The following is a 55,685-nucleotide window of genomic DNA, read 5'->3' as shown; positions in this document are numbered from 1 at the left end:
AAAAACGGTGATACCGAAGGATCTTCGGAACTAGCGCGCATCACCACGGCAATGAATTCGGACAGTCGATCCATCAGCCGCAGCGCACGCTTGGCGTTCTGGATGCCGTTCGCGACCACCAGTTCGTTGGTCTGGTCCACCACGTCGCAATACAACAGCTTCTTACTGGAAAAGTAGTGGTTGATCGCCGGCCGGGTCAGGTCCGCGCGGACGGCGATTTCCTGGAAAGTCGCCCCGTCGTAACCCCGTTCGCTGAACACCTCACGCGCAGCTCGCAGGATCCGCTTGCGCGTTTCGTCGGCCTTCGCCGCCGGGGGACGCCCGGGCCTTCGACTTGCCGTACTTGGCACTACTGGATTGTGCCACCGCCGCGGTGTGACATTAGTGCGTTCGGCGGGATTCGACCAAACATTTTAGTTTGGAGTGCTCGATCGCGTCGATCAATTCAACCTTTGAATTCGTTACGAAAGGCCCGCGGTGAAATGCCGCGTCCCGCGGTCGCTTGAATTCGGTTGGCGCCGACCGCGATCCGACGTGCACACTGCTGATTTCTCGCCGTTCGGCGAGTCGGGCTACTTCGCCTTGCGCCGCGCGGCGTTCGCCGCAGACTTCTCGTGCGTGGCACCCTTATGGGCCAGCGTCCCGCCCGCGCTCTCCAGGTGCGCTCTGACGAACCATTGGAACTTCTCCAGCGCCCCGGCCTGTCCGATCAGCAAATCCTGGGTGACCAGATCGACCTCATCGGTCTCCTCGATGGCTTTGCGGATGTCTTCGATCACGCCGCTGTAGACCAGGTCGAGTGCGGCCAAATGCGCCTGCACGGTGTCCCGCCCGATCGCATAGTCGTCCCAGCTCCGGTCCCGCACGATCGCGCCGGGGGTCCCTTCCGGCGATGCCCCCAGAGCCGCGATCCGCTCGGCGACGTCATCGGCGAACCCGCGCACCGCGTCCACCTGTGGGTCGATCATTTCGTGTACGCCAATGAAGTTGGGCCCCACCACGTTCCAGTGGATGTGCTTCAGCGTCAGGTGCAAGTCGTTGTAGGTGCTCAGTTGGCGTTGTAGCAATTCGCTGAGCCGCGCGGCCTGTTTGTCGGTCAACCCCGGAATCGTGAACTGTGTCATGCGGACTCGGGTACCCGAAGGCGGTTCCCGGAAACACGCGGAATTCAGAGCGAGTGAATTTGCTGCACCGGCAGCCGGGCGCCGCGGCGCGGCTCGTAGGCCAGTCCGCTGGCGTAGAGCAGGCTGACCACCCGGTGCCGGTGTGGTCGCATGGGTTCCAGCAATGCCAGCATGCCGTCGTCGTCGACCGGGCGACCCAGTAAGGTCCAGCCGATCATCTTCGGGATGTGATAGTCGCCCACCGACACGGCATCGGCGTCGCCGAACGCTCGCTGCGCGGTCTCGGCGGCGGTCCACTGCCCGACGCCGGGCAGCGACGTCAATGCCTCGCGCGCCCGGTCCGCGGGCCACGACGCCAGCCGTTCCAGCGACGCCGCGCGTTGCGCGCAGCCCACCACCGTGCGGGCCCGGCCGGGGTCGACGTTGGCGCGGTGAAACTCCCACGACGGAATGCTTCGCCACACCTGCGCCGAGGGCGGCACCCGCATGCCGGCCGGCGCCGGACCGGGCGGCGGGGTCCCGTACTTGGTCAGCAGCGCCCGCCAGGACCGGAAGGCGTCGGCGCCGGGCACCCGTTGCTCGATGACCGCCGGAACCAGGGCTTCCAGCACCCGCCCGGTGCGGCCCAGGCGCAGGTGCGGCACGCGTCGGTGCGCTGCGGCAACCGTCGGGTGCGTCGGCACGAAGCCCGAGGCGTCGTCATCGGCGCCCAGCAGCACGGGCAGTCGCTCGATGAACTCCTCGGCGCCCCCACCCCACGCGGTGCAGGCCACGGCGTTGGCGGCCGCCCGGGTGATGCGCGCGGCGACGGGACCGGTGGCCAGCAGGCTGGTGCGCCAGATGCTGCCGTCCTCGACGATCCGAAAGCTCGGATCGCGAGGGCCCCGGCGCAGCGGCGCAAGCGTGTGCCCGAAACTAACCGCTCCGGGGAACGTGACGGTGCGCTCGCTCTTCACCTGACTGCCCTTCTGAACCATCGTGTTTGACCGCAATCTCTCTACCGAGACACTATGGCCATGTGACGACGCCGTTCGATGACCCGCAGGCCGAACTGGCGTGGATGTTTCTGCAGAGCCTGGGCGATGACGCGGACCTCGACGAGGGCCTGGCGCTGCTCAGCGACGATTTCACCTACTGGAGCATCAACACGGGGATGTCGTTCGACAAGGACACCCTGCGCACGGCGATCGAACAACGCAAAGGCCTTCTGACAGCGGTCAGCATCGACCTGTTGCGCTGCGTCAACGACGGCGAAACGGTAGTCATCGAAGGGCAGTTTCACGCGACCACCACAGCGGGCGACCGGTATGACACCCCGTTCGTGTGCCTGTTCGACACCCGCGACGGGTTGATCGTGTCGTGGCGGGAGTACAGCGATACCCGGCTCGCGGCGTCGATATTTCCCGGGGTCAGTTAGTCACCGACGACCGTAATCTCGGCTTTGTTTGGGTAAAACGCGACGTGCCCGGCGGTCTCCGCGACCGCGGGGTAGGGCCGTTCGTAGAACCAGATCGCGTCCTCGACGGTGTCACCGGCGGAGGTCGTCACGCTGTAGTAGCCGGCGTCGCCTTTGAATGGGCAATGGGTGGCGGTGTCGGTCCGAGTCAGCCGTTCCTGAGCCACATCGGCAAGCGGAATGTATTGCACCGCAGGCAAAGTCGCTTCCCGCAATTCCAGTGCCGCGGTGGTGTCGGCGACGAGCTCGCCGTTGATGCGCACCTGCACGCGTCCCTTGGTCGGCTCGATAGTGATCGGATGACCGGCGCTGGGTTCTTTGATTTCCGGGTGGGTCATGGCTCTTTCTCCTCCTCAGACGCAGGTCTTGTGTGCAACACCGACCGGTGCGCAAGGCTTCCCCACCGTTTCGGCGAAAAGGCAACCCTAAAACAACGAGCCGGTTCGGCGTACGCTTTGCGATAGCTTTGAACGTCGTGTGTTGCGGCGATCGGCCAGCGACCTCGAGGGGGCGCGATGTCGTACATGGTGGCAATCCCGGACTTTCTCGCGTCGGCGGCCTCGGATTTGGAAGTCATCGACTCGGCGCTGAGCGCCGCGCATGCCGCCGCGGCGGCCCCGATCACCGCGGTGGCGGCCGCCGCCGAGGATGAGGTCTCGGCGGCGATCGCGTCGCTGCTTTCCGGGCATGGGCAGGCCTTTCAAGCGCTTCGTGCGCAGGCCGCGGCGTTTCACGCCGAGTTCGCATCGACGCTGGCGGCCAGCGGGGCCGGCTATGCGGCCGTCGAGGCAGCCAACGCCTCGCCCCTGGCAGCCCTGGTGGCTGGTGCTCAAAAACTTGCGGTGTTTTCCCCCGTCGCCGCGGCGACGGGACGCCCGATCGTCGGCAACGGCGCCAACGGTAAGGCCGGGACCGGACAAAACGGTGGCGACGGCGGTTGGCTGTTTGGCAACGGCGGCGCCGGCGGTTCCGGGGCGCCGGGGCAGCCGGGCGGCAAGGGCGGCGACGCCTTCTTGTTTGGCAGCGGCGGCCGGGGCGGGGCGGGCGGCGCCGGCGTCACCGGCACCACCGGCAACGCGGGCACCAGCACCCCCGGCGGCCCCGGTGGCAACGGCGGGGCCGGAGGGGCCGGCGGCAACGGCGGGCTGCTGCACGGCAATGGCGGCGCCGGCGGCGCCGGCGGCGCGGGCGGGCTGGGTGGGGCCGGCGGAGCCGGCAACGCCCTCGCTGGTGTCAACGGCACGAACGGCGGTTTGGGCGGCAACGGCGGGGTGGGCGGCAGCGGTGGGCAAGCCGAGGGATTGTCGGGTTTGTTGGGCGGCCATGCCGGCGGCGGTGGCGCGGGAGGCCAGGGCGGCGCGGGCGGCCAAGGCGGCCACGGCGCGGACGTCGACACCGGGTCCGCCGGCCACGGCGGCAACGGCGGCAACGGCGGGGCCGCCGGCTTGGGTGGCGCGGGCGGCACCGGCGCCAGCGCGGGCGCCGCGGGTACCGGCGGCACCGGCGGCAACGGCGGCGACGGCGGCAACGACACCGCTTCCTCCGGCGGCGTCGCCGGGTTCGGCGGCGCCGGCGGCACCGGCGGCAGCAGCGCCGCCGGCATCGGCGGCACCGGCGGCAACGGCGGCAACAGCGGCAACACCACCTCCTCCGGCACGGGCGTCGTGGCGGCCGAGGGCTTGCAGGGCGGGAACGGCGGTAATGGCGGCAACGGCGTCACCGGGGGCAACGGCGGCAACGGCGGCAACGGCGGCAGCGCGTCCGGCACTGGCACCACCGACGCCATCTCCATCGCCGGCGGTGGTGGCGGCGGCGGCCACGGGGGCAACAGCACCGGCGGCGGCGCCGGCGGCAACGGCGGCCAAGGCGGCAATGGCGGTGGCGTCGCCGCGACGGTCGGCAGTGCCTCTGTCTCCGGCAACGGTGGCGCCGGAGGTGGCGGCGGGGCCGCCGCCGGCGCCACCGGCGGCCCCGGTGGTGGGGGCGGCGGCGGCGCCGCTGCCGACGTCACCACCACCACCGCAACCTCCGGCGGCGGCTTCGACGGCGCCAACGGACTAGGGACCGGCGGCGGGGTCGGCGGCGACGGCGGCCAGCCGGCCGCCGCCGTCGGTGGTAGGGACGCCGCCGGTGGTGGTGGGGGTGGTGGCGGCGCAATCGCCGGCGGCGCCGGCGGCGCCGGCGGCCAAGGCGGCAGCGCCCAGGGCGTTGCCGGCGGCGCCAGCGGCACCGGCGGCACGGGCCAGCCCGTCGGCGGCGCCGGCACCGACGGGGCCGACGGCAAGAGCTTTGCTTCGGGCGGCGCGACCGCCACCGGCGGCAGCGGCGGCAGCGCCAACATCGGGGGTGGTGGTGGCGGCGGCGGCGCCTTCGGCAGCGGCGGCGGCACCACAGTCCACGGCGGCGACGGCGGCGCCGGCGGCCCGTAAGCGCCGATCAGCCCGAGGCCGTGCTCAGGCTCAGCGCGTGCGACTCAGGCCGGGCTGCTCTTCTTCCCGGCGGTACGCATCGCGGCCCAGAACCGGGCGGCCTCGCGAATCGACTCCTCGACGGGGCGCGGTTGCCAACCCAGTTCGCGCACGGCCTTGCTGTGATCCACCTCGGCCTCGGCGCGCATCATCCGCACCGATTTCAGGCTGAGCTCGGCGTCCTTGCCGGTGAGCCGCGCTCTCAGGCTGCCGAGTGCGCCCAGCGCATACAGCGCGGGCACCGAGATCGATCGCGCCGGCGGCGGCACCCCGGCCTCGTCGGCCGCGATCCGCACCACTTCCTTGATCGCCATCATCTTTTCCGAGATGAGGTACCGCTCGCCGATGCGCCCGCGTTCCGCGGCGAGAATCATCGCCCTCGCGGCGTCGTCCACGCCGACGACCTCCAACTGGATGCCGTTCATCGAGAACGGCAGCTTGCCGAACACCGCGCCGGCGATGAAGGCGCCGTGCGGGGTGCGGCCCCAGTCGCCGCTGCCGTAGGTCGTCGACACGCACATCGCGACGGCCGGCAGGCCGGCCTCGGCCACGTACCGCATCACCAAATTCTCGGCCTCGACCCGGGATTGGACGTAGGGAGTCAAGCCGCGCGTGCCGATCACGTCCTCTTCGCTTGCCACGTGCCCGTGCCGCCGACCCACCGTCGCGTAGGTGCTGGTGAAGATGAAGCGACGCAGCTCGGGCTGTTTGACGGCCACATCGAGGACGTTGCGCAAACCTTCGACGTTGGTGCGAAACAGCGGCGACGGATCACGCAACCAGGCCCGGGTGTCGACGACGCAGTGGTAGACGTCGTCGACGCCGTCCATCGCCTCGCACAGGGTGTCGCTGTCAAAGACGTCGCCGTGAAACCGGGTGACCTGAAGGTCGTCGATGGCGCGGGTGTTGGCGTTCGGGCGCACCATCGCCCGCACGTCGTGGCCGTCGGCGACGAGCAGGCGGGTCACGTGTGAACCGAGGAAGCCGTTGGCGCCGATCACCAGCTTCGGGCTCACCGAATTCATTGAGTCCCGCCGCCGTTCTCCCGCATCCAGCGCGCGGCGTCGTCGTCGAGCGTGCCCAAAGCCTGGGCCTTGCGGCACCACTTCAGCCCGGCCTTCAAAAAGCGCAGCGGGTTGTAGATGTCTTCTTCGCGGGACCACAGGCCGTCGCCGGCATAGGTGATGATCGTGATGTTGGTCGCGCTGATCACGCTGCCGTCACCGGGGTCGCGCATCGGGTTGTCCAATTCGAGGATCACGCGCCCGGTGGGCTCGTCGATGACCGACCATAACGTGGGGAAGGCGATCATGTGGCTGCCCGGAAACGTCGTCATCGTCCGCTGAATCCAGTCGCGCACCTGCTCGCGACCCTTCATCGTGCCCATCGCGTGCTCGATGTAGTCGACGTCGGGCGTGTACTGGGCGACCCAGGCGTCCCAGTCGCGGGTTTCGGCGGCCCGGGCGACCGTTTCCTCGAATTTTTCGAAGGCGGCGGCCAGTTCGCTACGGGAGAACGCCGGGCTGCTCACGAGGGCTTCTTTGCGAGGTTAGACGTCATCGCCGGAGTGTAGCCTGGGGCGAGTGACCAGCACTCAAAAAGCCATCCTGGCGGGCGGCTGCTTCTGGGGAATGCAAGACCTGATCCGCAAGCAGCCCGGCGTGCTCTCGACCCGGGTCGGCTATGCCGGCGGCGAGGTTCCCAACGCGACCTACCGCAATCACGGCATGCACGCCGAGGCCGTCGAAATCATCTACGACCCCGCGGTCACCGACTACCGCGCGCTGCTGGAGTTCTTCTTCCAGATCCACGACCCCACAACGAAGAACCGGCAGGGCAACGACATCGGGCCCAGCTACCGTTCGGCCATCTACTACCTCGACGACGAGCAGAAGAACATCGCGCTGGACACGATCGCCGACGTCGAAGCGTCGGGCCTGTGGCCCGGCAAGGTCGTGACCGAGGTCGCCCCGGCCGGCGACTTCTGGGAGGCCGAGCCTGAGCATCAGGATTACCTGGAGCGGTACCCCAACGGGTACACCTGCCACTACGTGCGTCCGGGCTGGAAGCTGCCCCGACGGGCCGACGCGGGCCGCTGACGCATCCCCCGCCGACCCCCGCCGGCCCTCGCCGAAAGCGTTCTGACGGCGAGGTTTTCGCGATTATTTCGCCCTCAGCTCACGCTCGGCGATGACGGGGGCGAATCAGCGGCGGCGCACCACTATCCGTCCGCCATCCTTCGGCGTGTAGGCGACACCGCGGCAGTACCAGTCCTCCGCGGGAACATCGGTGGCCTCAATGGTGAAGTGGCGCAGCACAGTTCGCAACACCACGTCCATCTCCATGTTGGCGAACGCGGCCCCGACACACCGGCGGGTGCCGCCGCCGAACGGAATCCACGCGAACGTGGACGGCTTGGATCCGATAAACCGCTGCGGGTCGAAACGCTCCGGGTTGGGGAAGACCTCGGGGTTGTCGTGTATCTGCGCGATGCTCACGATCAGCGAGTACCCGCGGGGAATGACCCATTCGCCGAGTTGGTAGACCGGCGGGTAGATGCTGCGGGCCGCGAAATCAATGACGGTCCTGGACCGTTGGACTTCCAGGATCGTCGCTTGACGCAACTCCTGGCCGCCACCGTCGGCCTCCTCGACCAACGCCGCCAGCAGGTCGGGGTGGCGGGTCACCCGCTCGAATGCCCAGGCCAGCGTGGAGGCGGTGGTTTCGTGCCCGGCGGCCAATAGGGTGAGTAGTTCGTCGGCAATGTCCTTGCGCGACATGACCGGACCGTCGTCGTAGGTGCTGCGCAGCATCAGCGCGAGGACATCGGTTCGATCGGCGAAGTTCGGGTCCGCCTGCTCGTTGGCGATCAGCTTGTCGATCACGACGTCGTACTGGCGTCGCCACCTGTCCATCCGGCCCCACGGGCTGTAGCGTCCGTAGCTCCGTTTGGGTTTCGGCAGCGCCGCCACCCGCGAGCCGAGGGTGACCCACGGCGGGATGATCTCGCGCAACTCGTCGAGTTCGGCCCCGTCGGCCCCGAATACCGCGCGCAGGATGGCGTTGAGCGTGATGCGCATCATCGACGGCAGCGTTGGGAACGGTTGGCCTTCAACCCATTTCGCGGTCTCGCGCAGGGTCTCTTCTTCGATGATGGCCTCGTAGTTCTTCATGCTCTTGCCGTGGAACGGGGGCGCCAACAACCGCCGCCGACGGCGGTGGTCCTCGCGATCCAGGGCGAAGACCGAGCCGCTGCCGAACACGCGGCTCAGGTTGGGCTGGATGTTGCCGAGCTCGTCCGGGCTGGTGGTGAAGATCTGCTTGGCCAGCTCGGGCTCGGCGACCACCACGATGCGGCCGAACATCGGCACGTTCAGCGAGAAGACATTGCCGTAGCGGCGGGCCAGCCGCGGGATTATCCAGCGCCGCGACATCGCGAAGGCCAGACCCTGGACGGCCTTCGGCAGTCTGGTGGCGGGCGGCAGGTTGACAGCGGGTGCTGCCGGTGGCGCCAGGACTGCTTCGGCTGCTTCGCTCATGGCGGAGTGCTCCCAACATTCGCCACCCCGTTTCGGGGTTGGTACCGCGGTGTACCGAGGGCTTTCCCGGTACGGTACTCTGTGGTACCAAAGATGACAAGGCCTCGTCGGCACCGGAAGGGGACCGCCCGTGACATCAGCGGTGACGACGGCAGTGGCCGCAGACGCTGACCCGTTTCGGCTGCGCCTGCTTGACGGCCTCGCCACCTCGATCGGCGAGCGCGGCTACCGCGCCACCACCGTCGCCGACATCGTCCGCCACGCGCGCACGTCCAAGCGCACGTTCTACGACCACTTCGAAGGCAAGGAGCCGTGCTTTCTCGAGCTGGTGCGCGCCGAGATCGAAAAGACGGCCGAGGACATCCGCGCCGCGGTCGATCCCGAGGCCGACTGGCACCAACAGATCCGGCAGGCCGTCGAGGGTTACGTGGGCAGCATCGAGTCCCGACCCGCCATGACGCTGGCCTGGATTCGGGAGCTTCCGTCGCTGGGCGACGTCAGTCGCTCCGTGCAGCGTCACGGGTTGCGGTCGTTGACCTCACTGCTCATCGATTTGACCGGTAGCCCCGGGGTGCGCCGGGCCAACCTGCCGCCGCTGACTCCGCCATTGGCCGTCATCCTGGTGGGCGGGCTGCGCGAACTCACCGCGCTCGCCGTCGAAGATGGCAGGCCGGTCCGCGAGATCGTCGAACCCGCCGTCGATGCGTCCATAGCGCTGCTGGGCCCGCGCGCCTAGGCTCATCGCCATGCGGCTATCCACCCGAAATCAGCTCAAGGGCACCATCACCGAGGTCGACCTCGGCACCGTGATGGCGGTGGTCAAGATTCGACTCGACGGCGGCGATCAGATCGTCACCTCCTCGGTGACCAAGGATGCCGCGGTCGAGCTGGGCCTGGCGGTCGGTCAGCCCGCGACGGTGTTCATCAAGTCGACCGAAGTGACGATCGGCGTCGAATAACCGTGGCGGCCACCATGCGCGCCGAACGCTTCTACGCAGACACCAAAACCATTGCGCTGGAAGATGTTCCGATACCTGACCCGGGACCCGGTGAGGTTCTCGTCAAAGTCGCCTTCTGCGGCATATGCCACTCAGACCTGAGTCTGATCAACGGGACGTTCCCGCCCCAGTTGCCGGTGGTGATCCAGGGCCACGAGGCCTCGGGCACCATCGCCGCCCTCGGCGCGGGGGTGACCGGCTGGAACGAGGGCGATCGCGTGGTGGTCGCCGCCGGCCGCCCGTGCCAGCGGTGTCCGAACTGCCGACGCGGCGACGTGGTCAACTGCCTGCGGATCCAGTTGATGGCCTTTGCCTACGACGGCGCCTGGGCCGAATACACCGTGGCGCAGGCCGTCGGCCTGACCCGGGTGCCGGACAACGTTCCGCTGGAACAGGCCGCGATCCTGGCCGATGCGGTGTCGACGCCGTACGGCGCCGTGGTCCGAACCGGGCAAGTGGCCGTCGGCGAATCGGTTGGCGTCTGGGGTGTCGGCGGCCTGGGCACGCACACCGTCCAGCTCGCCCGGTTGGTCGGCGCGGTGCCGGTGATTGCCGTCGACATCAACCCCGTCGTTTTGGACCGCGCCCTGGAACTCGGCGCGGACCACGCGTTCGACTCGCGCGACGAACGGCTGCCCGACAAAATCGCCGAGGTCACCGAGGGACGCAAACTCGACGTGGCCTTCGACGCCGTGGGCGTGAAAGCGACGTTCGAGCAAGCCCTCGACTGCCTGACCCCCGGCGGCCGGCTGGTCGGCGTCGGGATGAGCGCCGAGGCGCCGACGATCGGACCCACGGCCATGTTCGGGTTGACCCGCAAGCAGGTGCTCGGGCACCTCGGCTACCAGAACGCCGACATCGCCACCCTGGCGAAGTTGGTATCGCTTGGGCGCCTTGACCTCTCGCGCTCGATTAGCGAGATCGTCTCACTCGAAGACGTCGCATCGGGCATCGAGAAGCTGGAGCGTCAGGACGGCGACCCGATCCGGATCCTGGTCAAGCCCTGAGGAAGGCCCGGACCCGGTCCAACACCAGCTCCGGCCGCTGCTCGACGATCCAGTGGCCGACACCGTCGACCAATTCGACCTCGAAATCGCTTGCGCGGTCGGCATATCCGTTCAGAATGTCGGGCGTGATGACCGGATCGCCGGTTCCATGTAGCCAGCGCACCGGCACGCCGACGCGGGTGTCAAACGCGCCGCGCATCCACCGCAGCACCTCTTTGGTCTGAAACGCGCGATACCACCGCGAACCGGCCTCCGCGTGCCCCGGCTGACGCATGCATTCGACATACATGCGGATGTCTTCCTCGGGCACGCCGAATCCGCCGGCGAGGATACGCAGATAACGGCCCTTCGGATCGGCGATGATCCGGGGACCGATGACCGGGAGCACCATCGGGATCTGGTACCAAAACCGCCAGATGTTGCGCAGCGACGAGAGATTGGGCGTCACCCAGGGCGCCGAGGTGTTCACGCCCATGAAGCCGGTCACCTTCGCCGGGTGTCGCAGCATCATGATGAACGCCACCGGTCCGCCCCAGTCGTGCGCGACGATCTTGACCGCGTCGACGTTCAACTGATCGAGCACGCCGGCCAGGTCCTCGGCCATCTCGTCCTTGGTGTAGCTGGACCGGGGCGCCGAGCTCCAGCCGGCCCCGCGCAGGTCGGGGCACAACACGCGGTAGCCGTCGGCGGCCAGCGGTCCGATCAGGTCATGCCACTCCCACCAGTTCTCCGGGAAGCCGTGCACCAGCATCACCGCCGGACCGTCAGCGGGGCCGGCATCGGCGACGTGGATCGTGACACCGGCACCGAGATCGACGTACCTGTGTTCGACACCCTCGAGCGTCGGCATTGCCACCATGCCGACAGACTATGTCAGAAACCGCTCGACATACGGCGCGAAGCGGGTCCGCAGATCGTCCTCGCGCAGCCCGAACATCTCGCACGATGTTTCGACGCTGCCCAGCCGGCCGCGCTGGTGCCCACTCAGATACTCGGCGACCGCGCCGCGCTCCGGTGCGCCGAAGGGTTCGCCGGCCAACGCGTAAACCCTTTCGGCAACCCCGATTTCGTCGGCCATGAAATCGTCGAAGCGGATGTCGATCGAGCGGTCCGGCCCGATGGTGTGGCGATCGCGGACCAGTGCGTTGAGCATCTGCTCGAGGCGCTCGATCCAGGAATTGGCGATCTGTTCGACCGGCACCGGCGTGCGGTGCATGCGCGCGGAGTAGGTGATCATCGCGACCATGGACAGCGCCACTGGCACCGGGTCGCGGTGGGTGAAGACGACGATGCTGCCGGGGAAGACGCGATTCAGCACCGGCACCTGCTCGAGATGCTGGGGCGACTTCAGCAGCCAGCGCCGCCCCCCGCGCAGGAACTGCATCGCCTTGAGCTGGGTCGCCAGGTATTGGTAATGCGGCGTCTGGTCGTGTGCCCGGTAGTAGTCGCGCCAGCGCGGCACCTCGGCGAGTGTCTCGAACAACATCGTGGAAATGTCGTTGGCGAGTAGCTGGATCTCTTCGTGGACGTGGTCCGTGGTCATCTCGTGCATGAGCGGGAAATAAGGCATCACGGTATTGACGACCGTCACCGCGACGTCCATCCGCGCCCGCCGCGGATCCGGTTCGGCGCCAAGCTCGTTCGGCAGCGGGAACGGCTCGTTGCTTTCCCAATAGGGCATGGTGCGGAACGTGGGCGCCGCCGCCAGCAGGTTGTGCAGGTGGGTGGTGCCCGTTCGGGGCAGCCCGGCGATCACCACCGGCGGATGCAGTTCGATGTCGCCGATCTCGGGGTGCCGACGCAGCAGGTCGGTCAGCAGCAACCGGTTCTTGAGCAACTGCAGCAGTTGCCCGTAGAAGTTGACCACCCCGGCGTCGTGCAGGCCGTCAATCTCACGCAGCGCGGCCAGGTAGACGTCGAAGCGTTCGCGGTAGTCGGGCGGCCCGAAATCGCTGAGGCCGGTGTCGGCGCTGGCCTGGGCGTGCAGCGCGTCGGCATCCAACGGGCACTGAGGGGCCATGGCGGCCATCATGTCGAGAATCTGCTGGGCCTCGCCGCTGAATTCCGGCTTGGCCAGGTCATTTAGGCGAACGACGTCGGTCACGGCGACTTATGTTACTTTGAGTTTCGTAATGGTTGTTGATTTTGGCCGACCCCGCGACCCGCGCATCGACGCCGCGGTGCTGCGCGCCACGGTCGAGCTGCTCGCCGAAACCGGCTATCCCGGACTGCTGGTCTCCGCCATCGCCGAGCGCGCCGGCACCAGCAAGCCGGCGATCTACCGGCGCTGGCCGAGCAAGGCGCACCTCGTGCACGAGGCGGTGTTTCCCATCGGCGCCGCGACCGACCTTCCCGACACCGGCTCACTGCCGGAGGATCTGCGCGAAATGGTGCGCCGCGCAATGGTTTTCCTGACGACGCCGGCCGCGAAAGCGGCGCTGCCGGGGTTGGTCGGCGAGATGGCTGCGGACCCGACGCTGCATGCGGCGCTGTTGGAGCGCTTCGCCGGCATCATCGGCGGCGGGCTCGCCGAACTGTTGGAAGGTGCCGCGGCGCGCGGTGAGGTTCGCGCGGACGTGACCGCGGCCGAATTGGCCGAAGCGATGGCCGGCATCACGCTGATCGGCCTGCTCACCCGCCCCGCCGAACTCGACGGCACCTGGGTCGATCGCACCACCACGTTGCTCCTGAAAGGAATCACCGCATGACGCACGAATCGACCGCCGCGTGGAAAGAGTTGCTGGCCACCATCGGCGACCTCGACCGCAACTTTCTGGAGGGCGACCGGGCGGTCTCCGACGACCGCCACATTGCCGACGGCTACCGCATGCTGGCGACGACCCTGGGCGTCGCCTTCGACACGTACCTGTTCCCCGAGCCCGGTCGCCCGCAGTTCGTCGCGGTCAACACGCCATTCCGTCGCGACCGCCGCTGGGGCGGCGACAACACCGATGCGTATTACTTCATCTGCCCGGTCGACCCGAAGCGTCGCTACCGCATCAGCGGCAACAAGGGTGACAGCGTGTACTTCTCGGTGACCGCCTACAACGAGCCATCCCCGGGCGCCTGGTCCGACCGGATCGTCGCGATCGTGCGCGACACCGATCTGGACATCGATGCCGACGGCAACTTCTCCTTCGAATTCCCGCCGACGGCCGACGCCGCCGTGCTGATGACCCGCGACTACCAGGCCGACCCGCGAACGGGCCGCCCGGTGACGTGGAACATCGAGGCGCTCGACGACCCGGACCCGATCCGTCATGGCGACGCCGAAACCGCGGCCCGCCTGCGGGCGGCTGCCGCCTGGATGCGCACGATGGGCGCCATCGTGCCGCTGCCGGTGGGAAACCGCGTCGACGACCATCACGGGCTGGGCCACGAAACTGCCCACACCGCAAACGAATTCGCCGATCCCTATCAGGTCCCCGACGCCAACTTCGGCTGGTCGGCCCGCGACGCTTGCTACGCCTACGGCAGCTTCGTGCTCGACGACGACGAGGCGCTGGTCATCACGCATCGGCCGCCGTCGTGCCGGTTCTGGAATCTGGTGGTGTGGAACCAGTTCATGGCCACCTACGGCGACGAAGACGCCCGCTCCTCGCTCAACAACCACAGTGCGGCGCTCAACAGCGACGGCTCGGTGACCATCGTTCTGTCCCGCGAGATACTTACCCATCCGAATTCACTGACCACGCTTGGGTATCCACTCGGCAACCTGGCGTTCCGCTGGTTCCTCGCCGACACCGTGCCGGCGCGACCGCAGGTAGAGCTGGTAAAAGTGTCGGACGCGCCGACGTCCGTCTCCTAGCTCGCCGAGCGTGAACTGAGGGCGGAAAAATCGCGAAAATCCCGCCCTCAGTTCACGTTCGGCGGACCAGATCGATCGCCCGGCCCAGGGTGTCCAGCTTGGCGTCCAAGCTGTCGCCCGCCGGATACAGCCGCACGGTGGCCACGCCCGCGTCGCGCCACACCTTGAGGCGCGCCCGCACCATCTCTTCCGTCCCAATCAAGGTGGTGGCCAGCACCATCTCGTCGGTCACCAACGCGGCCGCGCCGTCGCGGTCGCCGCGCTGCCAGCGCTCGCGGACCTCGGCGGCGACGTCGGCCCAGCCCTGACGGCTGTAGGCCTGGTTGTAGAAGTTGGTGCTCGACGACCCCATGCCGCCGAGGCTGAACGCCAGGTCTTTCTTGCGGTCGGCGACCATGCCGCTGAGTTCGCCCTCGTCGGCCGCGAAGGCGACCTCGGCGCCCTGACAGATGTCGATGTCGGCGCGGGTGCGCCCGGCGGCCGCCAGTCCCTGGTCGAGGTGGGCGAAGTAGGCGTCGTCGGCGCCCTCCGGGACGAAGCTGGTGCCCAGCCAGCCGTCCGCGATCTGTCCGGTCAACCGCAGCATCGCCGGCGACAAGGTGGCCAGATAAATGGGAATGGGATGCTCGGGCCGGGTGGACAAGCGCATCGGCACCGCTTCCCCGCCCGGGCGCGGAATCTGAATCTCCTTGCCGGAGTACGAGATCTTCCCGCCCTCGAACACCTGCCGGACGAGCTCGACGGTCTCGCGCATGCGGGTCAACGGACGGGCGAAGGACACCCCGTGCAGGCCCTCCATCACCTGAGGTCCGGACGCCCCCAGGCCGAGCAGGAACCGTCCGCCGGACAGGTTGGACAGCGTGATCGCCGTCTGCGCGACGAGTACCGGCGAGCGGGTACCGACCTGAATCACACCCGAGCCGAGCACCATCCGGTCGGTCCGGGCCGCGAGGTAGCCGATGGCCGACGGAGCGTCCGTCCCCCACGCCTCGGCGACCCAGCACACATCCAGGCCCAGTTTTTCGGCCTCGACCACGAAGTCGACCACCCCCGGTTGGGACAGCTCGACCGTCGTGGCGGTCCGCATCAGCGCACCCCGTGTTCGGCCAGCCGTTTGATCGCCGCCAGGGTCTTGTCGATCGCCGCCTCGAACTCGCGCATCCGCACGAAGACGATCTTTTCCTCCTTGTCGGGCATCGAGTCGATGGCGACCGACAAGCCCGAGCGTCCCGGGCCCATCTGCATCCAGAAGCTCAGCGCGGTACCGCCGTCGCGTTGCGCCAGCCGAAAGCGCCACTTCGCCGAGGGGTTCTCGGGGTCGCCTACCGCCCAACAGAATTCACGTGGCTGGTCGCACTCGACGATCTGCGAGGTGGTGCTCCATTGCCCGAACGCGTCGTGCTCGTTATATCCGACGAAGCGGGCGCCGACCCGGGGCCGATCGGCCCCGTCGGTCCACTCGACCCGCTGCAGCTCGTTGGAGAGCGTCGGCATCAGTTCGATGTCGGAGACCAGGCTCCAGACCCGCTCCGGGTCAGCGTCGATCCACGTCGATGCTTCCACTGTTGGGTTGTCCGCGTAGCGGGCGCCGGTCCATTCCACGACGCCTATTGTGCTCCCGTCTACGCCGCGGCAGGTACCCGATCGTCAGGCCTGTCGGCCGTGGACTTCAGCGAGTCCGGGAACGCCAGCCTGACGATCTTGCGGACGACGGTGCCGAACTGGCGCAGCAGCGGACCCTTGTTGTAGGGGATGCCGTAGCGTTCGCAGATCTCTTGCACCTCGGGCGCGATCTCGGCGTACCGGCGCGCCGGCATGTCCGGGAACAGGTGGTGCTCGATCTGGTGCGACAGGTTGCCCGACAGCAGGTGGAAGAGTTTGCCGCCGGTCAGGTTCGCCGAACCGAGGACCTGACGGAAATACCACTGGCCGCGGGACTCGTCCGTGGTCTCCTCGACGGTGAATTCCTGTGTGCCGTCGGGGAAGTGGCCGCAGAAGATGATCATGTACGACCACACGTTGCGCATCAGGTTGGCGGTGAGGTTGCCGGTGAAGACGAAGGGCGCGAACGGCCCGGCCAGCAACGGGAAGGCGACGTAGTCCTTCAGCGCCTGGCGGCGGGTCTTCTTCCAGATCTCCTTGAGGGTGTCCCGCTTGTCGCGGACTGAGATCTCGCCGGCGCGGATCTTCTCGGTCTCCAGCTCGTGCAGCGCCACGCCGTACTGGAACAGCACCATCAGCAGGAAGGCGTAGAGCGGGTTGCCCAAGAAGTACGGCTCCCAGGGCTGGTCTTCGCTCATCCGGAGGATGCCGTAGCCGATGTCGCGGTCCATCCCGACGATGTTGGTGTGGGTGTGATGCATGTAGTTGTGCGAATGCCGCCATTGATCGGCGGGGCACGCGGTGTCCCACTCGAAGGACTGACCGGAGATCGCCGGGTCACGCATCCAGTCGTACTGACCGTGCATGATGTTGTGCCCGATCTCCATGTTGTCCATGATCTTCGACACGCCCAGCATCGCGGTGCCCAGCAGCCACGCCGGGGGCAGGAATAGCAGGGCGCGCCCGCCGACTTCCAGCGCACGTTGGGCCTTGATGACGCGGCGGATGTAGTCGGCGTCCTTTTCGCCGAGGTCCGCCATGATGCGTTCCTTGATGGCGTCCAGTTCGCGACCGAATTCGTCGGCCTGCTCGCGGGTCAGGGTAATCGTGTTGTTAGGCATGGCATTTCCTCCTAAAGTGCGATGTCGACATCGCCGACCGGGACGGACACGCAGATCTGTATGTTTTCGTCGGCGCCGGTCGAGACCGAGCCGGTGGTGAGGTTTCGCACGGTGCCGGCGGTCTTGCGCCGCGTGCAGGTGTGGCAGATGCCCATCCGGCATCCGTTTTGCGGCGTCAGGCCCGCCGATTCGGCCTGCTCAAGCAGCGAACGGCCGTCGTCGGTGACGTCGATTCCGCTGTCCGAGAAGGTGATTCGGCTACCGGATGGGTTCGCGGTGGGTTCAAACACCGGCGGCACGAAGCTTTCGGTGTACACGTTGTCGCAGTGCTGCCGGACGGCCTCGACCAAAGTTGTTGGGCCGCAAACGAACACCGCGTCGGGTGATCGCATCGCGGCGGCCAGGTGCTCCCGCCCAAACGAGCCGACGAGGTCGCCGGCACCCGATCGGGTGTACCCGTGCAGCACCCGCACCCGCTTCAGCTCAGCCAGCTCGTCGCGATAGCAGGCCTCTTGCGGGCTGCGCGCGTAGTGGACGAACGCGACCTCGCCCCGGTGGCCTTCATTGACCAGCGTGCGCAGCATCGCCATGACGGGTGTGATGCCGCTGCCGCCGGAGACGAACAGGATGCGGCGCGGACGCTCGGCGGGCATCACGAAGCCGCCGCCGACGCCGGCCAGTCCGACCACCATGCCGCGCCGGGCCCGCTCGTAGAGGTACGTCGAGACCAGCCCGCCGTCGTGGTGACCGATCGTCAGCTCGAGGTGGGGGCCGCCCTCGGCGTTGGCCGGCGAGTAGCACCGGGTGTGCCGGCGGCCGTCGATGTCGACCGTGAGGTTGACATATTGACCGGCCTGCAGGGAGCGGCCATTGAACGCGGCGTTCGGGGCCAGCGTGAGGGTGACGCTGCGCGGTGTGCTGCGCCGCACGTCGATCACCTTGGCTCGGGCCTCGCCGATCGTCCAGGTCGGCGCCACCAACTCGGTATAGCGGTCGACGCCGTGCGGACCGGTAAGCAGGTCGACTAGGTTGGAACCCAGGACTCGTTGCTTCAAAGTTTGAGTGAACATATGTACACCGTGCGACTAGATACCCCAGCTAGTCAAGGCTTTTTTGCTGGTATGTGGTAGGCTTCACACAGTGAACAGCCGTACTCCTAGCTCACACCCCCGCCGGTCGGGGCGGAGCCGTTCACGCGAAAGCCCGTCGCGCGAGGAGCGCAAAGAGGCCACCCGGCGCGCCATCATCGCCGCCGCGCTCAAGCTGCTGCAGGACCAGAGCTTTTCCAGCCTGAGCCTGCGCGAGGTGACCCGCGAGGTCGGGATCGTCCCCGCGGCGTTCTACCGGCACTTCGAGTCGATGGAGGCCCTCGGGCTGGTGCTGATCGACGAGTCGTTTCGCACCCTGCGCGACACCCTGCGCGGAGCGCGCGCGGGCAAGCTCGACCCCACCCGGGTGATCGAATCCTCCGTCGAGATCCTGGTCGGCAGCGTCGCCGAACGGCGCGAGCACTGGCGCCTCATCGGCCGGGAGCGCTCCAGCGGGCTGTCCGTGCTGCGCTACGCCATCCGCACCGAGATCCGGCTGATCACCTCCGAGCTGGCCACCGACCTGGCCCGCTTCCCGGGGCTCAACGCCTGGAGCACCGAAGACCTCAACGTGCTGGCCACGCTTTTCGTCAATGCCATGATCGCCATCGCCGAGCTGATCGAGGACGCCCAGAGCGCCGAAGCGTTGGAAGAAATCCGGCGAGTGGCGGTCAAGCAGCTGCGGATGATCGCCATCGGCATCGCGAGCTGGCGCAGCAGTCCCTAGCGGCATACGCTCCGCCCATGTACTACCGCGTATCTCTGGCCGCAGCGGCCTTTGTCGCCGGGATCATGGCGGCCGCGGTCAGTCTGGTTTCGGCGCCGGCCCGCGCCGACGGCGCCGACGACTCCTTCCTGCAAGCCCTCGACGGCCGGGGCGTGCAGTACGGCACCATGGACCGGGCGATCGCGGTGGCGCAGAACGACGTGTGCGGTCAACTGGCCGGGAACCCCGCCACATCGATGAGTGATCTGGTGACCGTCGTGGCCAGCGACGCCAACCTGTCGATGGCCGACAGCACCTTCTTCACCGGGTCCGCGATCGCCGCCTACTGCCCGCAGTTCCAGTCCGTCGTCACTGCACCGCCCATACCGGCCGCCGCGCCGACGCCGGTGCCGGACGGGCCGATGAACGTGCCGATTTCCTAAGGCCTTAACGCGGCTGGCGCCACATCGGCCACATGGTGGGGCCGCCGTGCGGTAACACGATCTCGCCGGTCACCTCGAAGCCGAATCGTTGGTAGTAGGGGATGTTTTCGGATTTGCTCGACTCCAGATACGCCGGAGCGTGTTCGGCATCGACGCGGTCGAGGCGCGAGCTCATCAACACCTGTCCGAATCCTTTGCCACGCACCGACGGGTCGCTGCCGATGACGGCCAGATACCAGTGCGGCTCCTCGGGGTGCCAGCGTTTCATCAATTCCTGTATCGCGCGTCCCCGCGCCGAGTGCCGGCCGAACACCCGCAGGAACGTCGGTATCTGCGCCAGCTGCTCCCAGCGCGATTCTTGCCATTCGTTGGGTGGGTCCCACAGTGCCGCCGCGCCGATGTCCGGCCCGTCAGACGCGACCTCGACGGCGCCGCGGGCCAGATGGTGGTGGCGGGTTATCGTCGCGAAGAGCCGGGGTAGCTGCGCCGTACGCGATTTCGCGTCGGGAAGCAGCCAGCTCATCACGGGATCGTCGTAGAAGGCCCGGGCCAGCGTGCGCGACAGCTCGCGTACGTCGCCCTTGTGCGCCGGACGTGCTTGGGGAGCCACCCGGGTCACGTTACTCAGGACGCCCAGGGACCGATGCCACCGATCTTGTCGATGCGAATGCGCGTCAGGAATCCGGGCGGTGCGCCCGCCGGCGGGAACACCTCGGGGTTGGACAAGGTCTGCGCCAGTTCCTTGAGCACCTCCGGGGCTCCGCCCTCGACGATCCGGGCAGTGCCATAGACCGCGAGGTAGGGGCGCATCTCCGGGACGACGTCGCCCACCGCGGCGATCGTGAGGGCCACGCGGGGATCGTTGCGGACGTTGCGAACCTTCTTGTGCTCGCCGAGGTGGGCGGTGACGAGTTCGTCGCCGTCCGGCTCCCCGTCGGGCGCGGACTGCAGTTGGACCCAGACCAGGGACACCTGCGGACTGCCGTCGGGGTTCAGGGTGACCAGCGTGGCGTCGACACCCTTTCCGATGAGATCGCGTGCGGCGTCGTTGAGTTTCATACGTTCTCAGACCCTCCGGTGGCCCGATTCATTCCCAATAGCCGCCCATGAGCTCCGTCGCCCAGGCGGGCTGGCGCACGTGCCCGCGGGGACCGAACTCCTTCATGTAGGGCTTGATATCGATCACCGGCGTGCCGTCAATCGCGTCGAGCCCCCGGACCGTGATCGCGAGTCCATCGACGCCCAACAGGGTGCAGGTGGTGACTCCGAGACGGTTCGGGCGGTTCTTGCCGCGCTGGGCGAAGATGCCCACCTCGGGCCAGTCGGGATTACCCCGGGGGCGGCGCGCGGCGAGCTCGACGTCGTCGGCGCCGACGCGGTGGAACGCGTAGATCACCTCGATGTGGGAGAAGCCGTCCAGGCCCCACAGCGCCGATTCGTCGAACTCATCGGACAGCCGGATCAGCGTCGTCTCGCGGTCCCAGGCGTCGTCGGTCGGTTCCGTGCGGGTGCTGTGCACGGTGCCGATCGGGACGATGGTGATAGCACGCGGGTCCATGCGAGTATTCAAACGTGTGGGATTTCGAAACGGACCCGGAATACCAGGCGAAGCTGGACTGGGTAGAAAAGTTCATGGTCGAGGAACTCGAACCGCTCGACCTGGTCTCGCTTGATCCATACGACAAGACCAACGCCGAGATGATGGCGATCCTGCGGCCCTTGCAGCAGCAGGTGAAGGATCAGGGATTGTGGGCGGCGCACCTGACTCCCGACCTCGGCGGCCAGGGCTTCGGTCAGGTCAAGCTTGCGCTGCTCAACGAGATCCTCGGGCGTTCGCGGTGGGCACCGTCGGTGTTTGGTTGTCAGGCGCCCGATTCGGGAAACGCGGAAATCCTCGCGCTGTTCGGCACCGACGAGCAGAAGGCCCGCTATCTGCAGCCGCTGCTGGACGGCGAGATCACGTCCTGCTACTCGATGACCGAACCGCAGGGCGGCTCCGATCCCGGCATGTTCGTCACGCAGGCGACCCGCGACGGTGACGACTGGGTGATCAACGGGGAGAAGTGGTTTTCGTCCAACGCCAAGCACGCATCGTTTTTCATCGTGATGGCGGTGACCAAGCCCGACGCCCGCACCTACGACAAGATGTCACTGTTCATCGTGCCCGGCGAGACACCGGGCATCGAGATCATCCGCAACGTCGGGGTGGGGGCCGAGTCGGGCAAGCACGGTTCGCACGGATACGTCCGCTACAACGACGTCCGGGTGCCGGCCGATCACGTGCTGGGCGGTGAAGGGTCGGCGTTCATGATCGCGCAGACTCGCCTGGGTGGGGGCCGCATTCACCACGCGATGCGCACAATCGCTCTGGCGCGCAAGGCTTTTGACATGATGTGCGAGCGCGCCGTGTCACGCAGGACCAGGCACGGTCACCTGTCCGATTTCCAGATGACCCAGGAGAAGATCGCCGACAGCTGGATCCAGATCGAGCAGTTCCGGCTGCTGGTGCTGCGCACGGCGTGGCTGATCGACAAACACCACGACTACCAGAAGGTGCGCCGCGACATCGCCGCGGTCAAGGTCGCGATGCCGCAGGTGCTGCACGACGTGGCGCAGCGGGCCTTGCACCTGCACGGCGCGCTCGGCGTCTCCGACGAGATGCCGTTCGTCAAGATGATGGTGGCCGCCGAGTCGCTGGGCATCGCCGACGGTGCGACGGAGTTGCACAAGATGACGGTCGCCCGCCGCACCTTGCGCGAATATCAGCCTGTGACAACGCCTTTCCCGTCACAGCACATTCCCACTCGGCGTGCCGAAGCACAGGCGAGGCTGGCTGAGCGGCTAGAGCATTCGATCGCGGAGTTCTGACTCCGAGCAGCTACGAAACGTAGCGGACAATGCTCTCGGCGACGCACGCCGGCTTGGGCGCACCGTCGATCTCGACGGTGGTCGACACCACCGCCTGCACGGCACCGTCACCGACGTCGTCGACGCTGACCAGCGAGGCAACCGCGCGAACCTTGGAGCCGACGGGTACCGGCGACGGGAAGCGGACCTTGTTGAGGCCGTAGTTGATCGCCAGCTTGATGCCGTTCACGGTGTAGATCTCGTGCTGCAGCCGCGGCAGCAGCGAGAGCGTCATGTAGCCGTGCGCGATGGTTTTCCCGAACGGGCCCTTGGCCGCACGCTCGGGGTCCACGTGGATCCACTGGTGGTCGCCGGTCGCATCGGCGAACAGGTTGACATCTTCCTGGGTGATGGTCACCCAGTCGCTTTGCCCGAGGGTCTCGCCCGTGGCCGCGGCAAGGTCCGCTACTGACTCGAAGGTGCGCATGAGGGGTAAGCATAGAACCCGTGAGGCTGCTGCTGATTGCCGATACCCACGTCCCCAAACGCGCCCGCGACCTGCCCCCACAGGTCTGGGATGAAGTCGCGAGGGCCGATGTCGTCGTGCATGCCGGCGATTGGGTGACCCCCGACCTGCTCGACGAGCTGGAGGCCAGGGCCGCTCGATTGATCGCGTGCTGGGGAAACAACGACGGCGATGTCTTGCGGGAGCGGTTGCCGGAGCGCGCCGACGCGACGCTGGCCGGCGTGCGTTTCACCGTCGTGCACGAGACCGGGGCGGCCGCCGGCCGCGAGGGCCGGATGTCACGGCTGTATCCGGACAGCGACGTCCTGGTGTTCGGGCACAGTCACATCCCCTGGGACACCACGACGGGCACCGGGTTGCGCTTGCTCAATCCGGGTTCGCCCACCGACCGCCGCCGCCAACCGTTCTGCACCTACATGACCGCGAGCGCCGACGGCGGGGTGCTAAGGGACGTCGAGCTGCATCGCGTGCACAAAAGTAGCTGACGGCTAGGCCAGGCACAGCGCGCGCACATATATAGCTCGTAAACAGAGATATATATGCCAGCACTCAAGGAACGCACGGATCTGATCGCCGAAGTGTTCGGCGTCGTGGGCCGGTTTCGCCGGCAACTTCGGCGGTCCGTGCCTCGGGGCTTGGATTCGGCAAGGCTCACCGAAGCGCAGGCGGAGCTGTTGTGGCTCATCGGCCGGCGGCCGGGGATCTCGATCAGCGCCGCGGCCGCCGAACTCGGTCTGGTGCCCAACACCGCGTCGACGCTGGTCTCCAAGCTGGGAGCCAAGGGCCTACTGCTGCGGACGGTTGACCCGACGGACCGCCGCGTTGGCCGACTACGGCTCGTTGGGCCCACCCAGCGGATCGTCGACGCGTCTCGTCGGGCCCGGCGCGCCCTGCTCGCCGACGTGCTCGCCGAACTCGACGGTGACCAAATCGAGTCTCTGACAAAGGGGTTGGAGGTTCTCGACACGATGACCCGACTATTGCAGGAGCGACGATCATGAGTGGATCACTGCCGCCGGCCATCGACTGCCGGAAGCTGACGTACCGCTATGGCAAGTTCACCGCCGTCGATGACCTGACGTTGCAGGTACGTCCCGGCGAGACCATGGGCCTGCTGGGGCCCAACGGCGCAGGAAAGACGACGCTGGTGCGCATGCTCACCACGCTGGCGCCGGTGCAGCAGGGTGAGCTGCGCATCTTCGGAATGGATTCGCACGATCAGACCGTCGATATCCGAAGCAACATCGGCTATGTGCCGCAACAGCTTTCGATAGAGCCATCACTGACCGGCCGGCAGAACGTGGAATGGTTCGCTCGGCTGTACGGGGTGCCCCGCGCCCAGCGCACCGAACGTGCCGATCAAGCACTGGCCGCCATGCAGTTACATGACGTGGCCGACCGGCTGGCCGGGACCTACTCCGGCGGCATGGTGCGCCGCCTGGAGGTGGCCCAGGCACTGGTCAACCGCCCGTCGCTGCTGGTGCTCGACGAACCGACGGTCGGGCTGGATCCGATTGCCCGCGACGGTGTTTGGGCTCAGGTGCGGAAGATGCAGTCCCAGTTCGGCATGACGGTGCTGCTGACCACTCACTACATGGAGGAAGCCGACGCGTTGTGCGACCGGGTCGCGTTGATGCATCGCGGCGAACTGCGGGCCGTGGGCACCCCCGCCAGGCTCAAGGAAGCGGTGGCGCCCGGCGCCACCCTCGAGGACGTGTTCCGGCACTACGCGGCCGCGGACTTGGCGCAAGAGGAAGCCGGGTCGTTCCGCCAAATCCGTTCCAGCAGAAAGGTTGCCAGCCGTGCAAGTTGACCACGCCGCGACGGTCACCCTGGTGCGAGCCCCGCGCGGATGGCACCGGGTCACCGCGACGCTGGATCGCGTCAGCGCGTTCGCGATCGTCGAGCTGCAGAAGCTGCAACACGATCGCACCGAACTGGTCACCCGGATGGTGCAGCCCGCGTTGTGGCTGCTGATCTTCGGCACCACGTTCAGCAAGCTGCACGTGATTCACACCGGATCGGTGTCCTATTTGGCGTTTTTGGCGCCGGGGATCATCGCCCAGTCGGCGCTGTTCATCTCGATCTTCTATGGCATACAGATCATTTGGGATCGAGACGCCGGCATCCTCGCCAAACTGATGGTGACCCCGGCTCCGGCGTCGGCGCTGATCACCGGCAAGGCCTTCGCGGCCGGCGTGCGGTCGGTCGCGCAGGTCGTCGGCGTGATGGCGCTGGCCTATGTGATGCGCGTCGGCCTGACCATCAACCCGCTCCGGATCCTCGGCGCGATGGCCATCGTGATGCTCGGGGCCGCGTTCTTCGCGTGCCTGTCGATGACACTGGCCGGGCTGGTGCGCAGTCGCGATCGTCTGATGGGTATCGGGCAGGCCATCACCATGCCGCTGTTCTTCGCGTCGAATGCGCTGTACCCCGTCGACGTGATGCCCTCCTGGTTGCGCGCGCTGAACACGGTCAACCCGCTCAGCTATGAAGTCAATGCGTTGCGGGCGCTGCTGATTGGCACACCCTTCAATCCGCTCGACATCGTCGTGCTGGTGGCGGCCGCGCTGATCGGCATTGCGACGGCCTCAACGTTGTTGCGCCGCTTGGTGTCTTGACCCTTAGCTTGAATCCCGACGCGATCGCTCCGGCCCGATGGTCGCGACCCGCAGCGCCCGGCTTCGCCGGGCTCGCGATCGCTCCTGACCCGATGGTCGCGACCCGCTGCGCCCGGCTGCGCCGGGCTTGCGATCGCTCCTGACCCGATGGTCGCGACCCGCTGCGCCCGGCTGCGCCGGGCTTGCGATCGCTCCTGACCCGATGGTCGCGACCCGCTGCGCCCGGCTGCGCCGGGCTTGCGATCGCTCCTGACCCGATGGTCGCGACCCGCTGCGCCCGGCTGCGCCGGGCTTGCGATCGCTCCTGACCCGATGGTCGCGACCCGCTGCGCCCGGCTGCGCCGGGCTTGCGATCGCTCCGACTCCTAATCGTTAGCCAACCGCGACATCGAGCTGCGGCCGCGACAGCCGAAGCGAGCTGTCCCCCTGTGTTTCACTCGCCCTGACAGATTCGACCGCATCACGCGGCAGAAAAAGTTGGGATGGGTAGAAGCTATGACGCTGTTCGAGGGGATGCGAAAGTTGCGTGGCGCCACGGCAAAGCTGCCACGCCGGCTGGCTGTCGCGACCATAGGAGCGGGACTGTTGTCCGGTCTTGTCTGTGCCGTCGGTGGCACGGCGACCGCGGGGGCATTCTCCAAGCCGGGTCTTCCGGTGGAATACCTGCAGATTCCGTCGCCGTCGATGGGCCGAGAAATCAAGGTCCAGTTCCAGGGCGGCGGACCGCACGCGGTGTACCTGCTCGACGGCCTGCGCGCCCAGGACGACTACAACGGCTGGGACATCAACACCAACGCCTTCGAGGAGTACTACCAGTCGGGTCTGTCGGTGATCATGCCGGTCGGCGGGCAGTCCAGCTTCTACAGCAACTGGTACCAGCCGTCGTCGGGCAATGGGCAAAACTACACCTACAAGTGGGAAACGTTCTTGACCCAGGAGATGCCGGCCTGGCTGCAGGCCAACAAGCAGGTCTCGCCGACCGGCAACGCGGCGGTGGGCCTGTCCATGTCCGGCGGCTCCGCGCTGATCCTGGCGTCCTACTACCCGCAGCAATTCCCCTACGCCGCATCACTTTCCGGCTTCCTCAACCCGTCCGAGGGCTGGTGGCCGACGCTGATCGGCCTGGCGATGAACGACTCGGGCGGCTACAACGCCAACAGCATGTGGGGCCCGTCGACCGACCCGGCGTGGAAGCGCAACGACCCGATGGTCCAGATTCCGCGACTGGTCGCCAACAACACTCGGATCTGGGTGTACTGCGGTAACGGCGCAGCCAACGACCTCGGCGGCGACAACGTCCCGGCGAAGTTCCTGGAAAGCATGACGTTGCGGACCAACGAGCAGTTCCAGCAGACCTACACGGCTTCGGGTGGGCGCAACGGGGTGTTCAACTTCCCGGCCAACGGCACGCACTCGTGGCCCTACTGGAATGCCCAGCTGATCGCGATGAAGCCGGACATTCAGCAGGTGCTCAACGCCGGCAACAACTCTGCTTAGGCCGAGCGTCCATCAAGCCAGCATCGGCAGCAGCGCAACGGCCAGCGCTGCTGCCGATGCTTCCTTTTGGGGCTGATTTATCAGAATTCCCGGGCGCGGCGATCCTGGTGAAAGTAGGTGTAGCCGGTCGTCAGCGCGCACATGAGCGAGGCGACCACCAGCATCCATGTGCCGTTGACCACCAGGCTGATGCCGCCACCGATCACCGCGCCCACAACGAAGCTGGCGAAAAGCAGAAAGTAGCCGAGCCAGTCCGACGCGGTGCCCCCGGCGATGTGCCGTTCGATGCCCTGGCCCATCTTGACCAGCGTGCCCGTCACATAGCTCAACGGCACCGACACCTCGCCGTCTTCGACGAACGACGTATTCAACGCGCCAATGCCGAAGGCCACCAACATGATTGGCGTGAAATCGAGCTGCAGTTCTGCCCAGCCCTCGTCGATGACATCCAGCACCGTGGCGGCCACCAGGCTGAAGGTGGTCAGCACGGTCGGGCCGTGCGGATGCCCCGACCAGAGTCGCCGCCGGCAGATGGAGGCGACCACCACGCCGGCGACGAAGCACACGATGAGCACGCCCGCCGAGACCGCCAGCCCGGCATCGTTGCTGAAGTACCCGAGCACGGCGCGCTGGGCGTTCCCGGTCATGAAGGTGACGAAGTAGCCCGCGGAGTGCATGTAGGCGGTGGCTCCCAGCACGCCGGCCAACACCGCCAGCACCCACGACAACCGCGATTCACTGTTGAAGATCTCGCCCGGCACTCGGACATGTTTTCATCCGAGGGCCGCGCCCGCTAAACGGCGGTGAGCCGCGCGATGGACCGCAGCGGGATCGGCAGCCAGCCGGGCCGGTGCCGGGCCTCATAACCGGTCTCGTACACGGCCTTGTCGAGTTCGTACGCGGCCAGCAGCAAGGCCGAATCGCGGGGGTCAACCCCCGACGCGGCCGCATACCCGTCGCAGAAGGCGGTGCGGTTGCGTTCCACCCATTCCCGGGCGCGCGCCGCGCGCTGCTTGTCGGGCGCCTGGTCCAGCCCCTTATCGACCAAAGGCCCGTAGGCGGCGTACTCGAAGGAGCGCAGGACGCCGGCCACGTCGCGCAGCGGCGAATCCGGCGCGCGCCGCTCGACCAGCGGCTGGCCCGGCTCACCTTCGAAGTCGATCAGCAGCCAGCTCTCCGGGGTGCGTAGCACCTGGCCCAGATGCAGATCGCCATGCACCCGTTGAACGGTGATCGTCTCGTTGGCCAGCTTCTGAAAGCGCTCCTCGACCGTCGGCACGTACTCGCCCAGTTCAGGAACGATCGCCGCGGTCGACGACAGCCGTGCCAGCACGTTGTCCACCGGAAACGTTGTTTGCGCCGTTCCCAGGCACTCGGCCAGGGTGGCGTGCACGGACGCGACGGCTTCGCCGAGCCGGTAGGACTCGCCGGCGAAGTCGCCGCCGACCTCGTGCGCATACAGGTCGCCCTCGGCGAACAGGTCGCGGAGGCTGGCGGTGGCCATCGCCCAGCCTTCGGCGGCATTGGCCGCAAACTCGGTCACCATGCCCAGCGGGCAGACCTTGTCGGCGTCGGCGGCCGCTATCTCGTAGGTGCCGAATAGCCGGGCCACGTGCGGGTTGCCGGCCCGCGCGAGCACCCGGTTCAGTTCGATGTCGGGATTGATGCCCTCGCTGACCCGGCGGAACACCTTGAAGATGGCGCGCCGATCGAAGATCACGCTGGTGTTGGACTGCTCGGCGTCAGAAACATGCGGCTCGGATTCCAGGGGCAGTTCGACATCGGGCTCCTTGCCGAACACCACTTCGATATCCGAGACCTCTGACCCCGTCCGCACGGCCGAAGTGTCCATCAACGACAGCAGAAACTGCGGCGCGTCCGGGGCATACAGCGCGTCGAAGCCGGTGTGGTCGCCGGCGGCGCCGATGGTGGCCACGGTGCTGTACTCCGAGACCGGCGCGGAATCCCAGCCGACGATCACCTGGTAGCGCTCCGCCGAGCCGTCGGTGTACTCGGCGTCGACGAGCACCAGGTCGAGGTCGTCGCGCAGCGGGACCACGACGGCCGGCTCGGCGGCGGACAGTTCGCGGTTGCGCCCCGCGTACCAACGTTGTTGCGGCAGCCACTCAGACCAGGGCAGCTTGGCTGGGTGCTCGGCCGGGGAAGTCATGCGTTGTTCTCCTCGGATGGGATCAGCTGAAACCAGTAGAACCCGTGCCCGGGCAGCGTCAGCAGATAGGGCAGGTGTCCGATGCGTGGGAACTCAACCTGTCCGGTCAGCTCGACCGGCGTGCTGCCGTTCCAATGCTGCAGGTTCAGCTCGATGGGCTGCGGGAACCGCGACAGGTTGTTGATGCACAGCACAGTGTCACCCATGACGTCACCCCCGGAGCCGCTGGAGCCACCGGAGCCGGCACTGTCGGCCGCCTGGCGCACAAACGCCAGCACCGACGGGTTCGACCCGCCCAGCTCTTCGAAGGTGCCGACCGCGAAGGCCTCGTGCCGGCGGCGCACCGCAAGCATGGTGCGGGTCCAGTTGAGCAGCGAGGTCGAGGTGTCGCGTTGCGCTTCGACGTTGACGGCCTGATAGCCATAGACGGGGTCCTGGCTGGGCGGCAGGTACAGCCGGCCCGGGTTGGCGGTGGAGAATCCGGCGTTGCGGTCGGGCGTCCACTGCATCGGCGTGCGGACCCCGTCGCGGTCGCCGAGCCAGATCACGTCGCCCATCCCGATCTCGTCGCCGTAATACAGGACCGGAGAGCCGGGCAGCGACAGCAGCAGCGCGTTGAACAACCGCATCTGGTTGAAGTCGTTGTCCAGCAGTGGCGCCAGTCGGCGACGGATCCCGACGTTGGCCTTCATCCGCGGATCCTTGGCGTACTCGGCGTACATGTAGTCGCGTTCCTCGTCGGTGACCATTTCCAGCGTCAACTCGTCGTGGTTGCGCAGAAAGATCCCCCACTGGGCCAGGTCCGGGATGTCGGGCGTCTGCGCCATGATCTCCGAGATCGGAAACCGCGATTCGCGCCGGACCGCCATGAAGATGCGCGGCATCAGCGGAAAGTGGAAAGCCATGTGGCATTCGTCGCCGCCGGTGCTGGCGTCGCCGAAGTATTCGACGACATCGGCGGGCCACTGATTGGCCTCGGCCAGCAGCACCCGGCCCGGGTACTCGTCGTCGACGACTTTGCGGACGCGCTTGAGGAACGCGTGCGTCTCGGGCAGGTTTTCGCAGTTGGTGCCCTCGCGTTCGAACAAATACGGCACCGCGTCCAGCCGGAACCCGTCGATGCCGAGGTCGAGCCAGAACCGCAGGACGTCGATCATCGCCTCTTGCACGGCCGGGTTGTCGTAGTTCAGGTCCGGCTGGTGGGAGAAGAACCGGTGCCAGTAGAACTGCTTGCGCACCGGGTCGAACGTCCAGTTCGACTCCTCGGTGTCGATGAAGATGATGCGGGCGTCGGTGTACTTGTCGCTGGTGTCGCTCCACACGTAGTAGTCGCCGTAGGGGCCGTCGGGGTCGTGGCGCGACTCCTGGAACCACGGGTGGGAATCCGACGTGTGGTTCATCACCAGGTCGGTGATGACGCGGATCCCCCGCCGGTGCGCGGCGTCCAGCAGCTTGACGAAATCGTCGACCGTGCCGAATTCGGGCAGCACCTTGTAGAAGTCCCGGATGTCGTAACCGCCGTCGCGCAGCGGCGAATCGTAGAACGGGGGCAGCCAAATGCAGTCGATCCCAAGCCACTGCAGGTAGTCCAGGCGATCGAGCAGGCCGCGCAGGTCGCCCGAACCGTCCGCGTTGGCGTCGCTGAACGCGCGGACCAGCACCTCGTAGAACACCGCGTGTTTGAACCAGGTCGGGTCGGCGGGCAGCGCGGCGGCGTTGTCGAAATCCTCGGCATCCGGGTGCTCGACCACACCTCCTTCGACGTGACTGCCCCCGGCCGGATCGGGATGGTGTTCGACAGCGTTTTTTCCGTCGTTCATCAAGACCACGATGCCACGGGTACCCGAGGCGGGACACCTGGAATCACGCTCGCCGACGATCGGCAAATCGGCTCCGGCGGAAGCGAAATTGCCGACGCCGTCCCGATATTGGGCGATATTAGGTAGCTGTCAGGCCGGCGGCCCGTCGGCCAACGTGATATTCACCGTGCGGACATTGCCCGACGCGCTGCGGTACGTGACCGCGATGTTGTCGCCGGGGTGATGCGGGACGAGCACATCCGCCATCGCGGTCGCCGAGGTGATCGCGGTGTTGTCGACCCGGGTGATGACGTCGCCGGGCGAGAGCCCGGCCTCCGACGCCGGTCCGGTTCCGACCACGCGTTCGACCCGCGCACCATTGCCGTTGTTGTCCACCACGCCCAGACCCAAGAAGGCCGTCGGGCCGACGTGCACGGTGCCGCCGCCGCCCCCGCCCCGGATCGCCGCGGCCACGCCCATCGCGTGTCCGATCGGGATGGCGAAGCCCGCCCCGCCCGACATCTTGAAGTTGTCGGTCGCGGCGGTGGTCATCCCGATCACCTGTCCGGCGCTATTGACGATCGGGCCGCCCGAGTCGCCGGGCTTGATCGGCGCGTCGACCTGGATCAACCCGTTCAGCGATTCCTCGGCGCCGGTCAGCGAGTCCGACGCGTGCACGCTTTGATTGACGGCGACCACCTTGCCAGGCAGCACGCTGGGCATGCCGCCCTGCCCGCCGGTGTTGCCCAGCGCGACGATCGGCTCTCCGACCGTGGCCCCGCCACCGATCGCGGCGGCGGGCAGGCCGCCCCCGCCGCGCAGCTGCAGCACCGCGACGTCCTGCACCCGGTCGTAACCGATCACGTCGACGGCGTAGGTCTGGCCGTTCGCGTTGGAGAACACGCTGATGTCGGTGGCGCCCGAAATCACGTGGTTGTTCGTCAGCACCACCCCGGCCGGATCGATGATCATGCCGGTTCCGGCGCCCACCGCGTTGTTGAATCCGAACCTGGTGTTGATGTTGACGACCTGCGGCGCAACCATCGCGGCGGGGTCGAGCTTGGGCGCGGGCCGCTCGCTGAACCCGTTCAGGGCAGGTGCGGCAGACGCCGGCGCGGTGGGCAGTCCCAAGGCCAGTCCCAACCCGACCACGGCCAGCACGCTGACCAACCATGACCACCAGGGCGAGCGGTGGTGCCATTTGCTCATCGCGTTTCCTCCTGCGTCGGGGTGGGGGATCAGCATCACCGTAAACCACGCTGCTCACCAACCTAACGTGCCGCTCTCAAGGTGGCTTCTAAGCTGACCGGGTGGGCGAATTCGACCCGCGGGCCAGCTTTGGCCGGTCCCCGGTGGCGCGGCTGGCCACGGTGACGCCCGACGGCGTGCCGCATTTGGTGCCGGTGGTGTTCGCGGTCGACGCCGATATTGCGTACACGGCCGTCGACGCGAAGCCAAAGACGACGCAGAAGCTGCGCCGCCTGGCCAACATCGAGAACAATCCGCAGGCCAGCCTGTTGGTTGACCACTACAGCGACGACTGGACGCAGCTGTGGTGGGTGCGGGCCGACGGTGTCGCCACGATTCATCACGACGGCGAGCAGATGCAGGCGGGATACCGGCTGCTGCGCGCCAAATATCCCCAGTACCAATCGGTTCCGTTGGACGGTCCGGTGATCGCGGTCGCCGTGCGGCGCTGGTCGAGCTGGCACGCCTGATCCCGACGCTCCGCGACCCTTGTGTTGGGCCCCAGTTGGGAGAAAAGTTGCTTACGGGTGTGGCCTAGAACACATCAGCACCCACCCGCCGAGCGAACACCGGAGGTATGTCATGGCCGACAGAGCGAATGGTTCCCAGGGCGCGGCAGCCGCACCCACCGCGGACGGTCCGAGCGCCGTTCGCAATGTGGTCTTGGTCGGGCCGTCGGGCGGCGGCAAGACCACCCTCGTCGAGGCGCTGTTGGTCGCGGGCGGGGTGCTCAACCGGCAGGGCTCGGTGGTGGAGGGCACCACGGTCTGCGACTTCGAGGAGGCGGAGATCCGCCAACAGCGGTCGGTCGGGGTTGCCGTGGCCTCCCTGTCGCACGACGGGATCAAGGTCAACCTCATCGACACGCCCGGATACGCCGATTTCGTGGGCGAGTTGCGGGCCGGGTTGCGGGCCGCCGATTGCGCGCTGTTCGTCATCGCGGCGAACGAGGGCGTCGACGAGCCGACCAAGTCGCTGTGGCAGGAATGCAGCCAGGTCGGCATGCCCCGCGCGGTGGTGATCACCAAGCTCGACCACGCCAGGGCGAACTACCAAGAGGCGTTAGCCGCGGCGCAAAACGCGTTCGGCGACAAGGTTTTACCGCTCTACCTGCCGACCGGCATGCCGTCGTGCACGGGCCTGATCGGATTGCTCTCACAGACTTACTACAAGTACGACGGCGGTAAGCGCACCACCCAGCCGCCGGACCCGTCGGACGCGGACCGCATCGAGGAGGCCCGGGGCACCCTGATCGAGGGCATCATCGAGGAGTCCGAGGACGAATCCCTGATGGAGCGTTACCTGGGCGGCGAAAAGATCGACGAGTCGGTGCTGGTCGAGGACTTGGAGCGCGCCGTCGCGCGGGGCTCCTTCTTCCCGGTGATCCCGGTGTGCAGCGGTACCGGTGTCGGCACGCTCGAGCTGCTGGAGATCGCGACCCGCGGCTTCCCGTCCCCGCTGGAACACCCGCTACCCGAGGTCTTCACCCCGCAGGGCGCCGCCCACGCCACGCTGGCCTGCGACGCGGGCGGACCGCTGCTGGCCGAGGTGGTCAAGACGACGTCGGACCCCTACGTCGGCAGGGTCAGCCTGGTCCGGGTGTTCTCCGGGACCATCAAGCCCGACGCGACGGTTCACGTGTCGGGCCATTTTTCGTCCTTCTTCGGGGGAACCGACGGCGACGGCAGCCTGAGCGCGCACCCCGACCACGACGAAGACGAACGGATCGGCGTGCTGTCGTTTCCGCTGGGCAAACAGCAGCGGCCGGCGTCGGCCGTGGTGGCGGGCGACATCTGCGCGATCGGCAAGCTGGGTCGCGCCGAAACCGGCGACACGCTGTCGGACAAGGCTCATCCGCTGGTGCTCAGGCCCTGGACCATGCCGGAGCCGCTGTTGCCCATCGCCATTGCGGCGCACGCCAAGGCCGATGAAGACAAGCTGTCGGTCGGCCTGGGCCGGTTGGCCGCCGAGGACCCGACGTTGCGCATCGAGCAGAACCAGGAAACACACCAGATCGTGCTGTGGTGCATGGGCGAGGCCCACGCCGGCGTCGTCCTCGACGCGCTGGCCAGTCGGTACGGCGTCACCGTGGACACGATCGAATTGCGGGTGCCGCTGCGAGAAACCATCAGCGGCAAGGCGAAAGGCCACGGCCGCCACATCAAGCAGTCCGGCGGGCACGGGCAGTACGCGGTGTGTGACATCGAGGTGGAGCCGCTACCCGAGGGCTCGGGGTTCGAGTTCGTCGACAAGGTGGTGGGCGGCGCGGTACCGCGGAACTTCATCCCGAGCGTGGAGAAGGGGGTCCGTGCGCAGATGGAGAAGGGGGTCCTCGCGGGGTACCCGGTCGTCGACATCCGGGTCACGCTGTTCGACGGCAAGGCGCACAGCGTCGACTCTTCGGACTTCGCCTTCCAGATGGCCGGCGGGCTGGCGTTGCGGGAGGCGGCGGCCGCGACCAAGGTGACGTTGCTCGAGCCGATCGACGAGATCTCGGTGTTGGTACCCGACGATTTCGTCGGCGCGGTAATGGGCGACCTGTCCAGCCGTCGGGGCCGGGTGCTGGGCACCGACACCGCGGGCCACGAGCGTACGGTCGTGAAAGCCGAAGTCCCGCAGGTGGAATTGACGCGCTACGCCATCGACCTGCGCTCGCTGGCGCACGGGGCGGCATCGTTCACCCGGTCGTTCGTCCGCTATGAACCGATGCCGGAATCCGCGGCCGCCAAAGTGAAAGCCGACGTCACCTAGAGTCCTGCGTTGTGCCTTCGATTTCTACGGTCAACGGGCTGCCCGCCCATATCCTGCTGAACCATTTCGTCGTCGTCCTGGGGCCACTGACCGCGATCCTGGCGATCCTTTGCGCGCTGTGGCCCGCGGCGCGGCGCCGGCTGATCTGGCTGGTGCTGGTGCTGTCGGTGGGCACGCTGATCCTGACCCCGTTGACCACCGACTCGGGTGGGTGGCTGATGGGGAAGGTCGGCGCGTCGCCCCCGGTGCGGGCGCACGCCGAACTGGGCGACACCCTGATCTACATGGTGGCCGCGCTGACGGCGACCGTCGTTGTGTTGACCGTCGTCCACGTTCGCCAGGCCCGCGGACGGACGGTGCGAGCCGGCCTGCACGCGGTGGTCGGGGTGCTGGTCGTCGCCGCCGCCGTGGCCACGCTGGTGCAGACCTACCGCGTCGGCGAGTCGGGTGCGCGCGCGGCGTGGGGAACCGTCGCCTCCCCGTAGAGCGTGTGCGTGGTTAGTTCCCGGATCACGCGCCGCCGAACTGTTCGGCAACCGCGCGGCGGTCCAGCGAGCCTTTCGCGGTGTGCGGCAGGGCGCTCGCCTCGCGGAAGCTGGCCGGCACCTCGAAGGACGCCAGTCGCTCCCGGCAGAACTCGGCGAGCTGCGCCGGCGCCGCGGATCCACGCGGCACGATCACCGCGGCCACGGCCTCCCCGTAGAGCTTGTCCGGCACACCGAACACGGCGGCCTCCAGCACGTCGGGATGGCTGGCCAGCACGCCTTCCACCCGCTCGGGTGAGATCTTTTCGCCGCCCCGGTTGATGAGTTCCTTGATCCTGCCGCGGATGATCAGGTCGCCCGCCGCGGACAGCGATCCCAGATCACCGGTGCGCAACCATCCCTCGGTGAAGTTGGCCGCGGTGATCGCGGGGTCGCCGAGGTAGCCACGCACCACCGTGGGCCCGTGCAGCCAGACCTCGCCGACGCCGCCCTGGGGCAGCGGCTGTCCGTCGGCGCCGACGATGCGGATCTCGGGCCCCGTCGACCGGCCCACCAAACCTGCTGTCGCGGCGGGGTTTTCGTCGCTGTCGATGCTGGTGGTGCTGACCTGGTGGGTGGCTTCGGTCATGCCGAAGGCGCACACCACGGGCGCGGAGAACACCTCGTGCAACGCTTGCGCGGTCTCGGGGGTGAGCGGCGCGGAGCAACTGCGGATGAACCGCAGCGCGGCCGGGCGCCGTTGCGCCGCGTCGGTCTTGTTGCGCTCCAACAGGATCTGGTGGATCGTCGGCACCGCCGTGTACCAGGTGGCGCCGACGGCGTCGATGTCGTCCCAGAACGTGTGCGCCGAGAACCGGCCGCGGGCGGGCAGCAACACCGCACCCCCGGACGCCAGGGTCGACAGCAACGCGGCGATCAGCCCGTGCCCGTGGTAGAGCGGCATCACCGCGACGGTCGCGTCGTGCGGCCCGAGCCCATACTCGGCGATGATCGCCCGCACCGAGGCGGCGATGTTGGCCCGCGTCCAGGGCACCATTTTCGGCAAACCCGTTGTCCCGCCGGTGAACATGATCATCGCGTCGTCCTCCCGCAGCCCTTCGGGAGCGGAGTCCGCCGGGTGGGCTGGCGTGGCCGGGCCCAGCCGCACCGACGGCTGCTCGCCGACGGACACCGCGATCGGCCAGTGCGGCACCGGCGATCCCTCCGCGTCGCCATCGCCGTCGACGAGCATCACCCGCGCGCCGGCCGCTTGGCTGCGGGCGCACTGATCGCCCGCCGGCAGGGCCGGGTCCAACGGAACCACGATCAGGTCCGCCCGAGACGCCGCCAACAGGCCGACAACGAACTCGGCGTTGCTGGCCGCGCGCAACGCCACGCGATCGCCCGCCCGCAGGCCGCCTCGCGTCAGCTGGCCGGCGAGGTCGTCGACGAGGCGGACTAAATCGCCGTAGCCGAGCCGAACGTGATCGGCCGTGACGAGGAGGGCCGGCGCGGCCGGCCGCCCGGTCGCGGCGGCCTCGACCAGATCGGCGATGCGGGGGCTGGAGGATTCGGTGCTCATGCTTTGACCATGCCGGGCGACCCCGTGCCGCGTCCAATATCGATCCCCGATGAGTTGATAGACGCCGTGAATCGCCGGATAGCCGGCCGGTCTTGGACACTGACGGGTCACGCGGACCACAGTGATTACTGAGCAGACACGCAAAGGAGTCGCGACATGACCACGACCCGTTCGACCGATGGCTTCCATCTCGTGGTGGACGCCCTCAAGGCCAACGACGTCGACACCATCTACGGGATCGTCGGCATCCCGATCACCGACCTCGCTCGCGTCGCGCAGGCGTCCGGGATCCGCTACATAGGCTTCCGGCAGGAGGCCTCCGCCGGCAACGCGGCCGCCGCCGCCGGCTACCTGACCAAGCGGCCGGGCGTCTGCCTGACGACCTCCGGCCCCGGCTTTCTCAACGGCCTGCCCGCGTTGGCCAACGCCACCACCAACTGCTTTCCGATGATCCAGATCTCCGGATCGAGCAATCGGGCGATCGTGGACTTGCAGCGGGGCGACTACCAAGACCTCGACCAGCTCAACGCCGCAAGGCCTTTCGCGAAGGCGGCGTACCGGATCGGCCGGGTGGAGGACATCGGGCGCGGCGTCGCGCGCGCGATCCGCACCGCGGCCGCCGGCCGACCGGGCGGTGTGTATCTCGACATCCCCGGCGACGTGCTGGGGCAGTCCATCGACGCCGCGGCCGCCGCGGACACGATCTGGCGCGTCGTCGACCCGGCCCCGAGGCAGCTGCCCGCAACCGAGGCCGTCGATCGCGCGCTCGGTGTGCTGGGCCACGCTGAGCGACCGCTGATCGTGCTCGGCAAGGGCGCGGCGTACGCGCAGGCCGACAACGTGATTCGAGAGTTTGTGGAGCGCACCGGGATTCCGTTCCTGCCGATGTCGATGGCCAAGGGGCTGCTGCCGGACTCGCACCCCCAGTCGGTGGCGGCCGCGCGTTCGCTGGCGATCGCGCGCGCGGACGCGGTCCTGCTGGTCGGCGCCCGGCTGAACTGGCTGCTCGGCCACGGGGAATCACCGCAATGGTCGGCCTCAACGACCGAAGGGGTGAAGTTCATCCAAGTCGACATCGCCGCAGCGGAATTCGACAGCAACCGGCCGATCGCGGCCCCGCTGGCCGGTGACATCGGCTCGGTGATGTCCGCGCTACTCGACGCCGTGTCGGCGCATCCGCTGGCCGTCCCCGAAAAGTGGGCGGAGGAACTGGCCGAGCGCAAGGCCACCAACGAGGCCAAGATGCGCCGGCAGCTGGCCGATGATCCACACCCGATGCGGTTCTACAACGCGTTGGCCGCCATTCGCGGTGTCCTGCAGTCGAATCCAGATGTCTATGTCGTCAACGAGGGAGCCAATGCCCTGGACCTGGCGCGCAATGTCATCGATATGGAAGTGCCGCGGCACCGGCTCGACACCGGAACCTGGGGCGTCATGGGTATCGGCATGGGCTACGCCATCGCCGCGGCCGTCGAGACCGGCATGCCGGTGGTCGCGATCGAGGGCGACAGCGCATTTGGCTTCAGCGGCATGGAAATCGAGACCATCTGCCGCTACCGGCTGCCAATCACCGTTGTCATCCTCAACAACGGCGGCGTGTACCGCGGTGACGAGGCCACGACGGCCGGTGACCCCGCGCCCACCGTGCTCAATGCCCGCGCTCGTCACGAATTGATCGCGGAAGCGTTCGGCGGCAAGGGGTATCACGTCGCTACGCCCTCCGAGCTACACGCCGCGCTGACCGCGGCGATCGCGTCGAAGGGACCGTCGATCGTCGACTGCGAACTGGATCCGGCCGCCGGCGTGGAAAGCGGCCACCTGGCCAGCCGCAACCCGGTCAGCGCCGTCGGGTGATTTCCGCGAGCTGGTCGTCGAAAAACTCGTGCAGCGCCAGCCCTTTCGCGCTCGCGGTCAGCGCGCGCGCCACCGGGGATCCCGGCCCTGCGGAGTTAGTGGCCAACGCAACCTGGGCGGTCAGCTTCGGGTCGGACAGCTCGACCGCTCGGAGATCCCCGCCCATCGGATTGGTCCACAGCCAGGTGTGCGGAACGATGCACGCCCAATCACCGGTTGCGGCTTGCGCGAATAGCGATGCGACCGAGTCGGTTTCGACCTGGGGTGTCACCGCTATGGAGTGGTCGGCGAACGCCCGATCGATCATCTGGCGATCGCGCATACCGGGGGTGAGCAGCGCCAGCGGCAGCTGCGCGGCGTCCGGCCAGGCCAGGCTGGATGCGCCGGCGGGCAGCATATCCGCCGGCGCCAGCAGCACGTAGTGCTCGTCATACAGCGGGACCAGGTCGACCTCGTCCGCCCCGTCGGGGGCGACGTGCACGATCACCGCGTCGAGTTCGAAGTCGGCCATCCGCCGGTACAGTTCGGTGGCCGCGAGCCGGGAACGGATCTGCACCTTGACCAACGGGTGCGCCGAGCAGAACGCGGACAGCACCAGCGACGCGGTGGTCGAGGCGGTGGGAACGGTGCCGAGCCGAAGGGTGCCGGTGACGCCGGACCGCACCGCATCCACCTCGGCCTTGAACGCATCGTGTTCGGCCAGAATCCGCTTGGCCCACACGACCAAGCGCTCGCCCTCCGGCGTGAGGCCCTCGAAGCTGTGTCCGCGGTTGATCAGCGTGACGTTGAGCTCCCGCTCCAGCTTGGCGATCGCGGCCGACAGCGCGGGCTGCGAGACGTAGCACTTCTCGGCCGCGCGCGCGAAGTGCCGCTCCTGGGCGACCGCGACGAAATATTCCAGCTGGCGGAAGAGCACAAACCAGTGTCGCAGACCCCGGAAACAGCCACCCGCGTCTCGCCTGCCGGACGCACCAGCCCCGCACGGCGCGAGATGGACTGATGCCCAGCGAATCCCGAGCTGCGTCATTGCGGGGCGGGAAAACGCGGATCGGCACCCCTTCCGAAATCGAACGGTGACCAGCCTGTTACCGAGCTGGTCGGTGACCGTGTCATAGTTTGCTGAAAACCGTCATGGGTGGACCGCAATTACAATACGGTGGTGTGATCGCGCCGTCTCGAAGGGTTAACGCTATGCGCCGCGCTGCTCGTTATCTAGTCGTCATCGGCGTAATGGCCGTGATGACGGTGGCGGGTTCGCTCAGCCTCAGCCAACTCAGCCAGGCTGCGGTCCCGTTGCCGCAGCCGGTTCCCGCCATCGCCTCCGTTTTGCCGAGTGACGGCGCGGTGGTGGGTGTCGCGCACCCCGTCGTGGTGACGTTCACCGCGCCGGTCACCGATCGCGGCGCCGTCGAGCGGTCCATCCACGTCAGCTCGCCCAGCAACACAACCGGACACTTCGAGTGGGTTGAGAACAACGTCGTGCAGTGGGTTCCTGCCCACTACTGGCCCGCCCACACCCACGTGTCGGTGGGTGTGCAGGCGCTGACGACGGGCTTCGACACCGGTGATGCACTGCTCGGCGTCGCCAGCCTGTCCGCGCATACCTTCACGGTCAGCCGGAACGGCGAGGTCCTGCGCACCATGCCGGCGTCCATGGGCAAGCCCTCACGCCCGACGCCGATCGGCAACTTCACCGCCTTGGAGAAGGAACGGTCCGTCGTGATGGACTCGCGGACCATCGGCATCCCGCTGAGTTCACCGGAGGGCTACAAGATCACCGCGCAGTACGCGGTCCGGGTCACCTGGAGCGGCGTCTACGTGCACTCCGCCCCATGGTCGGTGGACTCGCAGGGCTACGCCAACGTCAGCCACGGCTGCATCAACCTGAGCCCGGACAACGCCGCGTGGTACTTCAACAACGTGAGCGTCGGCGACCCCATCGAAGTCGTCGCCTGACGAAAAGCACTGCGGCCCAACGCAGATGGGCCTAGCTGGCGAGCCCCTTCTTGATCGCGGCATCCTGCTTGCCGGCGATTTCTTTGGCGATGTCCGCGTCGATCGGGTCGCCGGGCGCGCTGTCGAACTCCAGGTTCACCAGCGCCTTGCCCTCGGTGAACAACAGCACCGTGACGGCCTGAGAATTGTCCGGTGAGGCGCCCGAGATCATTGCGCCGTTGGAGCCGACGTCGACGGGCTGCCAATCGCCGCTGACCTTGCCCGCGTAATTCGTTTTGGTGTTGTCGAGTCCGGCCGCCGCCGCCGCGGGATCGGCGACGATCAGGATGGTGTCGCCGATGCGGCGGCTGTTGTCGGGGTTGGCGAACAGCTGCGCCACACCGGTCGCGCCGTTGGGATTGACCACGGGCGGTTGGGGGGCGCTCAGGTCTCCGCCGATGTCGGTGGGCTTGATCAACAGCGAGGTGTAATCGGTGGGTTGGGCCGACGTCGTTGTTCCCGAGGCGGTCGATGAGGGCGCCGCGGTGGCCGAGGTCGCCCTCGACGACGTGGACGACGGTGCCGCGGTTTTGTTTCCGGTGCTGCAGGCGCTACCGGTGGCGCCGACCGCGAGGGCGGCCGCAATGCAGCAGACGGGGATCCGGGCGAGCTTCATGGCACTCCTTCCGACCCCCGCGGCGCTTGAGGCTACTGCGAAATGCGGTCCCGAACAAGGCGTCATTTGGCGGCCTATGCTGGCGCCGGGAGGGCTAGGTTCGACGAGGGCAAGGAGCAGGAGATGACGGCTGCCCGTCTTTCTCAAGCGCGTGCCGTGCGGTTCGACCGTTACGGGGGCCGTGAGGTGTTGTATGTGGCGGACATCGAGATGCCGTCGCCGGGGCCGGGCGAGGTCGTGGTCGAGGTCCGCGCGGCAGGGATCAACCCCGGTGAGGCCGGCATCCGCGTCGGTGCGATGCATGAGATGTTTCCGGCCACCTTTCCGTCCGGTGAGGGCAGCGACCTTGCCGGTGTGGTGACCGCGGTGGGTGCCGACGTCACCGAGTTCTCGGTCGGCGACGAGGTCTTGGGGTTCAGCTTTCGCCGATCCAGCCATGCCACCCACACCGCCGTGCCGGTGGACCAACTGATCCGCAAGCCTCCCCAATTGCGTTGGGAAGTAGCCGGTGCGCTGTACGTGGTCGGCGCGACGGCCTATGCCGCCGTGCGGGCGGTCGCGCCGCAACCCGGTGAGACCGTGGCCGTTTCGGCGGCCGCCGGCGGAGTCGGCAGCCTCGTCGTGCAGCTGTTGGTTCTGCGCAAGTCACGTGTGCTTGGCATCGCGGGCCCGGGCAACGCCGACTGGCTGCGCGCCCACAATGTCATCCCGATCGCCTACGGAGACGGGTTGGCCGATCGGCTGCGGGAGGCGGCGCCCGACGGAATCGATGCGTTCATCGACTTGTTCGGCCCCGACTACGTCCAGCTCGCCGTCGACCTCGGCGTGCAGCCGCAGCGCATCGACACCATCATCTCGTTTCAGAAGGCCGGCGAGGTCGGCGCCAAGACCGAGGGCAGTGTGGACGCGTCCACCCGGGAAGTGCTGAACGAAATGACCGACCTGATCGTCAGCGGCGCCATTGACTTCGAGATCGCCGCGACCTACCCGCTGGACCGGGTCGCCGACGCGTTCGAAGAACTCGAGAAGCGACACACGCGCGGCAAAATCGTTCTGCTGCCCAACAATTCAGAATGAGCCGGCCGGTGCGGCCACCGCGACCTCGACGATCTTGATCACCACGAACACGACGGCCAACACCAGGTAACCGCGCAACGCCAGCAGTCCGGCCCGGCGGACCGGCGACATGACCGGCCGGTCCAGGCTGGCCAGGTTCGGGGTCTGCCAGTTCGCCCGGTCCTGTCGAAGAACGGCACGCCGTTCGGCGCGGGTGAGGGACGCCGTGTTCTCGATCTCGTCGACTTCCTCGGGATCGAGGCCACCACCAAACGCTTGCGAGATGATCTCCGCCTTCCGGCGATCACTTGACCGACGACCGGCGACAATCGTGACCGCGCCGCCCACGATGCCGATCACCGCACCCGCCGCGAGCCCGACCTCGATGGTGGCGGTGGGCAAGTCCTTGAAGAAGGTGGTAGCCGTCAATGCCAACGACAACAGCACCAGCGACCAGACGATGGTCCACGCAAGGATGTTCTGCCGCACCGTATTTACCCATGGGCCCAACAACGCGCGGTCGTTGCACAGCAGAACGAGAAACACGGTGGCCGAGGGCAGCAAGACACCGGCGAGCGCCTGCACGCCCTGAGTCACCAGGCCCAGGACGGGGTCGGGGCTGAACGCCACCGCCGCCGAGACGGTGAGCAGCAACGCGTATCCGCCGTAGAACAACGGGGCCTGGCTGATCTTCCAGTGCAGCGAGTGGCGCTTGCCCAGCGCGTCGCCGACGGCGTAGGTGGTCGCCAGCCCGATGGCGTTGGCCCCGATCAGCGATGCGTCCAGCAAGATGATCGCGAACATCACCCCCATCGGGTGACCGACGTGGTTGGACAGCGCGGTCGCCACCGCACCCGCGTCGGTGAAGTTGCCGGCCGCGCCGGTGCCGGTCAAGCCGAACGCGGTCACCGCCATCAGCACCGAAGCGCCGGCCATGACCACGACGATCCCGATGACCAAATCGGCTCGCGCATAGGGAATCCAGCGCGCCGTGATGCGCTTGTCCACGACGTTGGACTGCTGGAAGAACAGCTGCCACGGCGCCACCGTGGTGCCCACGATCGCGACGGTCAACAGCAGCACGGTGGAGTTCAGGCCGCCGGGGAACTGCGGAACCAGCCCGGCGGCAGTCGCTTTCACAGTGGGATGTGCCATCAGCGCCATCGGGATGATCAGCACGTTCACCGCGATCAGCAGGAACATCAGCCCTTCCCAGCGACGGAACGAGCCCCCGGCCACGACGGCGAACAACAGCGCGGCGGCGGCCGGAACCGCAACGACCTTCGGGCAGCCCAGGAACCCGAGGGCCAGTGCGACGCCGATGAATTCGGTGACGATGGTCAATGCGTTGACGATCAGCAGGTCACCGATGCTGAAGGCGCCCCAGAATTTCCCGAAACGCTCGATGATCAAGCGTGCGTGGCCCACTCGGCTGACCGCGCCCAACCGCAGCACCATTTCCTGGTTCACGTAGAGCACCGGGATCATCAGGGCCAGCGTCCACAGCAGGCCCATCCCGTAGTTCTGGCCGGCCTGGGTGTAGGTGGCCACACCGCCCGCGTCATTGTCGCCGACCATCACGATGAGGCCCGGACCGGTAATGACCATCAGCGTCCGCAGGCGCCGGAAGCGCCCACCGAAGATCCCGGAGGGCTCGGTGCCGTCGCGCCGGATGCGGCCGAACGCGCCGACGATATCGCCGACGTGCGCCGGATCCAGCACGGCCTGGCCGGGTTCCGGGTTTTCGTTCGGGGCGGCCGCAGCGCCGCGACCGAGGATGGCGCGAAGGCCACCGCGGTACTGCGTGGAGAGGGAAGCCATGGGACTCTCGTTCACTGAAGAGGGGCCGAACTACGTCGTGTGCTGCGCGGCGTAGTCAGTCAACGGCGCTCGCCTGCTGTCGGCGGTGCGAGCACCGCAAGCGGCGTCCGCGACACGTACCGGTCGGCGCGCTCTTGCGGGGTCGGGATGCGCAGGCCGCGCACCTTGTGCGCCAGCCGCCGGCCCGCACGCCGCATCGAGCGACGCTCCACGGAAAAGCCGAAGTCATGGTGTGCAACAACGAAGGTCATGATGTTCTCCTGCCGGGAAGCCCGACGGCTTTCGGCATTCACGCGCATTAAGGCGCGGACGTCTGAGAGGACTCAGGCCACAGAAGGAACGCCGGAACCGGATCGGGACAAGACGGATTTGGGATACGGACTATCGCTGGTATCGCTCATCTCGCCCTCACCTCCTCACGGCCGGGACACACGCGGGTGTCGTCACAGTCACCTGTACGGGAGAGGCGGAAAAGCCCGGCGGAAACACCGCCGGACGCACCCCTCTCGTCGGAGCTTCGGCACTGCACGGCGTATCCGGGGGTCCGGAAGCCACTTGGGCTCAACCCTTGGGTCCGGGAAGAGCTGTCCTGACCCGGGGCGTCTCTCGACGTTCGGGGTCAGTGGCCTGTATCCGTGCAGACGCCTCACCTACCGAGGTGCTTGCAACGTCCCATGGTGGCACGCGATTAACCGCACGTCAAACCCATTTACGTAACGCTTACGCTCGTGGGTATGCCCAACACGTTGCAGGATCTGAAAGTCGCGGCCGAGCTCGACCGGATGTACGCCGAGTCCAAACAACAGATGTCGAAGCTGCGCGAGCTGGGCGCTGGCCTCGGGCGACCGATGACCGCCCAGGAACGCACCGAGGCCTTGAGCGAGTTCTATATCCCGGTGACACCCGAGGCCGGCCGGCTGCTCTACTCTCTGGTGCGCGCGACCCGTCCCGCAACGGTGGTCGAGTTCGGGATGTCCTTCGGGATCTCCGCCATTCATTTGGCGTCGGCGGTGCGCGACAACGGCACCGGCCGCGTGGTGACCACGGAGCTCAGCGAGACCAAGATCGCGGCCGCGAAGCAGACGTTCGCCAAGACCGGACTGGACGACGTGATCACCATCCTCGAAGGGGACGCGCTAGCCACGCTGGCCGACCTGGACGGGCCGGTCGACTTCGTCCTGCTCGACGGGTGGAAAGACCTGTACCTGCCGGTGATCAGGCTGCTCGAACCGCGGCTGTCAGCCGGCGTGCTGGTCGTCGCCGACAACGCCAGCGCCCCGGACATGAAGCCCTACCTCGACCACGTGCGCAGCCCCGACAACGGCTACGAGAGCTTCAACTTCCTCGTCCGGGAGCAGGACAGCATGGAAGTCAGTTGCCGCACGGCCGATTAGCGACCGGTTAACGGGTGCGCACCGAATCCTCGAGCCACGGCGTCAACCACCTGACGCCCTCCGGGGTGAGATGCACCCCGTCGCTGCGGACCTTGATGCCGTCGACCTTGGCGGTGTAAACGCCGTCCGGGCAGAGCTTCTTGTTCAGGTCGAGGATCTGCACGCCCGGATGGTGGCCAACGGTGTTGCGCAGCATGGTGTTCCATTGGTTCACCCGATCCGGTTGATCCTCCGGGTAGGGGCGGCCGTTGGGTTGTTCGCCGCCGCGGCTGTAGGGCACCGTCGCCACCACCACGCGAACACCGGTGGAGCCCACGATATTCAGCGCTCGCTCCAATTCGGCGTTGAGGTACGCGTCGAAGGTCGGGTCACCGATATGCGTCCACTTTCCCTCGTTGACCCGATCCACCGTCTCCCAGCGGCCGATGATCAGCAGCGCGACGTCGGGCTGGTCCCGGCCCATCTGTGTCGACCAGCGCAGCGGCCAGTCGTCGCATTCGGGCTTCTGCTCCAACGTCTTGCCGATGTATCGATACGGCGTGCCGCGCACCAGGCTGCAGCCGATCACGGTGTGGTCGAGGAACGCAAAGCCCGGAGTCGGCGGAAGGAAATGCATCCAGGTCCAGCCGATCGAGTCGCCGAAAACCGATACGGTGAACGGCCGGTTGGGATCTCGCGGGTGGTGACCCGGCCCCGGCGGCGAGGGCGAAATGGCCGCGACCGCCGACACGTCCGGCGGCAGGCCCTCGTGTAGGCCGGGTCCCGTTCCGACCGGAACCACCAACAGCGTCACCGCCGCCGCACTGGCCACCGTGGCCCCCGCCAGCGGCAACAACGGCACCTGCGACGGTCGCCAGCGCCGGATCGGCTGTTCGATCAGCCACCACGACGCGGCGGCCACCGCCACCGTGGCGACACACCGAGCCGCGAACAACGGAAGGCCCGACCATCCGGTGCGTTCGCCGTTGACCGCCAAGAAGATCGGCCAGTGCCACAGATAGACGCCGTAGGAAATGCCGCCCAGCCACACCAACGGGCGCCAGGCCAGCACCCGGGCCACGGCTCCGCGCTGCTCCAGCGCGACCGGGGCGACCACCAGCACGGCCGCGAACGCCACCCCGATCAGCAGCCCGTGCCGGAACTCGGCGACGCCGCCGGTCGCGTGGTGAGCCGCGGCCGCCAGGCCCGCCGCACCGACGACCGGCAACAGCCGCGCGACGCGTCGGCCGGTCCGAGTACGGATCAGGCACCAGCCGCGGTTCAGCGAGGGCCAATCGCGGACCAGCAGAGCCGATGCCGCGGAGCCGATGAGCAACGCCTGCGCGCGGGTGTCGGTGCCGAAATACACCCGGTCGCGGGTGGCGTCCGAGACGACGACGATCGCCACCGCGGCCGACGCCAGCGCGCCCAGGCTGGCCAGCAGGAAGGTCGCGAACCGCACCCCGCCCACCGTGGCCTTGGCGAAGTAGCGCCGGGCCCGCGCCGCCAGCAGCAGGGTCATCACGATCAGCAGGACGGGCCAGAGCAGGTAATACTGCTCCTCCACCCCCAGCGACCAGGTGTGCTGCAGCGGCGAGGGCGGGGCGGCCTGGGTGAAGTAGTCGGTCTTCTGGGCGACGAAGCGCCAGTTGGCCATCCACAAGAAGGCGGCGAGCGCGTCGTTTCGCAGGCCGGCGAGGGATTGGTCGGGCAGCAGTTGGCGGGCCACCGCGACGGTGAGCACCATCAGCACCAGCGCGGGCAGCAACCGTCGGGCGCGGCGGATCCAGAATCCGGTCAGCTCGATCCGGCCGGTGCGCCCCAACTCGTCGAGTAGCAGCGACGTGATGAGGAATCCGGATAGGACGAAGAAGATGTCGACGCCGATGAAGCCGCCGCCCACGCCGGGGATGCCGCCGTGCCCGACGAGCACCAGCGCAACCGCGATGGCGCGCAGCCCGTCCAGCGCGGGAATGCCTTCTCGCCGTTCGGGTTTGTCCCAGACCGCCAGCCGGCCGACGCGGCGCATCGGCGCGACCCAACGCCGCCGCTCAGCAGGAGAACCCGGCGCGGGGAAACCCCCGCCCGGTTTAGCCGTCAGTGCGCCTTGACCTCGTCGCCCGGCGCCGTAGTTGCTGCCGATACGTCGCTGTCCCTCCTCGTGATCTCAGCAAGCTTAGAGGCGGGAAAGCCGAGAGCACGGGAGGACACGCGCGCAGCCAGAAGTCTCAAAGTTGGGCGAAAACGGACTTCTTTTTGAGGTAGGCCTCGACGCCCTCGCGGCCGAATTCGTGGCCCCAGCCCGACTGCTTGTACCCGCCGAACGGGACGCTGTGGTCGAACACCAACTGGCAGTTGATCGAGACGGTGCCGGCCTGCAACCGCTTGGCCAGTGTGTGGGCCCGGCTGAGGTTGTTGGTCCACACGGTGGACGCCAATCCGTAGGTGGTGTCGTTGGCCATCGCGACGGCTTCGTCGTCGTTGTCGAACGGCAGGATCGTCACCACCGGCCCGAAGATCTCCTGCTGGAACAGCCGCATCCCGCGGTCGACGTTGGTCAGCACGGTCGGGTGCACGAAGTAACCCTTGCGGTCGAGCCGGTGGCCGCCGGTGACCACCTCCACGCCGTCGCGCTTGCCCTCGTCGAGGAAGCCCATCACGCGGGTCAGCTGTTTGGCGCTGATCAACGGGCCGCTCATACAGCCCTCTTCCTTCGGCCCGCCGAGCTTCATGCTGTTCGCCACCGCGGCGATGCCCTCGACCACGCGGTCATAGACGCTGCGCTCGACGAAGATCCGCGAGCCGCACACGCAGCCCTGACCCGAGTGCACGAAGATGCCCATGGCCGCCATGAAGATGGCCTTGTCCAGGTCGGCGTCGGCGTAGATCAGCACGGGCGACTTGCCGCCGAGCTCGAGCATGACCTTCTTCAGGTTGCCCGCCGACGCTTTCACGATTTCCTTGCCGACCTCGGTCGACCCGGTGAAGGCGACCTTCTCCACGTCGGGATGCGCGGTGATGGCCGCGCCCGCGGTGTGGCCGTAGCCGGTCAACAGGTTGACGACGCCGTCGGGCACGCCGGCCTCGGCGATCAGGCGGTCGAGCAGCAATGCCGACAGCGGGGTTTCCTCGGCGGGTTTGACCACGCTGCTGCACCCCGCGGCCAGGGCCGGCGCCAGCTTGGCGCTGGCGTTGAAGATCGGCCCGTTCCACGGAAAGATCAGGCCGACAACGCCGTACGGCTCGTTGAGCGTGTACGCGTGCTGGTCGACGTAGGTGTCCGAGGCGATGCCGCTGGTCTTCACGTCGTAGGAGCTGCCGTTGAGCTTGGTGCACCAGCCGGCGTAGTAGCGGAAAAACTCCGCGCAGGTGGGCACGATCAATTCCGCCTGCATCATCGGCATGCCGGTGTTGGTCGCGTCGATCTCGGCGAACTCGGCGGCGTGTTCTTCGATGAGATCGGCGATGCGCCACATGACCTTGGCCCGTTCGCGGCCGGGCAGCCCGGCCCAGACGCCGGCTTCATAGGAAGCCTTGGCCCGCGCGACGGCCTCGTCGACGGCCTCCGGACCGCAGTCGGTGAACTCGGTGAGCTGCTCTTCGGTCACCGGGTCGATGATCGGGATCACCTCCCCCGTGCCGGGTCGCTTCTGGATGTCATCCAGGACCGTCTGCAGCGTCATCGCCCATTCCTCTCAACGTCTGGTGCTGAGCACTTGCTTAGCACTAGTCGCGCCGCGGGGTCAATGTGGGTCACAGCGGGAACCGGTTGCGGATGCCGTTGAAGCGCTCCCACATCAACGCGGTGCGTTCGGCGCTGGTGACGCGCGCGGTTTCCGGGGGCAACGCCGCCGCGAGTTCCGCGTGCTTGACGAGCCGGGTGGTCAGTTCGGCGGGCTGACCGGCGAGCATGTGCCGGTAGGTGATGTTGCCGCGCTCGAATCCCTGGGTGTCGATCCAGTTGTGCAACCCCGGGTCGTGATGGGCCAGGATCAGCCTGACTTTGCCGTCGTCGTCCACGGTTGCGCGGCTCGGCGTGTAGCTCACCGGCCGGTAGAGGAAGTCCATGCTGGTGAAGAACGCGCCCATGTTGGTGATCATCCAGAGGCCCTCGTGGGCGTCGAACTCGATGATGAGGGCTTCGTCCGCGCCCAGTTCCCAGTACATGTTGGTGGCGGCTCGGCCGCGTTTGGCGTCGGCTTCGGATGCGTCCAGCGCAGGGAACCGGTTCGGATGTTGGCTGTCAACCCCGCCGTAGGTGAACGGGAATTCGGGCCAGTCGTTCATCAGTCCGGTGACGAAATCCCCCGCCCAGCGCATCGCCTCGACCACGGTGTCGGGAGTCGGCAGCGGCTTGGGCGAGGTCATGTCGACGCGCTCGATGCGCATCCGGGCGGGGACTTCGTCCCAGCGATCGAAGCCCTGGCGGATGAACAGCTTGCGTGAATCCGCGGTGGTTCCAAGCCAGTTCGGTCCACGCTCCGGGCCGCCGACATAGACCTCGAATCTGCCGTCCGGCTCCACATGCAGCTGGTGGCCGAACAGGTTGACTTCGGGCACGTCGCCGAACGGCTCGTGCAGGACGCCCGGGCCATCGGGACGCGCGCCCTGCACGGTAATGTTGAAAAACGGTGCGGTGCCACGGGTTCCGGTGATGCGATAGGTCGATTCACCGTCGATCCAGACCTGTTGGTAGGTGAAATCGGCGCAGTCGCCGCCCAGCTTGCGGCTCGGGTTGCAGAACGCGTGCAGCACCGGATAGCGGGTGTCGCGGGTTTCCAGGGCCAGATCGAAGGCCTGCCCGAGGTTCTGGGTGAGGAAGCGAAATGCGTCGGCGCGCTGCAGGCCGGAGGTCGCGTTGAAATCCTTAAATGCTTGTCGGCCGGCGGCCTTCAATCGGTCGCAGAATTCACTCCAGGCGCCATCGAGTGCCGCGTCGTCTGCCCCGTCGCCGAAAGCCACTGTGGTCCCTCCCTTCTCAGTCGTCGAGCCCGTCGAGCATCGCGCTCACCACCGCGCAGGCCCGGCCCGCGGCCGCCAACCTGCCCTCGGCATCGATCCGCGGCCCGAGCAATTCCAGGTCGAAGCCGAACCGGTAGCCGCCGGCCAACGCCGCAGCCACGAAGGGTTCGATCGGGATCGCGCCGTCGCCGGGCACCGCGCGCGCCGGCAGCGCCCGATCCCCCAGCACGTAATCACTCAACTGGATCAGCTGTGTCCGCGGCAGCGCGCGGGTGAGCAGACCCGCGAGATCGGCTTCGGCCCAGCAGTGAAACAGGTCGATGCAGACGCCGATGCCGGCCAGCTCGGCCAGCGTGATGGTGTCACGCAGGCTGTGCGCGAGATGGATGTCGGCGTAGAGGCTGGACGCGTTCTCGATCGCCAGGCTCACGCCGGCCCGCTCGGCCTGTCGCACGCACGGCTCGATCGCCCGGCAAAACCGCTCGGCGGCCTGTTCCCAGCCGAGTCCGTTTCGGCCGCCGGTCAGCATGTAGATGCACCGCGCGCCGGTGGCCGCGGCGGCGTCGATCAGCCGGGACAGCTCCGCGGCGCCGCCGAACAGGTGGTAGACCGCCTCGACCGCGTACCCCTCGGCGCGAATGATTGCCGCGAAGGCGGGATCGAGAAGTTGGCTGTCCAGGACGCTCAGGTGTCGCAGGCCAAGCGTTGTCCAATTGCGTTGCAACTCAGCGTGATCCGCCCCGAGGAACGTCACGTTGTGGACCGACAGGCGGTCGTGCGTGGGCATCGTCAGTCGCGCTGTTCGATGCTGACTCCGAACCGCTCCCGGAACGGCGCGAATTCCGCGTGCAGATCGTCGAGGTTCTCCCCGATATCGGTCAGCAGGCTGGTGGAGTATCGGAACTTCCCGTAGCGGTCGCCGCGGTTGTAGGCCAGGTAATCACGCATCGCCCTCTCGGCCTGGCTGGTGAGGGTTCGACCGCAAAACGCGTAATAGCGGCCCACGGTCGCGACCGGGTCGGCGATGAACTCGGTATAAGGGATGTGCAGGATCCGTGGGTCGTCCACGAGTGGGTTGGTCATGGTGTTGGCAATGCTGGCGCGGGTCATCTCGAGGTGCTTTTTCGCCTCGACCGCGAGGTCGATCGGCCCGACGATACCGTCGAGGATGTCCGCCATCATCATCGTGCGCGACGCCGCGACCTGAACCGGGTCGCGATGCAACCACAGCAGATTCGCGTCGGGATAGCAGTCGAAGAACTCCTGCAGGCGGAATCCGTGAAATCCCTTCAGCACCCAGTATTTCCGGGGCCGGTCGTACTGGCACTGTTGCAGCATCGCCCTGTGCAGACGGTATTGCGCGGCGGCATCCGTCGGCAACCCGCCCACCAGCGTCTGCATCGGAACCCGCCACCATGCCGTCGGGGTCATCACGCGAAAGTCGAAGGCCCAGGTCCGCTCGTCCTCGGGCAGGCCGTCGCCGAGCATGTCGTTGTACGGATGGCTCAGCAGCCATTTGGGCATCTTCGCGTTGATCTCGCGCCAGTCGGCGTCGGCGCGGGCCCGGCGCGGATCGTCCGGCCCACCGACGGCGGGGGGCGGCGACGGGTACATCACTTCCCAGAATCGCAGCGCGCGCGCGTCCGGGTCCACCGCCATCAGCGCGTGCATCAGCGTGGTGCCCGAGCGCGGTTCGCCGGTGACGAACATCGGCCGGTCGATCACCTCGGCGGCGATCGGATAGCGGCGGCGGTCCTCGATGAACTCCAGCCGCGACGTCAGCAGCCAATGACAAACACCCTGGGCTTGGTCAATGCCGTTGGCGTCCAAGCCGATACCGTTGAGGTGCTCGACGGCCAACGTGAACCGCTCCGGCAGCGTCGGATCACCGTAGTCGTCCAGCCCCGTCTCGGCCTGCGCACGAGCGAGCATCGCGGACGCGTCGAGGGTCGCGATCATGGCCGAGCTCCACACAAAGCAAGCAATTCATCCTCCGTCTTGCGTACATTGGCCGCCGATGCCGCGCTGAATTCCAGCCCGGCCATCGCGCCGTAATCCAGGATCTTGGGCACGCGCAGCCCCGCATCCACATACGACTTGATGATTTGGGCGACCTGGTGCGGCGTGCCGTGCGGCACGACCGCCAGGATCGCTTCGGGCTCGACGCGGTCCAGGAAGTCGACGATCCGCTCGCGCGTCAGCGTCGTCGGGTCGATATCGTGAAAACCGCCCCAGTCTTCGCCCATCGGATGGTCAAAGCCGAACCCGCGCAACACTTCCGCCGAAACCTGCAGCAGGAAGGAGCGCACCAAGGGTGCGTCGACGATCCGCGCGAGGGCGTCGTAGTCCTCGCCGATCAGACACACCTGGACATAGCACGGCGTGATCGCCGCCGGGTCCCGGCCGGCCCGATCCGCGGATTGCCTTATGGTGCCGAGCATCTCGGCGTAGTGCTCGGGGGTCCAGGCCCCGGCGGGCCACCAGCCGTCGGCGTAGCGCCCGACGATATCGAGCATCCGCGGCCCGCTGGCACCGATCCAGATCGGCGGGAAGCGGCCGTCGTAGGGCTCGGCGTCCAGCCGGGCGCGCTTCAGTTGGTAGAACCGGCCGTCGAAGTCCACCGGGCCGTCGCTGTCCCAGAGCAGACGGATGACCCGCAGCGCCTCCTCGAAGCGGCTGACCGGTCGGGTGAAGTCGAACCCGTAGGGCACGATGTTTTCGCTTTCGCCGCTGCCGAGGCCGAGGATGAATCGCCCCCGGGACAGATGGTCGATGGTCAGCGCGGTTTGTGCCAGCGAGGCCGGGTGCCGTCGCACCGTGTCCACGACACTGGTGGCCAGCGGCACCGTGTCGGTCAGCACGGCGGCCGCAGCGGCGACCGCCATGCCGTCGAGGTGGCGGTGCGGCGAGGGCGAAGCCGTTGCCAGGTCGGTGAATTCGGGTGTCCACAGCGCGTCGGGCCAAAAGCTCACCATGTGATCGGGCAGCCAGATCGAGTGGTACCGGCCGGTGTCGAGCTCAGCCAGGGCCGACAGGTTCAGCGGGAGCGTCGTGCGCACAAAGGCGGCGGGCGAAACCCTCACCGCGCGATCCATTGCGAGTTCAGCGCGAAATCCGACATGTACTTCGTCGAGCTCCAACCGCCGTCGACGACGATCGTCTGGCCATTGATGAAGCTCGCGCCCGGTGAGCACAAGAATGCGACCGTGCTGGCGATGTCGTCGATGGTGCCCAGCCGCTGGTGCGGCGTCAGCTCGGTGTTGATCTTGCGGAACCGCTCGTCCTCCAGTCGCTTCTCGACCATCGGCGTGACCGTCACACCGGGCGCGACGGCGTTGCAGCGGATGCCGGATGCGCCGTACTGGCAGGCGATGTGGGTCGTCAGCGCGGTCAACCCGCCTTTGGCCGCCGAGTAGGCGCCGCCGCGCATGCCGCCCACGACGGCGAAAGTCGAGGTGATGTTGATGATCGCCGAGCCCGGCCCCATGTGCGGCAGCACCTCACGCGTCAGTCGGAACGGGGCCCGCAGCATCAATCCCAGGAAGTAGTCCAGTGTTTCGTCGTCGGTTTCGTGCACCGGTTTGGGACCGCCGACGCCGGCGTTGTTGATCAAGAAGTCGACGTGGCCCCACCGATCGACGGCCAGGTCGACGATGCGCCGGGGCGCGTCGTCGTGGGTCAGGTCCACGGCCAGGGTCGCGACCCGCGCCGGGTCGCCGATGGACTTTTCCAGCTCGGCCAGTCGGTCCGCGTCGCGGCCGGTACCGAGGACGGCCATCCCCGTCTCGGCGAGCTTCTTCGCGCAGCCCAAACCGATACCACTGGTTGCGCCCGTGACGATAGCGACCTGCATGTTATCCATCCTGTGGCCCTGCCTGTATCAACTCGGCCCGGATCCGATGTTTGAGGATCTTGCCCGCGTCGTTCTTGGGCAGCGCATCCCAAATGACCACCTGCTCAGGGGCTTTGAATTTCGCGACGCCCTTGCTCTGCAACAGTGCGAGCAGGTCGGCGACGTCCGGCCCGGCCTCGCCTGCCTCGCCGGCCCGCACAATCACGGCACACGCGCGTTCTCCGGTTCGCGGGTCGGGCAGCCCGACCACCGCGATTTCGGCGATGCCGGGGTGGTCGGCGAGCAGGTCCTCGACTTCCTTGGCCGAGATATTCTCGCCGTTGCGGATGATGACGTCCTTGGCGCGGCCGGTCACGACGAGGTAGTTCTCGTCGACCCAGCGGCCGAGGTCGCCGGTGCGGAAAAATCCTGCGGCATCGAATGAGTCGGCCTCGTCTTCGGGATGCCGGTAGCCCAGCAGCATCTGCGGGCCGCGCACACAGATCTCACCGTCGCCGGCCGGCGCGCCCTCGTGGGCGACGACCTCGATTTCGGCGATGCCGGCCCGTCCGTCGGTGTCCGCCGCCGGGCCGGCTTCGTCCGGCCGGGGTGCGCCGACGGTCGCGACGGGCACCTCCGTGCAGCCGTACACGCGGGTGACCACCGCCCGGGCGAAATATTGTGCGGCGCGGCGGATCAGCGACGGCGACACCGAGGCGCCGCCGCAGATGAACACCTTCAGGTCGGGCAGGCGACTGCCGGTGTCCTCGGCGGCGGACAGCAGCTGCTGCAGAAACGGTGTCGCCCCGGCCATATGGGTGCAGCGCTCGGTGTCCATCAGCGCCACCGCCCGCAACGGATCCCACCGGTCCATCAGCACCGCGGTCGTGCCCAGCAGCAGCGGGCATTCGAAGGCGTAGATCGAGCCACCGATGTGGGCGATGGGCGACGGGACCAGGAAGGTGTCGCCCGGCTCGACGTTCCACTGGTCGCGGATCTGGCAGATCAGCGCGTGGATCGAATTATGGCTGTGCAGCACGCCTTTCGCCCGCCCGGTGGTGCCGGACGTGTAGAGGACCATGTGCACGGCGTCGGGATCCAGCGCCGGGAGCCGGGCGGCCTCCGGCGGTTGGCCCAGCAGCGCGGAATAGGGCGTGTGCGGGGCGGATTCGCCGCGCAGCACCACCACTTCGGGGGCCGGGCTCATCGCGGCGGTCACGCGTTGCAGCATCGCGGCGTAGTCATGGCCGCCGAATTGGTGTGGGACGAAGATCATCGCCGTCTCGACGTCTTCGAGGATGAAGCGCAGGT

Annotated in this window: 57 protein-coding genes and 1 riboswitch (2 of these 58 only partly in view); of the genes, 23 read left to right on the top strand and 34 right to left on the bottom strand. The window is 67.5% G+C overall.

Annotated features, from left to right (window positions below; translation table 11 throughout):
• From G6N66_RS28190 to G6N66_RS28180, 3 genes are all read right to left on the bottom strand, one after another.
• Window positions 1–350 carry the 5' portion of a TetR/AcrR family transcriptional regulator gene (locus G6N66_RS28190; protein ID WP_085232057.1) on the bottom strand. 286 nt of this gene lie to the left of the window's left edge, so the window shows 350 of its 636 coding nt (coding positions 1–350); the start codon lies at window positions 348–350; its stop codon lies beyond the left edge, outside the window.
• 222 nt (window positions 351–572) lie between these two features.
• Window positions 573–1,124 carry a Dps family protein gene (locus G6N66_RS28185; RefSeq protein WP_085232058.1) on the bottom strand — a complete coding sequence of 184 codons (552 nt, stop codon included), beginning with the start codon at window positions 1,122–1,124 and terminating at the stop codon, window positions 573–575.
• Window positions 1,125–1,168: 44 nt separating this feature from the next.
• Window positions 1,169–2,101 carry a DNA-3-methyladenine glycosylase family protein gene (locus G6N66_RS28180; protein WP_139825115.1) on the bottom strand — a complete coding sequence of 311 codons (933 nt, stop codon included), beginning with the start codon at window positions 2,099–2,101 and terminating at the stop codon, window positions 1,169–1,171.
• Between the two features lie 41 nt (window positions 2,102–2,142).
• On the opposite strand from G6N66_RS28180, the gene G6N66_RS28175 reads away from it, so the two are divergent.
• Complete coding sequence (locus tag G6N66_RS28175) at window positions 2,143–2,541, top strand: nuclear transport factor 2 family protein (protein WP_085232059.1); 399 nt, start codon at window positions 2,143–2,145, stop codon at window positions 2,539–2,541.
• Here G6N66_RS28175 and G6N66_RS28170 read toward each other — a convergent pair.
• Complete coding sequence (locus G6N66_RS28170) at window positions 2,538–2,918, bottom strand: DUF427 domain-containing protein (RefSeq protein ID WP_085232060.1); 381 nt, start codon at window positions 2,916–2,918, stop codon at window positions 2,538–2,540. The genes G6N66_RS28175 and G6N66_RS28170 overlap by 4 nt on opposite strands.
• A gap of 177 nt (window positions 2,919–3,095) precedes the next feature.
• Between G6N66_RS28170 and G6N66_RS30195 the strand changes: the two genes are divergently transcribed.
• Window positions 3,096–5,009: a PE family protein gene (locus tag G6N66_RS30195; protein ID WP_197747055.1), complete on the top strand. Its 1,914-nt coding sequence runs from the start codon at window positions 3,096–3,098 to the stop codon at window positions 5,007–5,009.
• Window positions 5,010–5,053: 44 nt separating this feature from the next.
• On the opposite strand, the gene G6N66_RS28160 is transcribed toward G6N66_RS30195, so the two are convergent.
• Window positions 5,054–6,073, bottom strand: a complete 1,020-nt coding sequence (locus G6N66_RS28160) for an NAD-dependent epimerase/dehydratase family protein (protein ID WP_085231917.1) — start codon at window positions 6,071–6,073, stop codon at window positions 5,054–5,056.
• The gene (locus G6N66_RS28155) at window positions 6,070–6,579 is read right to left on the bottom strand and encodes a nuclear transport factor 2 family protein (RefSeq protein ID WP_085231916.1); all 510 of its coding nucleotides are present in this window, start codon (window positions 6,577–6,579) and stop codon (window positions 6,070–6,072) included. The genes G6N66_RS28160 and G6N66_RS28155 overlap by 4 nt, the downstream gene beginning before the upstream one ends.
• 52 nt (window positions 6,580–6,631) lie before the next feature.
• Between G6N66_RS28155 and msrA the strand changes: the two genes are divergently transcribed.
• Window positions 6,632–7,147 (top strand): peptide-methionine (S)-S-oxide reductase MsrA, encoded by a 516-nt coding sequence (gene msrA, locus G6N66_RS28150; RefSeq protein ID WP_085231915.1) that lies wholly within the window; start codon window positions 6,632–6,634, stop codon window positions 7,145–7,147.
• Between the two features lie 105 nt (window positions 7,148–7,252).
• Here the strand turns inward: msrA and G6N66_RS28145 are convergent, their stop codons facing one another.
• Window positions 7,253–8,587, bottom strand: coding sequence for a cytochrome P450 (locus G6N66_RS28145; RefSeq protein WP_085231914.1), 1,335 nt, complete (start codon window positions 8,585–8,587; stop codon window positions 7,253–7,255).
• 130 nt (window positions 8,588–8,717) lie between these two features.
• On the opposite strand from G6N66_RS28145, the gene G6N66_RS28140 reads away from it, so the two are divergent.
• Genes G6N66_RS28140 through G6N66_RS28130 form a run of 3 tightly spaced genes read left to right on the top strand, consistent with a single transcriptional unit; the run spans window position 8,718 to window position 10,592 of the window.
• A complete protein-coding gene (locus tag G6N66_RS28140; RefSeq protein WP_085231913.1) occupies window positions 8,718–9,323 on the top strand; it encodes a TetR/AcrR family transcriptional regulator in 606 nt (201 codons plus the stop codon).
• A 10-nt stretch (window positions 9,324–9,333) separates the two neighbouring features.
• On the top strand, window positions 9,334–9,546 hold the full coding sequence (locus G6N66_RS28135; RefSeq protein WP_085231912.1) for a TOBE domain-containing protein: 213 nt from the start codon (window positions 9,334–9,336) through the stop codon (window positions 9,544–9,546).
• A 2-nt stretch (window positions 9,547–9,548) separates the two neighbouring features.
• A complete protein-coding gene (locus G6N66_RS28130) occupies window positions 9,549–10,592 on the top strand; it encodes a zinc-binding dehydrogenase (protein WP_085231911.1) in 1,044 nt (347 codons plus the stop codon).
• Here the strand turns inward: G6N66_RS28130 and G6N66_RS28125 are convergent.
• Together G6N66_RS28125 and G6N66_RS28120 are read right to left on the bottom strand one after the other, a co-directional pair.
• Entirely contained in the window at window positions 10,582–11,451 is an 870-nt protein-coding gene (locus G6N66_RS28125; protein ID WP_085231910.1) for an alpha/beta fold hydrolase, read from the bottom strand. The genes G6N66_RS28130 and G6N66_RS28125 overlap by 11 nt on opposite strands.
• Before the next feature lie 9 nt (window positions 11,452–11,460).
• Window positions 11,461–12,696 (bottom strand): sulfotransferase family protein, encoded by a 1,236-nt coding sequence (locus G6N66_RS28120; RefSeq protein WP_085231909.1) that lies wholly within the window; start codon window positions 12,694–12,696, stop codon window positions 11,461–11,463.
• Between the two features lie 28 nt (window positions 12,697–12,724).
• Between G6N66_RS28120 and G6N66_RS28115 the strand changes: the two genes are divergently transcribed.
• Complete coding sequence (locus tag G6N66_RS28115; protein WP_085231908.1) at window positions 12,725–13,300, top strand: TetR/AcrR family transcriptional regulator; 576 nt, start codon at window positions 12,725–12,727, stop codon at window positions 13,298–13,300.
• The gene (locus G6N66_RS28110) at window positions 13,297–14,400 is read left to right on the top strand and encodes a DUF1214 domain-containing protein (RefSeq protein WP_085231907.1); all 1,104 of its coding nucleotides are present in this window, start codon (window positions 13,297–13,299) and stop codon (window positions 14,398–14,400) included. Before G6N66_RS28115 ends, G6N66_RS28110 begins: the two co-directional genes overlap by 4 nt.
• A 52-nt stretch (window positions 14,401–14,452) precedes the next feature.
• Here the strand turns inward: G6N66_RS28110 and G6N66_RS28105 are convergent, their stop codons facing one another.
• The 4 genes from G6N66_RS28105 to G6N66_RS28090 are packed head-to-tail and all read right to left on the bottom strand — an operon-like array spanning window position 14,453 to window position 18,193.
• Window positions 14,453–15,487 carry an LLM class flavin-dependent oxidoreductase gene (locus tag G6N66_RS28105; RefSeq protein ID WP_085231906.1) on the bottom strand — a complete coding sequence of 345 codons (1,035 nt, stop codon included), beginning with the start codon at window positions 15,485–15,487 and terminating at the stop codon, window positions 14,453–14,455.
• Window positions 15,487–16,002, bottom strand: coding sequence for an SRPBCC family protein (locus G6N66_RS28100; RefSeq protein WP_085231905.1), 516 nt, complete (start codon window positions 16,000–16,002; stop codon window positions 15,487–15,489). Before G6N66_RS28100 ends, G6N66_RS28105 begins: the two co-directional genes overlap by 1 nt.
• Window positions 16,003–16,022: 20 nt before the next feature.
• Window positions 16,023–17,123, bottom strand: a complete 1,101-nt coding sequence (locus tag G6N66_RS28095) for a fatty acid desaturase family protein (RefSeq protein WP_085231904.1) — start codon at window positions 17,121–17,123, stop codon at window positions 16,023–16,025.
• Between the two features lie 11 nt (window positions 17,124–17,134).
• Entirely contained in the window at window positions 17,135–18,193 is a 1,059-nt protein-coding gene (locus G6N66_RS28090) for a flavin reductase family protein (protein ID WP_085231903.1), read from the bottom strand.
• 70 nt (window positions 18,194–18,263) lie between these two features.
• On the opposite strand from G6N66_RS28090, the gene G6N66_RS28085 reads away from it, so the two are divergent.
• Together G6N66_RS28085 and G6N66_RS28080 are read left to right on the top strand one after the other, a co-directional pair.
• Entirely contained in the window at window positions 18,264–18,938 is a 675-nt protein-coding gene (locus G6N66_RS28085) for a TetR family transcriptional regulator (RefSeq protein WP_085231902.1), read from the top strand.
• 17 nt (window positions 18,939–18,955) lie between these two features.
• Complete coding sequence (locus G6N66_RS28080) at window positions 18,956–19,360, top strand: DUF732 domain-containing protein (RefSeq protein ID WP_085231901.1); 405 nt, start codon at window positions 18,956–18,958, stop codon at window positions 19,358–19,360.
• Between the two features lie 4 nt (window positions 19,361–19,364).
• On the opposite strand, the gene G6N66_RS28075 is transcribed toward G6N66_RS28080, so the two are convergent.
• From G6N66_RS28075 to G6N66_RS28065, 3 genes are read right to left on the bottom strand one after another with little or no spacing between them, the layout of a single operon-like run.
• Window positions 19,365–19,970, bottom strand: coding sequence for a GNAT family N-acetyltransferase (locus G6N66_RS28075; RefSeq protein ID WP_085231926.1), 606 nt, complete (start codon window positions 19,968–19,970; stop codon window positions 19,365–19,367).
• A 14-nt stretch (window positions 19,971–19,984) separates the two neighbouring features.
• Complete coding sequence (locus tag G6N66_RS28070; RefSeq protein ID WP_085231900.1) at window positions 19,985–20,419, bottom strand: TIGR03618 family F420-dependent PPOX class oxidoreductase; 435 nt, start codon at window positions 20,417–20,419, stop codon at window positions 19,985–19,987.
• A 28-nt stretch (window positions 20,420–20,447) separates the two neighbouring features.
• Window positions 20,448–20,918: an SAM-dependent methyltransferase gene (locus G6N66_RS28065; protein WP_085231899.1), complete on the bottom strand. Its 471-nt coding sequence runs from the start codon at window positions 20,916–20,918 to the stop codon at window positions 20,448–20,450.
• Window positions 20,919–20,932: 14 nt separating this feature from the next.
• On the opposite strand from G6N66_RS28065, the gene G6N66_RS28060 reads away from it, so the two are divergent.
• A complete protein-coding gene (locus G6N66_RS28060) occupies window positions 20,933–22,228 on the top strand; it encodes an acyl-CoA dehydrogenase family protein (RefSeq protein WP_085231898.1) in 1,296 nt (431 codons plus the stop codon).
• Window positions 22,229–22,238: 10 nt separating this feature from the next.
• Here the strand turns inward: G6N66_RS28060 and G6N66_RS28055 are convergent, their stop codons facing one another.
• Window positions 22,239–22,694: a MaoC family dehydratase gene (locus tag G6N66_RS28055; RefSeq protein ID WP_085231897.1), complete on the bottom strand. Its 456-nt coding sequence runs from the start codon at window positions 22,692–22,694 to the stop codon at window positions 22,239–22,241.
• A 20-nt stretch (window positions 22,695–22,714) separates the two neighbouring features.
• Between G6N66_RS28055 and G6N66_RS28050 the strand changes: the two genes are divergently transcribed.
• The 5 genes from G6N66_RS28050 (at window position 22,715) to ag85C (ending at window position 26,851) form a co-directional block, all read left to right on the top strand.
• Window positions 22,715–23,218, top strand: a complete 504-nt coding sequence (locus G6N66_RS28050) for a metallophosphoesterase family protein (protein ID WP_085231896.1) — start codon at window positions 22,715–22,717, stop codon at window positions 23,216–23,218.
• A gap of 54 nt (window positions 23,219–23,272) precedes the next feature.
• Entirely contained in the window at window positions 23,273–23,734 is a 462-nt protein-coding gene (locus G6N66_RS28045) for a MarR family winged helix-turn-helix transcriptional regulator (RefSeq protein WP_085231895.1), read from the top strand.
• Window positions 23,731–24,546: an ATP-binding cassette domain-containing protein gene (locus G6N66_RS28040; RefSeq protein ID WP_085231894.1), complete on the top strand. Its 816-nt coding sequence runs from the start codon at window positions 23,731–23,733 to the stop codon at window positions 24,544–24,546. Before G6N66_RS28045 ends, G6N66_RS28040 begins: the two co-directional genes overlap by 4 nt.
• Entirely contained in the window at window positions 24,536–25,354 is an 819-nt protein-coding gene (locus tag G6N66_RS28035; protein ID WP_085231893.1) for an ABC transporter permease, read from the top strand. The genes G6N66_RS28040 and G6N66_RS28035 overlap by 11 nt, the downstream gene beginning before the upstream one ends.
• 495 nt (window positions 25,355–25,849) lie before the next feature.
• The gene (gene ag85C, locus G6N66_RS28030; RefSeq protein WP_085231892.1) at window positions 25,850–26,851 is read left to right on the top strand and encodes a diacylglycerol acyltransferase/mycolyltransferase Ag85C; all 1,002 of its coding nucleotides are present in this window, start codon (window positions 25,850–25,852) and stop codon (window positions 26,849–26,851) included.
• 80 nt (window positions 26,852–26,931) lie between these two features.
• Here the strand turns inward: ag85C and G6N66_RS28025 are convergent, their stop codons facing one another.
• From G6N66_RS28025 to G6N66_RS28010, 4 genes are all read right to left on the bottom strand, one after another.
• Window positions 26,932–27,612 carry a YoaK family protein gene (locus tag G6N66_RS28025; RefSeq protein WP_085231891.1) on the bottom strand — a complete coding sequence of 227 codons (681 nt, stop codon included), beginning with the start codon at window positions 27,610–27,612 and terminating at the stop codon, window positions 26,932–26,934.
• Between the two features lie 32 nt (window positions 27,613–27,644).
• The gene (locus G6N66_RS28020; protein WP_085231890.1) at window positions 27,645–29,021 is read right to left on the bottom strand and encodes a maltokinase N-terminal cap-like domain-containing protein; all 1,377 of its coding nucleotides are present in this window, start codon (window positions 29,019–29,021) and stop codon (window positions 27,645–27,647) included.
• Entirely contained in the window at window positions 29,018–30,841 is a 1,824-nt protein-coding gene (gene treS, locus G6N66_RS28015; protein WP_085231925.1) for a maltose alpha-D-glucosyltransferase, read from the bottom strand. The genes G6N66_RS28020 and treS overlap by 4 nt, the downstream gene beginning before the upstream one ends.
• A gap of 129 nt (window positions 30,842–30,970) precedes the next feature.
• A complete protein-coding gene (locus G6N66_RS28010) occupies window positions 30,971–32,029 on the bottom strand; it encodes a S1C family serine protease (RefSeq protein WP_085231924.1) in 1,059 nt (352 codons plus the stop codon).
• 101 nt (window positions 32,030–32,130) lie between these two features.
• Between G6N66_RS28010 and G6N66_RS28005 the strand changes: the two genes are divergently transcribed.
• The 3 genes from G6N66_RS28005 to G6N66_RS27995 all read left to right on the top strand — a co-directional run bounded on the left by G6N66_RS28005 (window position 32,131) and on the right by G6N66_RS27995 (window position 35,304).
• The gene (locus G6N66_RS28005; RefSeq protein ID WP_085231889.1) at window positions 32,131–32,538 is read left to right on the top strand and encodes a TIGR03668 family PPOX class F420-dependent oxidoreductase; all 408 of its coding nucleotides are present in this window, start codon (window positions 32,131–32,133) and stop codon (window positions 32,536–32,538) included.
• Window positions 32,539–32,650: 112 nt separating this feature from the next.
• Window positions 32,651–34,819 carry an elongation factor G-like protein EF-G2 gene (locus G6N66_RS28000; protein WP_085231888.1) on the top strand — a complete coding sequence of 723 codons (2,169 nt, stop codon included), beginning with the start codon at window positions 32,651–32,653 and terminating at the stop codon, window positions 34,817–34,819.
• Between the two features lie 20 nt (window positions 34,820–34,839).
• Window positions 34,840–35,304 carry a DUF2231 domain-containing protein gene (locus G6N66_RS27995; protein ID WP_085231923.1) on the top strand — a complete coding sequence of 155 codons (465 nt, stop codon included), beginning with the start codon at window positions 34,840–34,842 and terminating at the stop codon, window positions 35,302–35,304.
• Window positions 35,305–35,329: 25 nt separating this feature from the next.
• Here G6N66_RS27995 and G6N66_RS27990 read toward each other — a convergent pair whose 3' ends face one another.
• Window positions 35,330–36,865 carry a FadD7 family fatty acid--CoA ligase gene (locus G6N66_RS27990; protein ID WP_085231887.1) on the bottom strand — a complete coding sequence of 512 codons (1,536 nt, stop codon included), beginning with the start codon at window positions 36,863–36,865 and terminating at the stop codon, window positions 35,330–35,332.
• A gap of 156 nt (window positions 36,866–37,021) precedes the next feature.
• Between G6N66_RS27990 and oxc the strand changes: the two genes are divergently transcribed.
• Complete coding sequence (gene oxc, locus G6N66_RS27985; RefSeq protein WP_085231886.1) at window positions 37,022–38,719, top strand: oxalyl-CoA decarboxylase; 1,698 nt, start codon at window positions 37,022–37,024, stop codon at window positions 38,717–38,719.
• Here oxc and G6N66_RS27980 read toward each other — a convergent pair.
• Window positions 38,703–39,635, bottom strand: coding sequence for a LysR family transcriptional regulator (locus G6N66_RS27980; protein ID WP_085231885.1), 933 nt, complete (start codon window positions 39,633–39,635; stop codon window positions 38,703–38,705). The genes oxc and G6N66_RS27980 overlap by 17 nt on opposite strands.
• A gap of 275 nt (window positions 39,636–39,910) precedes the next feature.
• On the opposite strand from G6N66_RS27980, the gene G6N66_RS27975 reads away from it, so the two are divergent.
• Window positions 39,911–40,675, top strand: coding sequence for a L,D-transpeptidase (locus G6N66_RS27975; protein WP_085231884.1), 765 nt, complete (start codon window positions 39,911–39,913; stop codon window positions 40,673–40,675).
• Between the two features lie 31 nt (window positions 40,676–40,706).
• Here G6N66_RS27975 and G6N66_RS27970 read toward each other — a convergent pair whose 3' ends face one another.
• A complete protein-coding gene (locus G6N66_RS27970; protein WP_085231883.1) occupies window positions 40,707–41,330 on the bottom strand; it encodes a hypothetical protein in 624 nt (207 codons plus the stop codon).
• A gap of 123 nt (window positions 41,331–41,453) precedes the next feature.
• Here G6N66_RS27970 and G6N66_RS27965 point away from each other — a divergent pair, with 123 nt between their 5' ends.
• The gene (locus G6N66_RS27965; RefSeq protein WP_085231882.1) at window positions 41,454–42,407 is read left to right on the top strand and encodes an NADP-dependent oxidoreductase; all 954 of its coding nucleotides are present in this window, start codon (window positions 41,454–41,456) and stop codon (window positions 42,405–42,407) included.
• On the opposite strand, the gene G6N66_RS27960 is transcribed toward G6N66_RS27965, so the two are convergent.
• Both G6N66_RS27960 and G6N66_RS27955 read right to left on the bottom strand, forming a co-directional pair.
• The gene (locus G6N66_RS27960) at window positions 42,399–44,207 is read right to left on the bottom strand and encodes an NRAMP family divalent metal transporter (RefSeq protein WP_085231881.1); all 1,809 of its coding nucleotides are present in this window, start codon (window positions 44,205–44,207) and stop codon (window positions 42,399–42,401) included. The genes G6N66_RS27965 and G6N66_RS27960 overlap by 9 nt on opposite strands.
• A 59-nt stretch (window positions 44,208–44,266) precedes the next feature.
• On the bottom strand, window positions 44,267–44,458 hold the full coding sequence (locus G6N66_RS27955) for a hypothetical protein (RefSeq protein ID WP_139825106.1): 192 nt from the start codon (window positions 44,456–44,458) through the stop codon (window positions 44,267–44,269).
• A 243-nt stretch (window positions 44,459–44,701) separates the two neighbouring features.
• Window positions 44,702–44,872, bottom strand: a riboswitch (M-box (ykoK) riboswitch).
• A 69-nt stretch (window positions 44,873–44,941) separates the two neighbouring features.
• Here G6N66_RS27955 and G6N66_RS27950 point away from each other — a divergent pair.
• Entirely contained in the window at window positions 44,942–45,601 is a 660-nt protein-coding gene (locus G6N66_RS27950) for an O-methyltransferase (protein WP_085231879.1), read from the top strand.
• A gap of 7 nt (window positions 45,602–45,608) precedes the next feature.
• Here G6N66_RS27950 and G6N66_RS27945 read toward each other — a convergent pair whose 3' ends face one another.
• The 8 genes from G6N66_RS27945 to G6N66_RS27910 form a co-directional block, all read right to left on the bottom strand.
• Entirely contained in the window at window positions 45,609–47,609 is a 2,001-nt protein-coding gene (locus G6N66_RS27945; protein WP_085231878.1) for an acyltransferase family protein, read from the bottom strand.
• Between the two features lie 199 nt (window positions 47,610–47,808).
• The gene (locus G6N66_RS27940) at window positions 47,809–49,263 is read right to left on the bottom strand and encodes an aldehyde dehydrogenase family protein (protein WP_085231877.1); all 1,455 of its coding nucleotides are present in this window, start codon (window positions 49,261–49,263) and stop codon (window positions 47,809–47,811) included.
• Window positions 49,264–49,333: 70 nt separating this feature from the next.
• On the bottom strand, window positions 49,334–50,542 hold the full coding sequence (locus G6N66_RS27935) for a DUF1214 domain-containing protein (RefSeq protein ID WP_085231876.1): 1,209 nt from the start codon (window positions 50,540–50,542) through the stop codon (window positions 49,334–49,336).
• Between the two features lie 16 nt (window positions 50,543–50,558).
• Window positions 50,559–51,329, bottom strand: coding sequence for a sugar phosphate isomerase/epimerase family protein (locus tag G6N66_RS27930; protein ID WP_085231875.1), 771 nt, complete (start codon window positions 51,327–51,329; stop codon window positions 50,559–50,561).
• Between the two features lie 2 nt (window positions 51,330–51,331).
• Window positions 51,332–52,501: a sulfotransferase family protein gene (locus tag G6N66_RS27925; RefSeq protein ID WP_085231874.1), complete on the bottom strand. Its 1,170-nt coding sequence runs from the start codon at window positions 52,499–52,501 to the stop codon at window positions 51,332–51,334.
• A complete protein-coding gene (locus tag G6N66_RS27920; RefSeq protein WP_085231922.1) occupies window positions 52,498–53,625 on the bottom strand; it encodes an LLM class flavin-dependent oxidoreductase in 1,128 nt (375 codons plus the stop codon). Before G6N66_RS27920 ends, G6N66_RS27925 begins: the two co-directional genes overlap by 4 nt.
• Window positions 53,622–54,404 carry an SDR family NAD(P)-dependent oxidoreductase gene (locus tag G6N66_RS27915; RefSeq protein WP_085231873.1) on the bottom strand — a complete coding sequence of 261 codons (783 nt, stop codon included), beginning with the start codon at window positions 54,402–54,404 and terminating at the stop codon, window positions 53,622–53,624. The genes G6N66_RS27920 and G6N66_RS27915 overlap by 4 nt, the downstream gene beginning before the upstream one ends.
• Window positions 54,397–55,685: the 3' portion of an AMP-binding protein gene (locus G6N66_RS27910; RefSeq protein WP_085231872.1), read on the bottom strand. Its footprint extends 331 nt past the window's final position; only the last 1,289 of its 1,620 coding nucleotides appear in the window; the start codon falls outside the window, past its right edge; the stop codon is at window positions 54,397–54,399. Before G6N66_RS27910 ends, G6N66_RS27915 begins: the two co-directional genes overlap by 8 nt.

This window comes from Mycobacterium conspicuum (assembly GCF_010730195.1).
Classification (GTDB): Bacteria; Actinomycetota; Actinomycetes; order Mycobacteriales; family Mycobacteriaceae; genus Mycobacterium; species Mycobacterium conspicuum.
This window is presented reverse-complemented; position numbering and strand designations above follow the sequence as displayed.

Coding starts and splice junctions, on each gene's coding strand:
- G6N66_RS27975 (WP_085231884.1), top strand. CDS start 39,911: ATGCGCCGCGCTGCTCGTTATCTAGTCGTCATCGGCGTAATGGCCGTG.
- G6N66_RS27970 (WP_085231883.1), bottom strand. CDS start 41,330: ATGAAGCTCGCCCGGATCCCCGTCTGCTGCATTGCGGCCGCCCTCGCG.
- G6N66_RS28055 (WP_085231897.1), bottom strand. CDS start 22,694: ATGCGCACCTTCGAGTCAGTAGCGGACCTTGCCGCGGCCACGGGCGAG.
- G6N66_RS28185 (WP_085232058.1), bottom strand. CDS start 1,124: ATGACACAGTTCACGATTCCGGGGTTGACCGACAAACAGGCCGCGCGG.
- ag85C (WP_085231892.1), top strand. CDS start 25,850: ATGACGCTGTTCGAGGGGATGCGAAAGTTGCGTGGCGCCACGGCAAAG.
- G6N66_RS27925 (WP_085231874.1), bottom strand. CDS start 52,501: ATGATCGCGACCCTCGACGCGTCCGCGATGCTCGCTCGTGCGCAGGCC.
- G6N66_RS27965 (WP_085231882.1), top strand. CDS start 41,454: ATGACGGCTGCCCGTCTTTCTCAAGCGCGTGCCGTGCGGTTCGACCGT.
- G6N66_RS27945 (WP_085231878.1), bottom strand. CDS start 47,609: ATGCGCCGCGTCGGCCGGCTGGCGGTCTGGGACAAACCCGAACGGCGA.
- G6N66_RS28020 (WP_085231890.1), bottom strand. CDS start 29,021: ATGACTTCCCCGGCCGAGCACCCAGCCAAGCTGCCCTGGTCTGAGTGG.
- treS (WP_085231925.1), bottom strand. CDS start 30,841: ATGAACGACGGAAAAAACGCTGTCGAACACCATCCCGATCCGGCCGGG.
- G6N66_RS27915 (WP_085231873.1), bottom strand. CDS start 54,404: ATGGATAACATGCAGGTCGCTATCGTCACGGGCGCAACCAGTGGTATC.
- G6N66_RS28110 (WP_085231907.1), top strand. CDS start 13,297: ATGACGCACGAATCGACCGCCGCGTGGAAAGAGTTGCTGGCCACCATC.
- G6N66_RS27990 (WP_085231887.1), bottom strand. CDS start 36,865: ATGAGCACCGAATCCTCCAGCCCCCGCATCGCCGATCTGGTCGAGGCC.
- G6N66_RS27955 (WP_139825106.1), bottom strand. CDS start 44,458: ATGACCTTCGTTGTTGCACACCATGACTTCGGCTTTTCCGTGGAGCGT.
- G6N66_RS28115 (WP_085231908.1), top strand. CDS start 12,725: ATGGTTGTTGATTTTGGCCGACCCCGCGACCCGCGCATCGACGCCGCG.
- oxc (WP_085231886.1), top strand. CDS start 37,022: ATGACCACGACCCGTTCGACCGATGGCTTCCATCTCGTGGTGGACGCC.
- G6N66_RS28070 (WP_085231900.1), bottom strand. CDS start 20,419: ATGAAACTCAACGACGCCGCACGCGATCTCATCGGAAAGGGTGTCGAC.
- G6N66_RS28065 (WP_085231899.1), bottom strand. CDS start 20,918: ATGGACCCGCGTGCTATCACCATCGTCCCGATCGGCACCGTGCACAGC.
- G6N66_RS28170 (WP_085232060.1), bottom strand. CDS start 2,918: ATGACCCACCCGGAAATCAAAGAACCCAGCGCCGGTCATCCGATCACT.
- G6N66_RS30195 (WP_197747055.1), top strand. CDS start 3,096: ATGTCGTACATGGTGGCAATCCCGGACTTTCTCGCGTCGGCGGCCTCG.
- G6N66_RS28160 (WP_085231917.1), bottom strand. CDS start 6,073: ATGAATTCGGTGAGCCCGAAGCTGGTGATCGGCGCCAACGGCTTCCTC.
- G6N66_RS28090 (WP_085231903.1), bottom strand. CDS start 18,193: ATGTTCACTCAAACTTTGAAGCAACGAGTCCTGGGTTCCAACCTAGTC.
- G6N66_RS28180 (WP_139825115.1), bottom strand. CDS start 2,101: ATGGTTCAGAAGGGCAGTCAGGTGAAGAGCGAGCGCACCGTCACGTTC.
- G6N66_RS28135 (WP_085231912.1), top strand. CDS start 9,334: ATGCGGCTATCCACCCGAAATCAGCTCAAGGGCACCATCACCGAGGTC.
- G6N66_RS28125 (WP_085231910.1), bottom strand. CDS start 11,451: ATGGTGGCAATGCCGACGCTCGAGGGTGTCGAACACAGGTACGTCGAT.
- G6N66_RS28040 (WP_085231894.1), top strand. CDS start 23,731: ATGAGTGGATCACTGCCGCCGGCCATCGACTGCCGGAAGCTGACGTAC.
- G6N66_RS27950 (WP_085231879.1), top strand. CDS start 44,942: ATGCCCAACACGTTGCAGGATCTGAAAGTCGCGGCCGAGCTCGACCGG.
- G6N66_RS28045 (WP_085231895.1), top strand. CDS start 23,273: ATGCCAGCACTCAAGGAACGCACGGATCTGATCGCCGAAGTGTTCGGC.
- G6N66_RS28095 (WP_085231904.1), bottom strand. CDS start 17,123: ATGCCTAACAACACGATTACCCTGACCCGCGAGCAGGCCGACGAATTC.
- G6N66_RS27960 (WP_085231881.1), bottom strand. CDS start 44,207: ATGGCTTCCCTCTCCACGCAGTACCGCGGTGGCCTTCGCGCCATCCTC.
- G6N66_RS28010 (WP_085231924.1), bottom strand. CDS start 32,029: ATGAGCAAATGGCACCACCGCTCGCCCTGGTGGTCATGGTTGGTCAGC.
- G6N66_RS27930 (WP_085231875.1), bottom strand. CDS start 51,329: ATGCCCACGCACGACCGCCTGTCGGTCCACAACGTGACGTTCCTCGGG.
- G6N66_RS27940 (WP_085231877.1), bottom strand. CDS start 49,263: ATGACGCTGCAGACGGTCCTGGATGACATCCAGAAGCGACCCGGCACG.
- G6N66_RS28000 (WP_085231888.1), top strand. CDS start 32,651: ATGGCCGACAGAGCGAATGGTTCCCAGGGCGCGGCAGCCGCACCCACC.
- G6N66_RS28105 (WP_085231906.1), bottom strand. CDS start 15,487: ATGCGGACCGCCACGACGGTCGAGCTGTCCCAACCGGGGGTGGTCGAC.
- G6N66_RS28080 (WP_085231901.1), top strand. CDS start 18,956: ATGTACTACCGCGTATCTCTGGCCGCAGCGGCCTTTGTCGCCGGGATC.
- G6N66_RS28145 (WP_085231914.1), bottom strand. CDS start 8,587: ATGAGCGAAGCAGCCGAAGCAGTCCTGGCGCCACCGGCAGCACCCGCT.